Origin of the sequence: Klebsiella sp. HMSC16C06 (assembly GCF_001808325.1) — a bacterium.
In the GTDB taxonomy this organism is placed as follows: Bacteria; Pseudomonadota; Gammaproteobacteria; order Enterobacterales; family Enterobacteriaceae; genus Klebsiella; species Klebsiella variicola.
This window is the reverse complement of record NZ_KV793019.1, coordinates 1-47048: the sequence shown is the minus strand read 5'-3', so window position 1 is coordinate 47048 and position 47048 is coordinate 1. Positions and strand designations below refer to the sequence as shown.

Here is a 47048-nt window from a genome sequence, read left to right as displayed (position 1 = left end):
GGGCCTGACGGCTAGTGTCTGATGTCTGAAGTCAAGGTCAACGGCAGCGCTTGCTGCGACCGGAACGGTCGCGCCGCTTTCACCGTGCCGGCGATAAAGCTACCGGCACTCTGATGGCGCCACGCCGTTCCGTCGTGTCGGGTGTGTTCATTCTCATCCCTTCCCCTGGTGAGTCATCTCTCGTCCGTTCCCCGGCGAAGGGCTGGTCGTAGCACCGCCGTGTCGTCACCCAAGGGGTAAATAAACTCCGCCAAAAACTTTTTGCCAGGGACCGCAAAAACTTTTTGTCTCCGCCCCTTGTTCTCCTCCTTACGACGTTGCTCCTTTGCCCTTTGCCGCCAGGGAACTCACCGAGAGATGGATTAACCACCAGACCAGAGGAAAAGCAGAATGAACACACAGAACGTCAACGTCAAAACCGCCACCAAAGAATCTACCGAAAGATGGGTTGAAAACCTTCTGGCCAACGCGATTAGCGAGCAAAAGAGCCTCCTTATGTATCTGGCGGAGCTTAAAAACAAGCGCCTGAGAGAAAGCGAAAGAAGTGAACTGGTATGGGGAACGTTGATGCGTATGGCTGATAACGTCCTGGGGGCGGGAGTGGTTGACTGGCACGCGGACGTTCTGCAGGTGCATTTCGGCGTTGCTCAACCGTGGCTGCAGTCCCGGAAACTCGTTGAGCTTCTTTATGGTGATACCGGTAAGGAAGCGTGGAATGACGCACGCAAATACATTGCTGACTCAATGCGTGCTGAACCCCATATGCCATGAGTCTGCTTTTTTTACCCAACATCTGGCGGTCCGGGGGCCGCCGGTGATCCACATAAGGAGAGACGTATGAACTTACACCTGACCGAATCCTCAGCCCATCCGGGAATGCTGGCTACAGCAGAATCAGAGCGCGAATACTGGCTGAGCCGGCAGAAAGCAGCGGTTAAAGCCCCCTCAGAAATCGACGTTCACACGTTCCATGACGCGCTGGGCCTGATGTACCCGCTCAACTGGTCAACAAGTGAGAACGGCGAGTGGGAAACGTTCATGCTGCAGGAGATGGTCTGCGGTGACGTGACAGAGATATATGCCCGCTACGGAGCCAGATATTTCCGGCTGCGGGATGTGTGCAACCTGAGCCATGCGCAGATCACAACGCGCATTAAGGAGGAATTTAACCTGTTCCGGAAATGAAAAAAGCAGGGAAAACCCTGCTTTGCCCATGCCGTAAAAGTCGCTGTAACGATTTTTACGGCTGTTCAAATTAACTAAGAGGTACATATGAACCTATCTATTCTTTCACCTTCCACTGAGGCTGTAAAGCCCCGCCGTCATCAGCGCAACCTGCGGGACGACATCGCCGCACAGGAGATTGACCCAGCGCTGAAGGCTTTCGGGCGGCATATTGTCCGGAGCGTTCGCAAGGGGCGCGGCGTCCATATCCCCGCGATGAACAACACCGCCTTCGGGCAGGTGCTCCGCACGCCTGAACTCAAACGCGCATTTAACTAACAGGTGAGCCGCTCCGAAAGGGGCGGCAACAGCGGAGATAATGCTATGCCACAGCTGAGTTTTGCCGATGTGTTCAATCTGGCCAGAGATACTGCGGATAACAGCCCTGTCATTCAGGCAGGGCAGCAGATCGCGGAAACGGTGCCCACGGTTCATCGTATGATGAGCGAGCAGTACAGCCGGGGCCGTTTTATCCGCGTATTTAAGGATACGGGCCGCCATCTGGGGCGCTGGGAAGTGTTCAGTGATTTTCTGTCGCTTGCCGCCAGCGAGCTGGATATGGCCCGGATACGAACGCCGGAGAGCATGGAGCACTGCCGGAAAATCTGCGCCCGGTACGAGGCCACCGACATCGCGAACATGCAGGAAATGTTCTGCCTGATGGTGTGTGCGCTGGAGGCGAAATTTCATGATTTCCTCGGCGCGATTTTTATGGAGCTTGAGCTGGGTGATAACTTTCGCGGGCAGTATTTTACCCCGTATTCCGTGCAGTGTCTGATGGCGCGAATGCTGATGCCAGGCGTCAGAGACACTATCCGCCGGGAAGGGATTGCCACCGTCAGCGATCCGGCGTGTGGGGCCGCAGGGATGCTGATCGCCTATGCAGAGTGCCTGCTTGAAGCGGATATTAACCCCACCATGCACATGTTCGGCAGCTGCATTGACATCGATCCGGTGGCGGCAGATATGGCATTCATCCAGCTGTCACTGCTGGGGATAGCAGCGGAAGTGGTGACGGGCAACACGCTCACGATGCAGATCCGGCGGGTCAGGTATACCCCGGTTTTCTACCTCAATGACTTTGAAAAACGACTGGCAGATCTGCGCCGGTTCAGGGCTATGCGGGACTTTATGCGCGGAATACAGGAGGCCGCGTAAATAACCGGAAGGGCAGGGGATAACCTGCCCGACTGCGCTGAAAGGCCGCAGCGCCTGTGGCGCTGAATAATACCGGCTGCGCTACGCGCCGCCCGTATTACTCCGGCGCGGTATTATCTCATCAATATTCTTTATTCATCTCTGTTACATCGCTTCCGCTATTCTGCTGTGTATCTCTTCCGCTATTTATCTCTGATGAAAGATTAAATAAATACTGACCCGGGCGTCGTCCCTGTCGGGACACGGCTGTCGTGAACAGAGCCAGCAAGCTGTCTCTGCCCTGTCGGGCTTCCATCCTGACGCAAATTCAAAATCTCGCTTGCTGCATCCTTATCAGGATGCGCCGCTCTCACCGTGGCGATAAATACCCGCCACTCCAGGGCCTGAACGTGAATCCGATAAACACCGGATTGACGTTCAGGGTTGTGCGCATTCTCACTCCAGCTCGATATCGCCCGACTTCATCTTTCGCGGAGGGCTGCTTTTAGCATCAGCCGTGGAGGAAATAAAGGGGTATATAAACGCCGCGCGCCCCCTTATTTCCTCCCCGTCGGCTGCAAATTGCCCTTCGCCGCTCAGTGATGAAGTCGAACGATTTAATAAACCGCGAAGGAGAAAATCAGTATGCGCACAATGAAAGTCAACACCGCCACTCGTGAATCAGACGAACAGTTTAAAACAGATAAATATCTGCGCAGTGCCGTAACCAATGGTAAAGCTCGCCTGGATTTTATCCCGGAGCTCTTTTTACGCCGTTAGCCGATACTATGGCCGCGAACTGGTTACGCCAGCATTCTGAATACGACGGCGGTTCCTGGTCTTACTGGGTTATTCCACAGGGTGTCGGCGGGAATATTGCACCCAACAGCATCCAGTTCATTACCACGCAGACCGGATATATCGCACCTGAAGGTGAGCAGCGTTACAGGATGTGCATCCCGGGAAATTATTTTGAAGGTGAGGTCAGCGCTGATGCAGCAGGCATTATTGCCACGCTGATGATTATGAACAGGTTGTCCTGGCACGTGGCTGAAATGGGGCCGCAATATGACCAGATCTGCAGGCGTCTGGTTTCACGGCAGGATGCACTGAAGGATTATATCAGCATTATTCATCATCCCGAACGGCATTTAATATGGCGGGCAATTGATTAATCACTTCCCTGTTCTGAAGACCTCATGAATGAGGTCTTCATTTTGTTGTTAAAGATGACTGGCCGGCATTTTTATTTTTCTTGATAGCGAGGTAGATGGCCTCAATCTTCCTGGCGTACTCCAGTCGTCGCATGGCCTGCCTGTCCGTTCTCCGGAACCCGGCGTTGTAGGCGCCGACTGCCTCCCAGCTGACTCCCCATTTTTTAAAAGCCAGTGCCAGATAATAAGCACCGGTGTAAATATTCAGACAGGCATCAGTCAGAAGGTGTCCCGGTTTAATACCGTACTGCGACAGTTCACCCTGGTGTTGCGAGTCGATCTGCATCAGTCCGGCACCGTAGCCAGCTCCCGGGTTTTTCCCGATGGCATTCACCTTCCATTTAGACTCCTGCCATGAAATAGCCCGCAGCAGATCGGGATCTATTCGATAGTCCCGTCCTGCCATATCAAAACAATCCGCAGACCAGGCAGGCATGGAAATTAAAAGCAGGGTGGCTAATACCAGTTGTTTTCTCAAAAGACTCCCTCCGGGTCGATTCCTGCAAATACGTTAACCCAGACCAGAACCAGACTCAACAGATATGCACTCCTCACCACAAAATCACCACACCCCACGCAAAATTAAAATTTTGCAGATTGCTATTTGGAAACAGTGAGTTATGAAATAAATAATGTGCAGTACATTTATTTAATGTGTTAATGCGAATCGGCTATGAATCTATATAGATTCACTAACGAATTGCATGAGATTCAGTAGAGACTATTTTTTTGTAAAACATTTATTTACAAGTGCCATGAATCTATATTAGATTCGTGGCTAAAAGGATAGTGATTCGTGAAGTGAATCTTCATTTCTATCATAGTGACTCTAATTGTGAATCGCGCAACATGCGTAGTTTTAGCTCTTAGGGTTTTATGGATTATACGAGATTATAATTGTGAGGGACTATGGCTAAGATTCAGGTTTATGTAAATGACAATGTTGCTGAAAAAATTAATGCGATAGCAGTTCAGCGTCGTGCTGAAGGTGCGAAAGAGAAAGATATAAGCTATTCAAGTATTGCATCTATGTTGCTTGAGCTTGGTTTGCGTGTCTATGAAGCCCAGATGGAACGTAAAGAATCCGGATTTAATCAGATGGCATTCAATAGAGCACTGCTAGAAAGCATGGTTAAAACTCAGTTTACTGTAAATAAGGTGCTGGGGATCGAGTGTCTAAGTCCTCATGTTAATGGCAATCCAAAGTGGGAATGGTCAGGGTTAATAGAGAACATACGGGACGATGTTAGTGCGGTGATGGAGAAGTTCTTTCCGAATGAAAGTGAGATTGAGGATGAATAGCGTAAGATTTTACGTAATATAAATGTAATCATTGGTTGGGCTGGCTTATTTATTGTAGAATGAATTATTGTTCTTCTTATTGGTGAATATTTGGAAGAATGATCTAAGCTAATCAGATGACATCCTTTTCAATGGGATTTATAATTTAGGTGTAATTGAAAATTTGAGAATCATTGGTGTAGAGAGTCGAACCCTCTCTACACCAACTATCCATAGAAACCTTCTAAGGAGGAACCTATGTGTGCGATGGATCGTAGTAGTGATGACAGCTTAAGTCAATCGGTTAGGGATGCTCTTCTTCACATAAAGGGGTTGTATAACATCTCACCTGTCTCTGTTTGCGTAAGAAACCAACAACGTGATGTACTATATTCCAACACATCATTTGAACAAATGTATGACTTTTTTAAAACAGAATGTGTAGCAGGTAGTTTTTCTGGAACGTTTTATGAATTGGAGTTGATGTTTTCCCAATTAGAACTTGATTGCATGGTGCTAGGTAAAGGCTGTGTTTTAAGTAAAATTTTTTCGTGTGGAAAATCGAATTTTCAAATTCGGATTGAGTGTATCAGTCTTTTGGATGATGATTTTTATTTTTTTTGGCAAATAAATCTTCTGATAACGGTTCCATTACCCAGCCGGAAAATGGAGGTTATCAAATCAAAAGGTAATTCAGATTTTGATGAGGCTATTTCAAAGATAAGTGATTTGAATATAATTCCTCTTTCATTTTATGTTCTTGGCTTTAGCTATTTGGATATATCAAGTTATATCTGTGTGTCTGAAAAAATTGTGAAAAAAAGAATCGATCGTTCGAAAGAGAAAGTACTGGAGATCTATCCTTCTTTTGGCTCATTTATAACGGATTGTTACAAGACCAGAAAAATATATTTTTTCATTGAGAATGTTTACGAACACATAATGTTAATGAGGTGTTAAATAAATTGGGGCTATTTAGCCCCTTTATTTCCTGTGTCTTTCTGTGTAATTATTTGTCTATAAAATCTCGAATCGGAGAAGTTGTGTGTCAAAGCGTTATACCAGCACTGGAAATAAGAATATTGTTTCCGTTTACCTTGATGATGACACTCATGCACTTTTAGTTAGCGCAAAGAACCGTAGTGGCAGAACGAAGTCAACGGAAGTGGCGATGCGCCTTAAAGATCATCTAAGACGCTTCCCCAATTATATTTTTTCTGAACAGAGCGAGGAGGAAGGAAGGTAAAGATATAAAAATTAAGGTTTAGATGTGATTTTCTACTAACGTATACATTCTCTTTAAAGGAAATAAATATGAATGCTGTATTAAGTGTTCAGAGCTCTGCTGTCTCTGAAGAAACCAAACCGTCTTTTCTGTCCCGCGTTTTCAATAAAAAGAAAGCCCTGAAAGTCGCTAAAGTTGCGCTGCCGGTTGCTGCTGTGGCGGCGTTCTTCCCGGATGCTGCGATGGCCACCACCACGGCAACCGACCTGATGAAGTCCGGGGATGCGACCGTTAAAGGCACGTTTGGTAAGTCTTCCAGCGTCGTCAAATGGGTGGTTCTGGCAGAAGTTGTCGCCGGCGGCATCATGTACATGATGACCAAAAACGTGAAGTTCCTGTTCGGCTTCGCGATTATTTCCACCTTTATCACCATCGGTATGTCGGTCGCCGGTTACTGACAGGAAACGCGTGATGACGGGAGACGAATTAAAGCGATACCGTTTCCCGGAAACACTGACTAACCAGTCCCGCTGGTTTGGCTTATATCTCGATGAACTTATCCCGGCCGTGATTTGTCTCGGCTGGGGTTTCTGGACCAGCAAGTTCATTTTTGGTATGGCTGCAGCGGCACTGGTTTTCTGGGGTATCAAGAAACTGAAAAAAGGGCGGGGCAGTTCCTGGCTACGCGACCTGATTTACTGGTATCTGCCAACCTCCCTTCTTAAAGGTTTCTTTCATGATGTTCCGGACTCCTGTTTCCGGCAGTGGATTAAATAAATAAACGGGGAAATAACATATGGAACATGGTGCCAGACAAAATACCACCCGCGTTATCGCTGTGGGATTTATCAGTCTGGGGACACTCCTGACCCTCAGTCTTGCGACCAATATTATCCAGGGCATAAATAATTACCGTCTCCAGACGGAACAGAAAGTGGCAGTGACACCGATGTTATTCAGTGCCCCCTTTGCGGTGTCTCAGAACCAGGCTGACGCCTCTTATATTGAGCAGCTGGGCATGTCCTTTGTTGCCTTGCGTCTGAATGTCACCCCGGAAACGGTTGATGCTCAGCATCAGCAGCTACTCCGGTATGTATTACCCGCCTCGCAGAACAGCCTCAAGGTCCAGCTGGCTGAAGATGCGAAACGCATTAAAGACAATAACGTTAATGCCACCTTTTATATGACGTCGATCCGTGCCTGGCCGGCAGAGAACCGCGTGGATATCCGGGGTGAGCTGAAAACGTGGATTGGGGATTCCAAACCCTACAGTGAAATTAAAAGCTATGTCATTCAGTTCAGTCGTGTCGATGGTGTCAGCTGGCTGGCGCGTTTTGGAGAAATAAATAATGAAAAAAATTAACCCGTTATTTATTTCAGGCTGTCTGCTGTTGGTCGCCCCCGCGATGTCCGCGACCCTCAGCGGTACGCTGGCGCCGACAGTGGTCCCCCTGACCAATGGCGGTCAGGCAAATATTGCCGTGAGTAACACCGATCCGAATCTGTTCACAGTACCTGGCGATCGCATCACGGCGATAAACAGCCTGGACGGTGGCCTGACAAACCAGGAGCAGACCGACAGCGGCGGCGCCATTCTGGCGACCGTCAGTAAAAAACCATTCACCTTCATTGTGGAAACCGAACGCGGGCTGAACTTCTCCATTCGTGCCGTGCCCCGTGCAGGCTCAGGCCGGACAATTCAGCTGGTCAGCGAGCTGGCGGGGACACCCGGTCCGGCAAAAGCCTGGGAAGAGTCGAACCCCTATGAATCGTTACTGGTTTCGCTGAATCGCGCCGTGCGCCAGGGCAGCGTACCCGATGAGTATCAGTCTGTCCCCGTCACTTCTGAAGTGCTGCAGGTGCCGGCTGGTCTGCGCGCCACTGCCGACAGGGTCTGGGTCGGTCATCACCTGAAAGTTGTCCGTTACAGTCTGGACAATGTCTCCCTGTCGCCCCGTATGGTGCGTGAAAGCGATTTCTGGCAGCCCGGAACACGTGCCGTCATGTTCAGTACCCCGGCGGGCTTGCTGACCGCCGGTGGTCGCATGCAGATCTGGGTCACGACGTCAGATGAAGGAGTGAAGCGCTGATGGCCAACTTCAACACGCTGATCAAACGTAAGCAATATATCTGGCTGGGACTCATTCTGGCGGGCGGCGCAGCAGCAGTCGGAGGCGGGCTGTATCTGTCAGATCTGAACATGAGCTCTGATGAGGAAGCCCCGGCTCAGGGCGAACCCGCGCCGGATATGACCGGGGTGGTCGACAGCAGCTTCAACAGTAAGGTGGAGCAGCACGCGACCACCGAAATGCAGGCGACTGCCGCTGATCTCAACAAGCGTTTTGACTCCCTGCAGGGGGAAGTGGACCTGCTGAGTAAGGCGCGAACCGCTGACCAGATACGTATCGACAAGCTCAGCAGTGACAATGAAGCCATGCAGAATCAGCTGAAGGCGCTGGGCGTGAAACCGGCTGTCTCTGGTGGCGAGCCCGCGCCGACTCCTCCGTCACCGCCACCCGGGCCGGAAGGTGAGCCGCAGCCAGCCAGTTATCCGCCGCAGACCGGCGCCGCGGTACCGCCTCCGACGGCATTCTATCCGGGGAATGGTATGACACCGCCGCCGCAGGTCAGCTACCAGTCTGTGCCGGTACCAAACCAGATACAGCGTAAAACGTTCAGTTACGACAAAGGAAAGAACGCGAAGTCATTGCCGTACATTCCGTCGGGGAGCTTTGCAAAAAGCATGCTTATCGAGGGGGCAGATGCCAACGCGTCTGTTACCGGGAATGAATCCACTGTACCGATGCAGCTGCGTATCACCGGTCGCGTGGAAATGCCAAACAGCAAAACCTACGACCTGACAGGGTGTTTTGTGGGGCTCGAAGCCTGGGGGGACGTCTCCAGTGAGCGCGCCATCGTTCGTACCCGGAATATCAGTTGCATCAAAGGCGACAAAACCATCGACCAGCCGATAGCCGGGCATGTGTCCTTTATGGGCAAGAACGGCGTGAAAGGTGAAGTGGTGATGCGCAACGGCAAAATCCTCGGCTGGGCATGGGGCGCCGGTTTTGTTGACGGGATTGGTCAGGGCATGGAACGGGCTTCACAGCCGGCAGTTGGCCTGGGGGCAACCGCATCTGTTGGCGCCGGTGATGTTCTGAAAATGGGCGTCGGCGGTGGTGCATCTAAAGCTGCGCAGACGCTGAGCGAGTACTACATCAAAAGGGCCGAGCAGTATCACCCGGTCATTCCGATTGGTGCCGGCAATGAAGTAACCGTGGTCTTTCAGGATGGTTTTCAGCTGAAAACCATTGAGGAACTGGAAGCGGAAAAGAACGGGCAACAGCAGGCTCAGAATCAGGAGGCGGAGCCAGCACCGCAGGCTGATGCACATCATCAGTCAGGCGGCGGTATGAACGGATTCAATACTGACGAGATGCTGAAGAAGCTGGGCAAACTTGATCCGCGGGAGTTCTCTCCGGGCGCAGCGCCGCAGGGGGAAAATAATGGCTAAGTCTCTCATTACTGCTGTTCTGTCAGCACTGCGCTGGGCTCACTGGCTGGTTAAGTGTGCGGTGGTCTATCCGCTGGCCATGATGATGTTACTGGTTGTTCTGGTATTCCGGACGGGACCGTACACGTTCGGCCAGACGCTGGTGAAAACCGTAGAGTCTGTGCAGCAGGAGGGATATGTCATTCAGGACTGCACCGGGCCGAAAGAACTCAATGGTGATGCGGTGAACGCACCACTGCCTCCGGTTTTACAGGAAGACTGCACCACCGTCAGTACGGATGCGGCAGGGTATGCAGCATATATCGACCAGAGCTATACGCATAATATTCTCTGGCTCTGGCTGCTTATGTCTGTGGTGTTTACCGGGATGGCTGTGGTTTTCCGTAGGACTCCTGTCCGCAGGGGATTTCTCGGGTGAAGGATGTCAGGGGGGGGGCCTGCGTAATGAACAGGAAGCAGGAGAAAAAGGAGCCTAAGCCTGTACCTCAATCTGCAAATTATTTAGACCCCAAAATTTATGAGGAGCTTGTAAGGGCTGCTAATAATCTTGCAGAAGCAGTATTCAGGAAGACTGACTGGAAATTGATTTTTAAAAAATAAACAGATTACGGGTGAATATATGAAGGAATTAATGCTGTTAATTCCTCTGGGCAGCGCTTTGCTCTTAACCGGGTGTGCGGGCACAGAGACCGAATTTCAATGTAATGCCACGACGTCGGATACCTGTATGACGATGGAGCAGGCAAATGAAAAAGCGAAGCTTAAAGAGGAACGCAGTGACGCAAAGCCGGCTGCGGCCGGGTTGCCACAACTGGCTGAGGGTAATTTCAGAACCACGTCAGTTAATTCGTACCCGTTGCCGCCTCAACCTAACCTGAACCGGGCCAGAGTGGCAGCGGAGAAAGATCGAGCACGGGCAGTGTACCTAAATAATCCAACGGCAAAGAATGAGGCAGCATATTTCGAAACCGAGAAAAGGAGCCAGTCTTTGCCGGTAGTGAAAATGTCTTTACCAGTTGTGGCGTCAACGTTTACGTCGCCATCAACGCTGCCAGGTAATTATCCCCGGCCATTAAGAAAAGGGGAGGAGACAACGTCATTGTGGATAGCGCCGTATGTGGATGCAGATGATGTATATCACCAGCCAGCAACGGTTCTTTTTGTCGTAAAACCATCGGCGTGGGGACAACCTCGCCTTAATTGATTTACGGCGCCATTACTGGCGCTGCAGTAGGTTTTCATTTCTGAATTATAACGAGTGCCCTCTGCGTTGAAAGGGATGGGCGGTAGCGTGTGAAATGAACCTCGATAACGAATAATGAAAGGATTTGAAAAATGACTGACTCAATGAAATATCTATGGCTGCTTTTGCGCGAAGATTCGTCATATATTTTTATGTTGATGTTGATTGTTGGCACTGCCGTAGTTATGTCTTTCTTTATACAGAGGTTGTTTGTGTCATGGTTGGGGTAAGACAATCATTCTGATAATGTGTATTGTCGTCGCGATAACAGAAGTGTTTGCCTTTCTTGAGCCTGAGTCAACATACAAACAGATTCAAACCAGAAAACAGGATGTCATCTATACGCTGAAAAACTGCAGAATCTCCGCATTTGAAGCGCAGCAGGCAGGGTTTCTGGCTAAAGCGAAAGATGGCTGGTCTTGTCCGGATGGCGTAACACGGTATATGGATGTGAGATACAGGGATAAGGCAGAGGTTAATAAACTTAGCACGGAGGGTAAGTAACGTGATGGATGAATTATTCAAATGGCTGCTTGCTTTTGTATTTTCAGTATATCTCTTGCTGTTTGTATTCAGTAATGACCCTGTACCAGAAGCGCTCGCACACCACTGGACTCATGACTGCCGCTTGCTGGAGAAGAATATTGATAAAGGTTTATTGTCTCCCACGCAAAACCGGCTTCAGTGTGGTGATGTTATTGAAAATGTCAGTGCAGATGAGTATGAACAGGCGATAAGCGGGAATAAGCCGGTTACCTTACAGGAGTTAATCGAAGAGATATTCATTCGTTAGTATATAAACAGAGGCAATAAAGTATGCATGCCTTTATTTTTCTGGTGCTGATGACGCCGAGTAGTGGCGGTGGGATTTGGAATGTTTCTCCCATGCCTAATACAGATGTCTGCATAAAAATGCTACGGATACTCGAAGCACGTGGAGGCAGAGGTTACGGAAGTAATACGGGAGAGTGCATTGAAATTAAAACCCGCGAGCCTTTGAATAGCGTGATGGAAACATTGAATGAGGGTGGGTAAATGGCTGAATACCAGTTAAGTTTTGATGGGTTTGTACGACTTTTTTTTGCAATGGCAATCATTATCTGTGGTTACGGCTATGTAATTATTGGTGTTTTTGTAAGAGATACGCTTGCCTGTATTTTAATGTTGTTTGGGCTTACAGGTCTCAGTGCTTTATTTTCTTTCATGGTGTTCATGGATAAACACATGTGGGCCGGTTCTCCTGATTTGACGCTGTCAGTAATAACGGGATTTTTTACAGCCACAGTCATATTTTATATGTTTTATGTCTTGATTTATTTCTTTGAACGGATGGGGGCAGGTGAATAGTAAGACCGATGGTCAGTATTAACAATCTCACGTTATTTGAAAGTATGCAGCATAAGGAATAAGAAAGTGAAAGCGTACTATATACTCGGACATAACGTTGCATGGCTTAACGGTATATGCCTGATTCTTTTTGTTATTGGTGTGGTCGGTGCGCTGGCAATGGTTGCCATCCCTGAAAAATTCAATCTTCGAGTTAACAGAGGCGATACATTCATATACTGTGCGCTTATAGCGGTGGTTGGGTTTTCCGGGATGTTCGTTATCTCCATTCACTCATTTTCGATGGATGAACTTGAAGCAGGTAGACACTGGAAAAACGACTGCAATACACTTGAAGTAAACATACCGACAGGCGCTTTTACCAGCCCTGTTAATAAACTGGACTGTGATGGCATCATCATTAATGTGCCAGGTGAGCGGTATTATGCGTATATCCATCAGTGGGAATTATACCAGGCGAATAAAAAATGAAAGTAAACGTCGCGAGCGCGGTTAAAAACATTGTTAACTGGGCCTTTCCACTCTTTTTTTTGGGTGGTCTGCTGTATCTTGTTTACGATGATTACAGAGATAACGGTACAGCGACTGAAGAACAGTTATTAATGATTTATCATGAAATACCCTGTGCCGGTGAGGATTTTCGAACGGCACTCCGTAATAGCCCGGGACCATTAACCCTTCGCGATGCGAAGAAAATTGCCGCTAAATGTAACGAGAAATATAAACAACTTAACGCACTGAACGCTATAAGCAAATAATCAGGGGATGGATATGATGCTGTTTTTTAGAAAGTATGGATTTTTGTTTATCCCTCCAGTCTACTGGCTCATCTATCTGGGAGTCAGGTTGACGTACAATGGACTGGCAGGAGAGTTTTCTCCTGATTTCTTTCAGAGTATTCGACATGATGGTGTCTTTATCATCTGTAGTTTGTGTGTTTTTTATTTTTTCTGCTTAGAGGTGGGGGGGAGTGATGTGGAGTTCTCAGCGAACATTCTGTTCCTGATTGTTTTCTTTCATATGGTTTTATTATTTATCACTCTGCTTATTTGTTTGTGGAAAGGGGCGATGTTGTTGGATGCGATCTTTACGGGTCAGATTATTGCTTCCATGTGTTTATTGTTTTTCATTCCTGTGTTTTCCATTATAAGAAGGAGTTTCTAGGGCGGACATGAATATTATTCTTGCCATTTATTACCCTTGTTATTTTGAAATGCTCTTAAAGGAACGCCCGCATGAGTAATAACATTATCGATGCCGTCACCCAGGCTGTGAATTCACTGGTGTCAGCACTGAAGCTGCCCGACGAATCCGCGAAAGCCAATGACACGCTGGGCAGCATGAATTTCCCCCAGTTCAGCCGTATTCTGCCCTATAAGGATTATGATTCCACGACCGGTCTGTTCATTAATAACAAAACCGTCGGTTTTATGTTTGAGGCGCGTCCTTTACCCGGTGCGGATAAAAGTATCGTCGCCACACTGGAGCATTTACTGCGCAGCAAACTTCCCAGGGGCGTCCCGGTCAGTTTTCATCTGGTCTCCAGCAAACTGGTCGGCAATGATATCGACTATGGTCTGCGTGAATTCCGCTGGAGCGGTAAACAGGCTAAAAAGTTTAATGCCATCACCCGCGCCTACTATCTCCGGGCGGCGGAAACACAATTTCCCCTGCCGGACAATCTGGATTTGCCCCTGACGCTGCGAAACTACCGCGTGTACATCTCCTGCTGCGTGCCCCGGAAGAAGAACTCCACCACGCAAATCGTGGAGCTGGAGAATCAGATTAAAGTGTTACGGGCATCGCTCGGCGGAGCTTACATCCCGACGCGTATCCTCGATGCGGCCGGGATGATCGAACTGATGCGGGAGCTGATTAACCCGGATCCGCATGAGATGTACCGGGTGCCGTACAAGCTGGACCCGTATCAGGACCTGAACTATCAGTGCGTGGATGACAGCTTTGACATGCAGGTCACTGCCGGTCATCTGAAAATTGGCCGCCTGGGGCGGGACGGGAAAGAGTGCGTGACCCGGGTGACGAACTATCACCTGGAGTGTGACCCGGAAATCGCCTTTCTCTGGACCGCTGCGGACAACTACGCCAACCTGCTGAACCCGGAGCTCTCCATCTCCTGCCCCTTTGTCATCACACTGACGCTGATGGTGGAGGACCAGGTGAAGACCCAGAACGAAGCCAACCTGAAATTCATGGACGTGGAGAAGAAAAGCAAAACCTCCTACGCGAAGTACTTTCCGAACGTGATAAAGGAAATGCAGGAGTGGGGCGATATCCGCCAGCGACTGGCGACCAACCAGACCTCTCTGGTGTCCTACTTCTTTAACATCACCACGTATACCGCCGATAACGCAGAGGCCTCTCTCGCTACCGAGCAGCAGGTGCTCAACAGTTACCGTAAGGGTGGCTTCCAGCTTATCCCGGCCCGCTACCATCACCTGCGTAACTTTCTGGCCATGATGCCGTTCAAATGCGGCGAAGGCCTGTTCAAAGAGCTGCAGGCGGCAGGTGTGGTGAAGCGGGCGGAGACGTTCCAGGTGGCCAACCTTCTGCCGATTGTCGCTGACAGTCCGCTGGCGCCGGCAGGACTCCTGGCGCCCACCTACCGTAACCAGCTGGCGTTCATCGACCTGTTCTACGAGGGAATGAACAATACCAATTTCAACATGGCGGTCTGCGGCACCTCCGGGGCGGGCAAAACCGGTCTGATTCAGCCCCTCATTCGCAGCGTGCTCGACTCCGGCGGGTTTGCCTGGGTGTTCGACATGGGCGACGGCTACAAGTCCCTGTGTGAAAACATGGGCGGCGTGTATCTTGACGGCGACTCGCTGAAGTTTAATCCGTTCGCCAATATTCTCGACGACGCTAACTTTTACCTGTCCGCCGAGCGTATCCGCGACCAGATGTCGGTGATGGCCAGTCCCAACGGCAACCTGGATGAAGTGCACGAAGGTCTTCTCCTGCAGGCGGTCCGGGCGGCCTGGCTGAGTAAGCGCAACAAGGCGCGTATCGATGATGTGGTGGCCTTTCTCCGGAGCGAGAAAGACAGTGAGGAATACGCCGACTCACCGGGGGTGCGCAGCCGTCTTGATGACATGATTATCCTGCTCGACCAGTACACGGTGAACGGGCTGTACGGGGAGTACTTCAACTCTGATGAGCCGTCCCTGCACGACGATGCCCGGATGGTGGTCCTTGAGCTGGGCGGGCTGGAGTCGCGCCAGTCCCTGCTGGTCGCGGTGATGTTCTCGCTCATCATCTATATCGAAAACCGGATGTACCAGTCCCCGCGCAGCCTGAAAAAACTCAACGTTATCGATGAAGGCTGGCGACTGCTGGACTTCAAAAACGAAAAGGTGGGGACCTTTATCGAGAAGGGCTACCGGACGGCGCGCCGGCATACCGGGGCCTATATCACCATCACCCAGAATATCGTGGATTTCGACTCCCCGACCGCATCGAGCGCTGCACGCGCTGCCTGGGGGAACTCCTCGTACAAGGCCATTCTGAAACAGTCAGCGAAGGAATTTGCCAAGTATAACCAGCTGTACCCCGACCAGTTCAGCAAGCTGGAGAAAGACATGATTAACGGTTTCGGCTCGGCCAAAGAGCAGTGGTTCTCCTCTTTTATGCTGCAGGTGGAAGCGAACTGCTCCTGGCACCGCCTGTTCGTCGACCCGCTCAGCCGGGCGATGTACTCCTCCAAAGGCCCGGATTTTGAGTACATGAAAGCGCGCCGGCAGGAGGGGGTTGATATCCACGATGCGGTGTACGGCCTCGCGTGTCGCAACTTTAAAGAAGAAATGGCTGAGCTTGAATCCCGAATACCGGTGAATGACATGGAGGATAAACAGTGATGAAAAACCACAGCGAACAACCGGTCAGTACGACCTCTCATACCTTTCGCCGGATACCTGTCATCGTTGCTCTCGTGCTTTTCGCCCTGGCAACCAGCGCGTTTCTCTCGCGCGTGGTTCTGGAGTACTCCACGCCGCGGGTGGTGGCTTTTGATATGAAGAAAACGCTCGACAGTTTTATGGACAGTGTCAGCCAGAAGCAGCTGACAGAGGCGCAGTCAAAAGCGCTCTCTGATCGGTTTAACGACGCGCTGGAAAAGAGTCTGGCGGAGTATCAGCAGCAGCATCATGTGGTCATTCTGGTTTCACCTGCCGTGGTTCAGGGCGCACCCGATGTGACCCGCAACATCCAGCACGACATTGCCCGCCGGATGAAGGGAGAACAGTAATGATACAACTGAAAGGCTGTCTGCTCGCCGCCTGTCTGTTATCGCCGCTGACTCAGGCGGCTGATCTCGGTACCTGGGGGGATTTATGGCCCGTCCGGGAGCAGGACATGCTGCAGCTCATCACGCAGCGTCTGCAGTCGCTGCAATCCTCTGGCCAGTGGGACCAGACGATGGATGCGTTTAAGCAGCGGGTTATCGAGAACAGTCAGCGTCCGGCGCCGGTGGAAGGCATTAAGCGTGCGGAGAAATACGAGCAGCGCTGGTTTGATCCCAGCATCCGCCTGACCGAAGACCTGAAGGACAATGAGGGGCGGGTGTTTGCCCGCAAGGGCGATGTGGTGAATCCGCTTAAAACCGTACCGTTTGTCCAGACCCTGTACTTCATCAATGGTGACGATGCCGACCAGCTGGCCTGGATGAAGCGTCAGGTGCCGGAAACCCTGATGAGCAAAATTATCCTGGTGCGCGGCAGTATCCCGGACACCTCCGCAGCGCTGGACAGCCGGATCTATTTCGACCAGAACGGCGTACTGAGCAAGCGATTTGGCCTGACGGCGGTCCCGGCGCGGATCACGCCGGCGCCCTCCGGTGAACGGCTGAATATTGAGACCTTCCCTGTAAAATAAGGATGTTTCTGTGAAAACCCTGACGCTTTTCCTGAGTGCCCTGATGTTGTGGGGGTACAGCCTCAGTGCGGCTGCTGACCCCTCCTGTGAGGGCCGGTTTGTTAACCCGATCACCGATGTGTGCTGGCGCTGCATCTTCCCTCTGTCGCTCGGCAGCGTGCAGGTTGGTAAAGGCGACCTGCCTGATACCAGCAATCCCGGTAATCCCCTGCAGCTGTGTCCGGCGCCGCCACCGCTTTTTGTTCGCCCCGGTCTGGCCATCGGGTACTGGGAGCCGATGGCCATGACGGACGTCAGCCGTTCGCCAGGTTGCATGGTCAATCTGGGGGGCTTCAGTATCAATCTCGGCAAGACCGGCATGGGAACCGCGAGAAAGGACGATAAGCAGGTGAACGGCGCCTTCTATCACGTTCACTGGTACAAGTACCCGCTGACGTACTGGCTGAACATCATCACGTCGGCAGGCTGTCTGGAAGGCGGAGACATGGATATTGCCTATCTGTCCGAGATTGACCCGACCTGGGTGGACAGCAGCCTCACCACCATCCTGAATCCGGAAGCCATCCTGTTTGCCAACCCCATCGCGCAGGGCGCCTGCGCAGCGGATGCGCTGGCCAGTGCATTCCATATGCCGCTGGATGTGCTCTTCTGGTGTGGTGGAAGCCACGGCTCACTTTACCCGTTTAACGGCCAGGTCAGTAATGAATCCAGCCCGCTGCAGTCGTCGGTACTGGTCAGTGAACGTATGGCCTTCAAGCTTCACCGGCAGGGTCAAATTATGGAGAGTATCGGGAAGGACAAGGCGGTCTGTTACGAATATCCCTCCCCGATCATCCCGAAAGAACGCTGGCGCTATCAGATGGTAAACATGTATCCGGACAGTGGTCAGTGCCATCCGCTTGGACGCAGCGTGATGCGCTGGGAGGCCGGCAAAAATCCACCCAACTCCCGCAAGAACTATGGCTACCTGATGTGGCGTAAACGTAACTGCGTATTTTTGTAACCCGGAGGCAGAACATGAAGCATAAGCATCTGGATTGTTTGATGCAGGACTTACACAATATCAGTCAGATGATTGCCGATGATATCCTGCAACGATCGGAGGCTGCCAGGGAGGTACAGGAAGTGCTCGATACCATGCGAATGACACTATTAAACAGAAAATGCCCCTCTTCGCGACTGGCTGAGTATGCGGTCTGTCTCCTGCGGGCAGAACGATATCGACAGGTGCGGATTTACGGTAAATCGTTAAGAGAAGTCAGGGATCTCAGCCTGTGGATTACAGGACTGAAAGCCTTCAGACGGAGACTGGAGAAAACAGAGGAAACCTGGCGGTACCGCCAGTGGGAAGCAAGCCGTGCTGCATATTCGCTGGCCGGATTATTTATTCTGCCAGCGTACCTTATTTTCTCCCTTGCGGTAGGTGTCGGTTGCGACTTACGGATAAGCTCGGTCATCCTGGGGGGATATCTTGTCTGTTTAACTGGCGTGGCTGTCCGGGCCAAAGACTGCGTAGCCATTTACTGGTCGTTGTACAGTTTCATTCCTCTGGTGATGCTGAATTGATATTTTTGATGCTCCTTTTTTTGATAGCAAATGCGTGCCCCGTGCGCCCGATTTTAACCCCGTTAGTGTGAAGTTTGTGTGAGAAAAGACAAAAGCGGGTCCGACCGCCATAGCGAAAGTTCAGCACTGCTACTTCACTCCAGCATAGTTTGTAAGCTTTGCAGTAACAGGGTATTTTCCGCTTCCTGAATTCTTTCTTCAGAAAGTTTTTACCTTGCACTCTTATCAGGTGAGATGAAAATTAAATTTTCTGGAAAGGTAATGCCTGAAGAACAACGATGTTGTCAACCAGTCTTACCAGTGCGCTGACATATTCCTTCTTTGAGGTTTCGTCAGGTAAATATTTTGGCTGAATATCTATCCTCAGGTTCCTGAATGCGGTTAGTAGCAACCCTGACTCTTTGCACCTCAGGTTCGCAAAGGTCATATAAAACACTACGCAAGGAAATATAATTGAGAGAATAATGAATAACGGGGTATTAAAATAGTTTTGTGGAGAAAAGTGGCAAAATAAAGAAATGAAATAAATACTGAAAAGCAGGACGAAAATAACCTGAGTGTTGCGGGTGTGCTGAAGAAACAGAAATAAAGAATGATGGTATCTGAACCTGAGCCTGGCAGTGAACGCGAAACCAAACAGTACGATCGCTACGGTATAAAGCATCTTTGTCCTCCTGGACGGATCCCTTAATGTAAAATACACCCAAACGGAGAGTCTACATGACTGGTATCAGTACAAAAAAGGATATTGAATACATAAAGGCCGTTTTTAATGACCTCAGTGAAGCGTTAACGCAGATGGCATATGGACAGGTTGTTCTGCCCGTCGATATCAAAGGGTTGCTTTCTGACATTCAGGCGTCTCTGATTAAAGGACGTCTGCCATGTGCCCTGGAAGTCGACTGTTTTGAGGAAAGCCTTCTTTTGTTCCTCCGAAGTGTCAGGCAGCAACGGCAAAGCATTGTCTACACCACTGAGGTGGACAGGCAAATGGCCAGACTCAGGGATGTCAGATACTTTCTTGTTGTGTTAACAGGATATCCTGAGAGAGTACAAGAACCACCCCGGTTACTGTGGAGATGGCGGGATATTAAAACGCTGTCCGTGCTCTTCCTCAGTGTAGTACTGTCTTTTTGTTCTGTCCTTTATCTCGCCTCAGGTAATAATGGTGCTGTGCATGGTGTTTATTGTATTGCGATAATTTTATTTTCTATTTCAATATATGCATTAGAAGAGTCTGGGGTTGGTGGTGTGGTGTTTTCTCTCTCGGGGGTGACCATTTTTACTGTTGCTGCTCTTTGCGAATACTTACCGCCTCAATAACTGGTTTTTAGCGTTATCATGAAAGTATGCTTTGTAAAATAACTTACTCTTTTTCTATTTACAGACGTCGGTCTGGCGTTTTTGGCAATTATATATTGTCCTGACGCATCATTTTCCACATAACTGTCGACAGAAGAGAATAATATGAATAAAAGGATTAGAGGGCTGGCCTGGGGGCTGAGTCTGCTCTGCACGACGGCGTCAGCCGCTGACAATATTAATACGCCCGGGGACCAGCAGTGGCTGAAACAGCAGGAGAACCTCAGCGAACAACTGCGCCAGCATCCGGATAAACAGCTGCAGCAGGAGCTTGAGGCGCAAATCAGCCGCAATCCTCTGCCCAAATCTGACCGCCAGTTTATCGATAATCTGGTCAGCCAGCAGAAAGCGGCGAATCAGGAAAAACCGGCAGAAGGGGCGCTGTACTTTGTCTCCTTCTCGATACCTGAAGAGGGGCTGAAGCGGATGCTGCACGAAACCCGGCAGTATGGCATTCCGGCGACACTGCGCGGGCTCGTCAATAACGACATGAGGACCACCACCGACGCGGTGCTGCAGCTGGTGAAAGACGGTGTCACCGACGGGGTGCAGATCGACCCGACACTGTACACGCAGTACGGCATCCGGAGTGTGCCGTCTCTGGTGGTACGGTGTCAGGCCGGGTATGACGTGGTACGCGGTAACATTCACGTCAAACAGGCGCTGGAGAAAGTCGCACAAACCGGTGACTGCGCACAGGTGGCCCGGCAGATGCTTGATGCGCCCTCAAATGCCGCCGGGAGCCAGCCATGAAAGATAAACCGTACTTCATGGCGTTACCGGAAATGGTGAGGGATGCGGGAGGGTGGAAATGAAGACGGTTATTTCCGTGCTGACCGCGCATTTTTTTGTCCTGGGTACCTTCATCTGGCTGGCATCCCCCGCCTGCGCTGACAGTGGAGGCGACTATAAAGCCGGCTCGGATTTTGCGAAACAGGTGCAGGGCAATGGTCTGAACTCACTGAAAAATTTCAGTGGTGAGCAAAACCTGCCGGGGTATACCGCCAACCCGGATCAGACAAAATACTACGGCGGCGTCACTGCCAGCGGAGACAGCTCCCTGAAAAGCGATTCAGCCCTGGAGTTCAGCCAGGGGGATACCGGCAAAACGATTACGGAGTCGTTCACGAACCGGCCACCGGATCAGATATCTCAGGATGCGCCGTTTATTCAGGCCGCAAAGGATACCGAATCCCGTGCCGACAGCATTGTCGGTGATACCGGACAGTCCTGTACCGCCCAGGTTGTGAACCGCAGCGAGTTCACAAACCATACCTGCGAACGTGATCTGCAGGTGGAAAATTTTTGCACACGGGAAGCGACCCTGAAGGATAACGCCACCACGCAGAAAGTTAACCGAACCTATCAGCAGGTGGTGACGCTGAATTATGCCCGGAGTACCCGGCAATGGAGTGGCAACCTGACGATCCCGACCAGTGGTCGTCTTCTGAATGCCTCGGTGGATGGTGAGCCTCTGGTGATCCCCTGGATTGAAGAATGCGATTCCGAAGGGAAGGTGCGGGATAGCTGCAAGAGTGCAGTGAGTGAAAGCCTGACCCTCTTTGAACGAACGTTCCCCATTGATGTGATCAGCTGGCCACGTTCAGAATCGATATGTTCAGGCGGCCAGAACACGCATTGTACGAAATATACCTATGACGGGAAGGCGAAGATTCATCAGTCGTTTGGTGTGGACAAAGTGGTCACTGCAGGGCAGAACTTTGCTGTAAGCAAAATATCACGAACCGTATCATCGGCCAGCCAGAAACCCGTACAGGTCACGGTCACCCTGGTGATGGAGGAAACCGAAACCGTCTACGCACCTGAAGTCGTCTGGGTGGAAAGCTGTCCGTTCAGTAAGGATGAAGGGACAAAAACGGGCGAGGAATGTATCAGCCCGGGAGGAACGCGAACCATCACCCTAGGAGGCAGGGATTACTCGTTCACGGAAGCCTGCTGGAAATATAAGGATACCTGGCTCACGCAGCCGGCGGACAACGGCTCCTGTGAAAGCCTGATGAAAAATACGGCTTGTACCCTGTCATCCCGCCAGTGCGCCTTCTCCAGCGAGGAAGGCACGTGCCTGCATGAGTATGCAACGTATTCCTGCGAAACCAGGACGAGCGGGAAACAGATGGTTTGTGGCGGGGATGTGTTCTGCCTCGATGGGGAGTGTGACAAAGCCACGTCCGGGAAGAGCAACGACTTTGGCCAGGCCGTGTCTGAGCTGGCAGCGCTGGCGGCTGCAGGGAAGGATGTCGCGGCACTGAACGGGGTGGATGTCAGGGCCTTCACCGGAAAAGCGAAATACTGCAAAAAATTCGCGGCTGGCTTCAGTAACTGCTGCAAAGACGGCGGCTGGGGCCAGGATGTGGGGCTGGCACGCTGCAGCAGCGAGGAAAAGGCGCTGGCCAAAGCGAAAAAAGACAAGCTGACGGTCAGTATCGGGGAGTTCTGCTCTAAAAAGGTTCTGGGTATTTGCCTGGAGAAAAAAAGGAGCTATTGCCAGTTCGACTCAAAACTGGCGCAGATCGTTCAGCAGCAGGGCAGAAACGGCCAGCTTCATATCGGTTTTGGCGGCGCCAGCAGTCCTGACTGTCGGGGCATTACCGTCGCGGAACTCCAGGGGATTGATTTTAACGAGCTGGATTTCACAAACTTCATGGAGGATTTAATCAATAACCAGAAAATCCCGGATAACAGCGAACTGACCGAAAAAACAAAAGCGCGTATTAAAGAACTTCTCACGCAGTCTTCAGCAAAGTAACTCTCCATTAATAACATATCAAAGGTGACTAAATGGCTGCGTCCTTGATGGTCGTTGTTTTGCTTGTGCTCTTTCTTTTCATTCCGGCCTGTATCGCCCTGTTCATGTCAGGCCGCAGTCTGCTCCTGATATTCCTGGGTGCCGTGGCGTGCCAGGCGGCTGTTGCCGTTGCGTTTGCAGGACTGTCTGCCCGGGGCTGGTCTGAGTCGATGGGGATGGGGGCGGCATCACTCATTTTCTACGTTATCGGGCTGCACAAGGCTGACGGTGTAAAACAGAATACTCATAACGGGAGAGAAAAGAATGAAAGTTAATTTTCACAAACATCCTGCCGTCGATTTTTCTCTGAGACTGACGCTGACGGTAATTATCATATCTCCGGTGATTTATTTCTCCTGGGATGCCGTCAAAGGGACATCGGGGGGTGATTATGTTGAGAGTGTGGTCTTTATTCTCTGCATGGGCGGTGTCGGGCTTATGAATTATCTGTTTTTTTCGGCGCTGACCAGACTTTTACAGAAGGGAAAATAAAGGAGCAGGGATGGAAGAGAGAAAATCGTATGGAATGGTGGTGCTGTTTGTCAGCGTGTTTGTTGTTTTTCTGGTGAGCATTATGTCGTACAGCCTGTGGCGGGACAGACAGGTTAACGCATTTATGACCACCAACCGGGCCTGGGGGATCCAGTGCGACACTGTTTCTCAGGCCGCGTGGGTGGTCAGGGACGGGGAGCGGGTGGACCTTCAGATAAATCATCTGCCTCTGTACTGCAGCGGTTACCGCTTTGAAGCCCGTGATGATGCAGGAAAGATACAGCGCCAGCTCGATAAATACAGTGTCTATCAGCATCTGTCACGCCAGTCGCAATAATTCATAAAAGGGTATTTGCCATGCGAACAATACATGCCGCCATGCTGGCGGGGTGCCTTTGCTGCGCCCTGATGCCGGCTTTCGCCAAAGACGCGGGCTGGCAGTGGTACAACGAGAAACTGAAGCCCCGTGATGAGGAAAGGCCAGCCGCACCAGCGGCACCACCGCCGCAAATGGATATCCTGGAGAAACAGGCAGTCCTGCAACATGCAACGAAAAAAGCATTAGCGGAAGCCATCCTTTATCCCTCGGTGCCGGCTTTTGTGAAGTTCTTCCGTCTTCAAAACTACTGGACGCAGCAGGCTGGCCTGTTCTCCATGAGCGCGAAGAAAGCCATGCTGGAAAACCCCGAACTCGATTACAACCTGCAGTACAGCCACTACAACGGCACGGTAAAAAACCAGCTCGCCGCTGATTATGCCGAACAGCGTCAGGCTATCTCCACCCTCGCACAGCACTACGGTGTGATGTTCTTCTACCGGGGCAGGGAAGCGATCGATGGCCAGCTGGTCCAGGTGATTAAAAATTTTCGCGAAACCTATGGCCTGAGCGTGATACCGGTGTCGGTTGACGGAGTGATTAACCCCATGCTGCCCGACAGCCGTAAGGACCAGGGCCAGGCAGAGCAGCTTGGCGTGAAGTTCTTCCCCGCGATGATGCTGGTTAACCCGAAAAGTGGCCAGGTGAAGCCTCTCAGTTACGGCTTTATCAGTCAGGACGACCTGGCGAAACAGTTCCTCTATGTCTCCAGCGACTTTAAACCGAATTTCTAAGGAGTGTGTCATGCGAAATATTCGTTTTCCGGATTTAGATATCACCGGGATGTGGGTGCTGGCCGTGGGCGTGTTTTTCCACCTGATAGCCCGGCTTGTCAGAAAGCAGCCTGAGCTGGCCGTCCAGGCCGGGGAAATCTTCGGGCTGGGAATGGTGGTGTTCGGGGGATACCGCATTCTTAACGCCCTCATTGCTGAAGCCGAAAAAGAGGAGAAAGCTTGTGAAAAGCAGCCTGAAGAACATCGCTAAGACGCTGCTGGCGGCGCTGGCTCTTTCCCTTGCTCTGGCCGGACTGGCACAGGCGGGCACGCTTGATGAGGTGAAGTCGCTCTGGGATCCGCGGGGAATCTCCGGTACTGAAACGGCTTCCCCGCAGAGCGACACTCCCCAGGCGGTGAGCGGGGCATCTCAGCCACGCTGGTTACGACTCAGCAACGGAAAGCAGGTGGACCTGCGCGACTGGAAAGTGGTGCTGTTCATGCAGGGACACTGTCCCTACTGTCATAAGTTTGACCCGGTACTGAAGCAACTGGCCGGACAGTATGGCTTCTCCGTGTTCTCTTACACCATTGACGGACAGGGTGATGACGCGTTTCCTGAGGCGCTGCCGGCGCCTCCTGACGTGATGCAGACCTTTTTCCCCAATATCCCGGTGGCCACCCCGACCACGTTTCTGGTCAACGTGAACACCCTGGCAGCGTACCCGATCCTGCAGGGTGCCACGGATGCACAGGGCTTTATGGCCAGAGTGGATACGGTATTTCAGATGATGCACTGAGTCTCTGTTATATCCGGTCTTAGCAAGTGATTAAGGAAAATAGCCATGAACAAATATATACGTTCGACGGGACTGTATGCGTTTTTATTTCCAGCCAGTTTAAAAGCACCCGGGCAGACAGCAGCAGAAAAAATAGAACAACTGAAGCCGGAATTTATCCACCGGGAAAGGCGTATGGAAATCTATCTGGAATTATTCATTGTGTTTCTCACTGCAGGTGCTCTGCTGTTATGGATAATGAGATTTTTATTTAATCTCTGGGTGGCTGACTGGATAGCCAGCGGTGACCTGCGAGTAAAAGACCTGTGGAATATTATGATGTACGCCATCCCTTATGCGCTGATGGCTGTCGGGATGGGGTTCTTTGTTGCCGGAGTGACATTAGCGATCCGCAATTTTTTCAGTTATCACCTTAAGACCCTTTTTATTCTGAGAAATGACAGAGTAAAAAAAAATGCTGTGCGTAATGGAGGACAGGATGCGAATTAAACTTCTGTCACTTTTCTGCGGTGCCGCGCTTGGCCTGTCATTTAGTGCCGCCGCCGACGTGAATGGCGACATGAACCAATTCTTCAATAAGCTTGGCTTTGCGTCCAATACCAGCCAGCCGCAGGTCTGGCAGGGACAGGCGGCGGGTTACGCCTCCGGCGGTTCGCTGTATGCCAGAACGCAGGTGAAAACGATCCAGCTGGTCAGCATGACCCTGCCGGATATTAACGCCGGCTGCGGCGGCATCGATGCGTACCTGGGGTCGTTCTCATTTATCAACAGCGAGCAGCTGCAGCGCTTCGGCAAACAAATTATGTCCAACGCCGCGGGCTACTTCTTTGACCTTGCCCTGCAGACCACGGTTCCGGAGATCAAAACTGCCAAAGACTTCCTGCAGAAGATGGCCAGCGACATCAACAGCATGAACCTCAGCTCCTGCCAGGCCGCTCAGGGCATTGTGGGCGGTCTGTTTCCACGGACCCAGGTGGCGCAGCAAAAGGTCTGCCAGGACATTGCCGGCGAGAGCAACATTTTTGCGGACTGGGCGGCTTCCCGTCAGGGCTGTTCGGTGGGGGGGCAGATGGACAAAGTGCAGGATAAAGCCAGCGATAAGGACAAGGAGCGTGTGATGAAGAACATCAACATTATGTGGGATGCCCTGTCCAAAAACCGGCTCTTTGACGGCAATAAGGAGCTGAAAGAGTTTGTGATGACCCTGACCGGGACGCTGATTTTTGGTGAGAACAGTGAGATCACCCCGCTGCCGGCACGCACCACTGACCAGGATCTGATTAAAGCCATGATGGAGGGCGGCACGGCTAAAATCTATCACTGCAATGATTCGGATAAGTGTCTTAAGGTCGTTGCTGATGCCACCGTGACCATCACCTCCAGTAAGGCGCTGAAAAGCCAGATTTCCGCTTTGTTAAGCAGTATCCAGAATAAAGCGGTGGCTGATGAAAAGCTGACGGATCAGGAGAAAGGGTTTATCTCCAGCACCACCATTCCGGTGTTCAAATACCTGGTCGATCCGCAGATGCTCGGGGTATCTAACTCACTTATTTACCAGCTGACGGACTATATCGGCTACGACATCCTGCTGCAGTACATTCAGGAACTTATCCAGCAGGCCCGGGCGATGATCTCAACCGGTAATTATCCCCAGTCGACAATGGATATGATCATGGAAAACCTCAACCAGGCGAGTGTGCAGATTGCCGCTTTCCAGTCCCGCGTTCAGGTTCAGCAGGACGCCTTGCTCGTGGTGGACAGACAAATGAGTTACATGCGCCAGCAGGTCTCTGCCCGCATGATGACCCGCTACCAGAATAACTATCATTTTGGGGGGAATCAGTAATGCTTGAGGTATATGCCATTGCAGGCGGTGACTGGTTACGGGGCAACCTGAACGCGATTGCGGCGTTTATGGGGACCGGCACATGGTCGACCATAGAAAAGATGTGTATCGCCATCTCGGTACTCATTGTGGCGGGGAACTGGGTAAAAAAACACAACGTGATGGACCTTTTGGGCTGGGTCTTTTCCCTCACCCTGGTCTCTATGCTGGTTGTCATTCGCACCCCTGTGCAGATCATCGATTACAGTAACGTTGCGCAGGTCTATGAAGTCGATAATGTACCTATTGGTCTGGCTATTCCGGCGTCGCTGACAACGCGGGTGGGAAACGCGCTTATCCAGAGTTATGAGATGGTCTTCGCGCTGCCGGACAGTGTCACGTACAGTAAAACGGGGATGTTATTTGGCAGTAATCTGGTCGCGAAAAGTACGGATTTTTTATCACAAAATCCTCAGATTACGACGCTGTTTTCCGATTACGTACAAAACTGTGTGATGGGCGATATTTTTCTCAATCATAAGTACACTTTTGAGGAATTACTGAATTCACCTGACCCGTACACCCTGATTTTTGCAAACCCGAGTCCACTGCGTGGCGTGTTTGATAAAAACAACCAGTTCCAGACATGCGAGGAGGCCTCACGGGATCTGAAATCGGCTCTTGCGCTGGATACCCAGACAGGCGGTAAAACCTGGAACTACTATGTTCGTCAGCTGTTTGGCGGCAAACCTAATCCCGATCTGCTGTTCAGCCAGATGATTGGCGACAGCTACAATTACTTCTACAGCTCGGGACAGAGCGCCGGGCAGATTATCCGCCAGAACGTCACGATGAACGCCCTGCGCAGCGGGATCCAGAGTTATGCAGCCCGCAGCGGTGATACCGCCAGTCTGGTCAATATCGCTAACACCTCATCTCTTGAAAAGCAGCGGCTGGCTCAGGCCACAATGGGGCATCAGGCGCTTCGCGCACTTCCGCTGACGCAGACCGTCATTATGGGGTTAATGATTGGGATGTTCCCGATCATGGTGATGGCCGCCATGTTTAACATGATGACGCTGCAGGTGCTTAAGGGGTATGTGTTTGCGCTTATCTGGCTGCAGACGTGGCCATTGCTGTTCGCCATCCTGAACAGCGCAATGGCCTACTATGCGAAGCAAAATGGCGTACCGGTCGTTCTCTCTGAGTTGTCGCAGGTTCAGCTCAAAAACTCGGATATTGCAACCACCGCGGGTTATATTGCCGTGATGATACCGCCTTTGTCGTGGGGGATCGTGAAGAGCATGGGAGCCGCCTTCTCCAGTGCCTACAGCCATTTTTCTTCTTCCGGGCTTGGTGCAACATCGCAGGCGGCATCCGGCGTGGTGGACGGGAATTACTCGTTTGCCAACATGCAGATGGAGAACGTCAGCGGCTACAGCTGGGGTACCAACAGCACAACGAGTTTCGGACAGATGTCGCGGCAGCTGGCGAATGGAGGCACGGAGACGAAGACCGGGGACGGGACGACTATCTGGGATGCGCGCAGTTCTAAGCTACCGGTTGATATCAATGTCAGCCGGCAACTGGCCAGTGCCAACCAGCAGATGGCCCGTGAGGCTGATGTCCAGGCCGAAAGCGCGCTGCATGGCTATAACAGCAGCGTGACAAGTGCCTGGAATAGTCTGCAGCAATTTGGCACCAATAAAGGGAACAGCACATCAACAACGACCGGGGCCGATACTACCGAGTCTTCGCAGGATTCGATGGCCAGAAGCAAGATGTGGAATGCGGTTGTTGCTAATGCGAAAGCCAACAACATCAGTAATGAGGAGTCTTTCCAGCAGTTGATGGATGATTCATCGAAAAGAACTCAATCATTTGATGCACATGTATCTGGTAAATGGAGTTCAGGGGATCAACTGTTTGGCAAGTTAGGAAAGTGGGGCAGTGGTTTTTCTGCTGAAGTTGGTGGTAAAGGAAGTGCAGGCTGGGGGCACAGCTCAGGTAATACAGATAACGTTGGCACTTCCGGTCGGGAATCGAATGACAGCCGGCATGATACCAGCAGTCAGGCGGCGAAAGACTTTAAAGAAGCTTCGGATTACTTTACCAGCCGCAAAACCACCACTTCGGGCAATATTACCGATAATAATGCCAGTTCGCGTATCGACCAGTTTGCTGCATCACTTTCCAGTGCCAAAAACAGCTATGACCAGTACACGAACAGCCGGACCCGCAGCCATGAGTACAGTGAGATGGCCTCCCGGACAGAGAGCATGAGCGGCCAGATGAACGAAAACCTGACTCAGCAGTTTGCTCACTTTGTCCAGCAACGTTCTCCGCAGAATGCAGAAGCCATTCTGACCAATACCAGTTCTCCTGAAATTGCCGCGCAGCGTGAAGCCCTGGCGCGTGAATTCGTCAAAGAGCAGGTAGAGCCCAGGGTTGATGCTGCGTATCAACAGGGGCGCGAAAGCATCGGACAGAATATGGCTGGGGTGTCAGGCGGTGGTGACAATGGTTCGGTAATGGCCGACTACGGACATAATGCCGGTCGTATCGATGCTATGACACAAGATGCGGGTATTAAGGATAATGTGGGTCAGAAAGTGGATGGGATGATTACAGAAAATAAACAACAGCATCAGGAAACCCGCGAAAACATACAACGGCAAGGCGTAGATGTGAAAAATGAGAATGCTGAAATGGAAAAGAGCCATAAAACAAAAGCAAATGAGTTTAAAGGTGATTATAATGAAAGAAAGAGTAAGGTAAATTCTTTACCAGGGGCTGACTCTCCGGCTGAGTTAGAGGAAAAAGCAGCGAAAACGCAAAAGGATTTTCTTGATGGGAAAAGATGAAAATGATGATGACAAATAAAATCCTCATTGAAGAAGTAGAACAGTTGAAAAATATGCTTTCACGAGGTGAAATGGAGATGCCATCTTTTTGGTCATGTCTATGGCCAGGGGTAATTCTTGCTGCCTGGAATATGGTTTGCGCCATAATTAGTGTGGGGGGCGGGTATTTGTCTGTTAAATTCATATTTTGGGTGTTGGTGTTCCCCGGCGTTATAAGCCTTATGATTCTGCTTGGAGTGGCAAGTGCGCGTTCACTTTTTTTATCTGTTCCCAGATTTTATAGAATGCGCTCGCAGGTATATCGGTTTATATCTAGAAAAGTAATGGTCTATGCACTTGTGTATATGGCTTTAATTCTAGCGCTTGCGCTATTTAATAGGGTGTATTATGCCTCTCCATTTCCTTTTGCGTTCATGGTTCTTATTACGACGATTTTTGTGTGGTTTGTTATGAATATTGATTTTGGCCGATATCAACTTTCGGTACTCTCATCTGCGATAAACTCTTTCCGCGCAGAAAAGTTGGGGGGATAATCAACCGGAGGCAACCTATCAATTATGGTGGTTTGTTAACAGACTAAAAGTTTCTTTTGGTTATTATTGGCTGTCTAGGTTGTAATTGTTTTTTTACATCTCGCTTAAAATTCGTATATAGTGAATGCGCATTCCGAAATCATAAGAGAATGTGTATTCACTCGTATTGATTATGTCACAAGGATTCAGGATGAAGCTTAATAAAGTCATGGCTGTGATGGTCGTCAGCTCTGCGCTGGTGTTATCTGGATGTAGTGCAATGGGAACCGCTATTAAAAAGAGAAATCTGGAAGTAAAAACCCAGATGAGCGAAACAATCTGGCTGGAACCTTCAAATAATAAGACGGTTTATCTGCAAATCAAAAATACCTCTGATAAGGATATGAGTGGCCTGCAGGCAAAAATTGCCAGCGCCGTCACTTCAAAGGGATATCAGGTCGTCAGTAACCCGGATACGGCGGGCTACTGGATCCAGGCTAATGTGCTCAAGGCCGATAAAATGGACCTTCGTGAGTCTCAGGGCTGGTTAAGCCGGGGTTATGAGGGCGCTGTGACTGGCGCCGCTCTTGGGGCGGGGATTACCGCTTACAACTCCAGTTCCGCGGGAGCAACCCTGGGAGTAGGGCTTGCAGCCGGTCTGGTCGGAATGGCGGCTGACGCGATGGTGGAAGATGTGAACTACACCATGATCACCGATGTTCAGATCGCGGAAAGAACCAAAACTCAGGTTCAGACTGATAACGTGGCCGTATTACGTCAGGGAACATCGGGCGCAAAAGTGCAGACAAGTACGGAAACAGGTAATCAGCACAAATACCAGACTCGCGTCGTCTCGAACGCTAATAAAGTTAACCTCAAGTTCCCTGAAGCCCAGCCTGTTCTTGAAGACCAGCTGGCAAAATCGATCGCAAATATTCTGTAGGTTTTCTACTCCTCGGCCCGGGCACTCCGGGCCAGACTGGCATCACCTTTCTGGCGTGTCAAAATTCATTCGTCAAAGAATCAGTTAATTCCACATCTAAACGGTGAACAGTTGCGCAATTTATTTGTGCATCTGTGAGGCGTTGCCGCCTTCGGCGGAGTCTTTTTGACTTTATTTTATCAGAGGTTATTTATGACAATATCTGAACCTGTCAGGTCTGTTGATACACATGAACTGGTGCCTGGCGATATTTATCCGCATCCTGCTGTGGGGGTGACTTATTCCCTGTCACACCGCGAGGTCTGTTCTCTCTTCAGTGACCACATCATGTATTTTTGCAGCGCGTTGGTTATTCTCGTCCTTGTTTTCATCGCAGGTGTCTTTTTTCGAAAATTAATGACGTCTTCCGCGGGACGTAAGCGAGGCACGGTGTCAGTTATTCCCGATGCAAAGCCAGAAGCGCAGAGCAAACCGGAATATTTCCATCTTTCCATATGTGTGGAAGGCCCGGCCAGCACGGATGATTCTGTCCTGTCCTCTCTCGCCTCCCGTGTTGTGCGCGAAGCTGAAGATTTGTATATCCCCGGCGTCAATCGCCGCGACAGCACTGACGACGTGTTTGCCTGGTCCGTGCAGACTCAGTTTCCTTCTGACAGGCTCTGCAGTACCCGGCTTTTCCCGGGGGCAGGCTGGTTTGAACGTCCGGATATCATTAAACATCCCGTGAAGTATTTCTGCGTCTGCCTGCAGTACACGGCTGAAACATCGCCATCCACACTGCATGCCCTGGTCGATGAGGCCGGGCGGCAGGTGGCGAAGCCGTATATTAAAGGCGGACATTGCCTGGGCTCTGAGGGCTATACCTTCTGTATCACCACTGAATAACAGTCAGTATCCGGCCTGGCCATCAATGGATCCGGGCATGACTGTAATCCTGTTTTCTGTGCCGGTGTATTTCCGCTGATTAATTTGTCCTTCCGACCCTAATATTTTACTGACGGATTAGTGCCATGAGTTTTAATGCCAAAGATATGACGCAGGGCGGTCAGATCGCCAATATGCGCTTTCGCATGTTTGGTCAGATTGCCAATATTATTTTTTATGTGCTGTTTATTTTATTCTGGGTGCTGTGCGGACTGATGCTGATGTACCGGCTCAGCTGGCAGACCTTTGTGAACGGCTGCGTATACTGGTGGTGTACGACGCTGGGTCCGATGCGCGATATTATTCGCTCCCAGCCGGTATACACCATTCAGTATTACGGCCAGTCGCTGGAATATACCTCAGAACAAATCCTGGCCGATAAATATACTATCTGGTGCGGAGAGCAGCTGTGGACTGGTTTCGCCTTTGCTGCCGTGGTTTCTCTTGTTATCTGTATCGTGACGTTCTTCATCGCCAGCTGGGTGCTGGGCCGCCAGGGGAAACAGCAGAGTGAGGATGAGAACACCGGCGGGCGCCAGCTTTCCGATAAGCCCAAAGAAGTGGCCCGCCAGATGAAGCGTGATGGAGTGGCCTCCGATATTAAGATTGGCGACCTGCCTATTCTTAAAAACTCCGAAATTCAGAACTTCTGCCTCCACGGTACCGTGGGTTCCGGTAAATCCGAAGTTATACGCCGGCTACTGAACTACGTGCGTGCCCGGGGCGATATGGCCATCATTTACGATCGCTCCTGTGAGTTCGTCAAAAGCTATTACGACCCGTCACTGGATAAAATCCTCAACCCGCTGGACTCGCGCTGTGCAGCCTGGGATTTGTGGAAAGAGTGCCTGACGCTGCCGGACTTCGACAACATCTCCAACACCCTTATCCCGATGGGTACCAAAGAAGATCCGTTCTGGCAGGGCTCCGGTCGCACTATCTTTGCCGAAGGCGCGTATCTGATGCGCGAAGACGACGATCGGAGCTACGAGAAGCTGGTCGATACCATGCTGTCCATTAAGATCGACAAGCTGCGCGCCTATCTGCAGAACACGCCGGCAGCGAACCTGGTTGAAGAGAAAATTGAGAAAACCGCCATCTCCATTCGAGCTGTGCTGACCAACTACGTCAAGGCTATTCGCTACCTGCAGGGCATTGAGAAGAACGGCGAGCCGTTCACTATCCGGGACTGGATGCGCGGCGTCCGTGAGGACCGACCCAATGGCTGGCTGTTTATCTCCTCCAATGCTGACACCCATGCCTCCCTGAAGCCGGTTATCTCGATGTGGCTGTCGATTGCCATCCGCGGCCTCCTGGCGATGGGCGAGAACCGTAACCGGCGTGTGTGGATCTTCGCTGACGAACTTCCCACGCTGCACAAGCTGCCGGACCTGGTCGAAATCCTCCCGGAGGCGCGTAAATTTGGTGGTTGTTATGTGTTCGGTATTCAGTCTTATGCCCAGCTGGAAGACATCTATGGCGTTAAGCCTGCCGCCACGCTCTTTGACGTGATGAACACCCGGGCCTTCTTCCGCTCCCCGAGTAAAGAGATTGCGGAGTTTGCTGCCGGTGAAATTGGTGAGAAGGAAATCCTCAAAGCCAGCGAGCAGTACTCTTACGGTGCTGACCCGGTGCGTGATGGGGTATCGACCGGGAAAGAAAAAGAGCGGGAAACGCTGGTCAGTTACTCCGATATTCAGACGCTGCCGGACCTGTCCTGCTATGTCACGCTGCCCGGGCCGTATCCGGCCGTGAAGCTGGCCCTCAAATACAAGCCGCGTCCGAAAATTGCCGAGGGATTTATTCCGCGCACTCTCGATGCGCGGGTGGATGCACGGCTCAGTGCGTTGCTTGAAGCGCGGGAAGCTGAAGGCAGTCTTGCCAGGGCGCTTTTCACGCCGGATGCCCCGGCATCCGGGCCAGATGATGCCGGCAGTCACGCCGGTGAGCGACCAGAGCTGGCCAGTCAGCCAGCGCCAGCAGAAGTGACAGTATCTCCGGCACCAGTAAAAGCGCCGGCGACAACGACGATGCCGGCAGCGGAACCCTCCGCCAGGACAGCTGAGCCTCCTGTACTGCGGGTCACGGCCGTACCGTTGATCAAACCAAAAGCAGCCGCAGCGGCCTCAACAGCATCCTCTGCCGGTAACCCTGCTGCAGCTGCAGGCGGGACAGAACAGGAACTGGCGCAGCAGTCCGCAGAACAGGGGCAGGACATGCTGCCGGCCGGTATGAACGAGGACGGTGTGATTGAAGATATGCAGGCGTATGACGCCTGGGCTGATGAGCAAACGCAGCGGGATATGCAGCGGCGTGAAGAGGTCAATATCAACCACAGCCACCGCCACGATGAGCAGGATGATGTCGAGATTGGGGGGAACTTCTGATGATGTCGATTGGCTCCGTTAAATCGGCCGACAAAGCCGCGGATTACTATACGAACAAAGATAATTACTACGTCATCGGGAGCATGGACGAACGCTGGCAGGGTAAGGGGGCTGAGGCGCTGGGGATCGACGGGAAAGCCGTGGATAAGGCGCTGTTTACGGAACTGCTGAAAGGGAGGCTGCCGGATGGCAGCGACCTGACCCGGATACAGGACGGCGCCAACAAGCACCGACCCGGTTATGACCTGACCTTCTCGGCCCCCAAAAGCGTGTCGGTCATGGCGATGCTGGGCGGCGATAAACGCCTTATCGATGCCCACAACCAGGCGGTAACCGAAGCGGTGCGGCAACTTGAGACGCTGGCCGCGACCCGGGTCATGACGGACGGTAAAAGCGAAACGGTGCTGACCGGAAATCTGATTGTGGCGAAATTCAACCACGACACGAACCGTAACCAGGAACCTCAGATACACACCCATGCCGTCGTCATTAACGCCACGCAGAACGGGGACAAATGGCAGTCTCTCGGCACAGATAAGATTGGAAAAACAGGCTTTATCGAGAACGTGTACGCGAACCAGATAGCGTTCGGGAAACTTTACCGGGAGGCGTTCAAACCCCTGGTTGAGAAGCTTGGCTATGAGACGGAAGTCGTGGGCAAACACGGGATGTGGGAGATGAAAGGGGTCCCTGTGGAACCCTTCTCCACCCGGACTCAGGAGGTCAGGGAGGCCGCCGGACCTGATGCCTCCCTGAAGTCCCGGGATGTGGCCGCGCTCGATACCCGCAAGTCGAAAGAAGCCATCGATCCGGCAGAGAAGATGGTGGAGTGGATGAACACGCTGAAGGAGACCGGGTTTGACATCCGGGGGTACCGTGAGGCCGCCGATGCGCGAGCCGCAGAGCTGGCCCGTGCACCTGCCGCGCCGGTGAACACTGACGGTCCGGATATCACGGATGTGGTGACGAAAGCGATTGCCGGTCTCAGCGACCGCAAGGTGCAGTTCACGTATGCCGACCTGCTGGCACGCACGGTCGGCCAGCTGGAGGCGAAGGACGGTGTGTTTGAGCTGGCGAGAAAGGGCATCGATGCCGCCATTGAACGGGAGCAGCTTATCCCTCTCGATCGCGAGAAAGGCCTGTTCACCTCAAACATCCACGTTCTCGATGAACTCGCCGTCAAAGCCCTGAGTCAGGAGGTGCAGCGCCAGAATCATGTCTCCGTCACGCCCGATGCGTCTGTGGTGCGCCAGGTCCCTTTCAGCGATGCCGTCAGCGTGCTGGCGCAGGATCGCCCGGTCATGGGTATCGTTTCCGGTCAGGGCGGTGCAGCCGGCCAGCGGGAGCGGGTGGCCGAGTTAACCCTGATGGCCCGGGAGCAGGGGCGTGACGTCCATATCCTGGCGGCCGATAACCGCTCACGTGATTTTCTCGCCGGGGATGTGCGTCTGGCCGGGGAAACGGTGACCGGTAAATCCGCCCTGCAGGACGGGACGGCGTTTATTCCGGGCGGAACACTCATCGTGGATCAGGCGGAGAAGCTGAGCCTGAAGGAAACGATTTCCCTGCTCGATGGCGCGATGCGCCATAACGTGCAGGTCCTGCTCTCCGACAGCGGGAAGCGCAGCGGGACCGGCAGCGCGCTGACCGTACTGAAGGACAGCGGCGTGAATACGTATCGCTGGCAGGGTGGCCATCAGACCACAGCCGACATCATCAGTGAACCGGATAAAGGCGCACGCTACAGCCGGCTGGCACAGGAGTTTGCCGTCAGCGTGCGTGAAGGGCTGGAAAGCGTGGCGCAAATCAGCGGGACGCGTGAACAGAGCGTACTCAACGGCCTTATCCGTGACTCCCTCAGAAATGAGGGAGTGCTGGGTGAGAAAGACACGACCATTACAGCCCTGACGCCGGTATGGCTGGACAGCAAAAGCCGGGGCGTGCGGGATTATTACCGGGAGGGGATGGTGATGGAACGCTGGGATCCGGAGACCCGGACGCACGATCGCTTTGTCATTGACCGGGTGACCGCGAGCAGCAATATGCTGACCCTGAAAGACCGGGAAGGGGGCCGTCTGGATCTGAAGGTTTCCGCGGTCGACAGCCAGTGGACGCTGTTCCGGGCAGATACACTGCCGGTGGCCGAGGGGGAACGTCTGGCGGTGCTCGGGAAGATACCGGACACACGCCTGAAGGGCGGGGAAAGCATCACGGTGATGAAAGTGGAGGACGGGCAACTGACGGTACAGCGGCCGGGGCAGAAAACCACGCAGACCCTGGCCGTGGGCGCGGGCGTGTTTGACGGTATTAAAATCGGCCACGGCTGGGTGGAAAGTCCCGGCAGGTCGGTTAGCGAGACGGCAACGGTCTTTGCGTCGGTGACGCAGCGTGAGCTGGATAACGCCACCCTCAACCAGCTGGCGCAGAGCGGAAGTCATCTCCGTCTGTACTCAGCGCAGGATGCGGCTCGCACGACGGAGAAGCTGTCGCGGCATACCGCCTTCAGCGTGGTCTCAGAGCAGCTGAAGACCCGATCCGGCGAGACGGACCTGGATGCGGCCATTGCGCAGCAGAAGGCCGGACTGCGTACCCCGGCAGAACAGGCCATTCACCTGGCCATCCCGCTGCTTGAAAGTGAGAAACTGACCTTCTCCCGGCCCCAGCTGCTGGCGACGGCGCTGGAAACCGGGGGCGGGAAGGTTCCGATGGCGGACATCGACACGACCATTCAGGCACAAATCAGGTCGGGGCAGTTGCTGAATGTACCGGTGGCGCACGGCTACGGCAATGACCTGCTGATTTCCCGTCAGACCTGGGACGCCGAAAAAAGCATCCTGACCCGGGTGCTGGAAGGTAAAGACGCGGTGGCCCCCCTGATGGACCGCGTGCCGGCCAGTCTGATGACGGACCTGACCGCCGGACAGCGGGCGGCGACCCGGATGATTCTGGAAAGCACGGATCGGTTCACGGTGGTTCAGGGGTATGCCGGGGTGGGGAAAACCACCCAGTTCCGGGCAGTCATGAGTGCCATCAGTCTGCTGCCGGAAGAGACCCGTCCGCGCGTCATCGGTCTGGCGCCGACGCATCGCGCGGTCGGGGAAATGCAGAGTGCCGGCGTGGATGCGCGCACGACGGCGTCGTTCCTCCACGACACGCAGCTGCTGCAGCGCAATGGCCAGACACCCGATTTCAGCAACACCCTGTTCCTGCTCGACGAGAGCTCAATGGTGGGGCTGGCCGATATGGCAAAAGCCCACTCCCTCATCGTCGCTGGCGGTGGACGGGCGGTGTCCAGTGGGGATAACGACCAGCTGCAGCCCATCGCGCCGGGCCAGCCGTTCAGGCTGATGCAGCAGCGCAGCGCCGCCGACATTGCCATCATGAAAGAGATTGTGCGCCAGGTGCCTGAGCTGCGACCGGCGGTCTACAGCCTGATTGAACGGGATGTGCACCGCGCCCTGACCACCATTGAGCAGGTCACGCCGGAGCAGGTGCCGAGAAAAGAAGGCGTCTGGGCGCCGGGCAGTTCTGTGGTGGAATTCACGCCGAAGCAGGAAAAGGTGATACAAAAGGCGCTGAGCGAGGGGAAAACCCTGCCGGCAGGTCAGCCCGCGACGCTCTACGAGGCGCTGGTGAAGGACTATACCGGACGGACCCCGGAGGCACAGTCGCAGACGCTGGTGATCACCCATCTGAATAAGGACCGCCGGGCGCTGAACAGTCTGATCCATGACGCACGGCGGGAGAACGGGGAAACCGGCAAAGAGGAAATCACCCTGCCGGTGCTGGTCACGAGTAACATCCGTGACGGTGAACTGCGCAAACTGTCGACCTGGACGGCTCACAAGGAGGCGGTGGCGCTGGTTGATAACGTATACCACCGTATCAGCAAAGTGGATAAGGATAATCAGCTGATCACCCTGACAGACAGTGACGGAAAGGAGCGATATATCTCTCCCCGTGAAGCCTCTGCTGAAGGTGTGACGCTTTATCGCCAGGAAAAGATCACCGTGTCTCAGGGGGACCGAATGCGCTTCAGCAAAAGTGACCTGGAGCGCGGCTATGTGGCCAACAGTATCTGGGAGGTGCAGTCTGTTGCGGGTGACAGTGTCACGCTGTCTGATGGCAAAACCACCCGCACGCTGACCCCGAAGGCGGATCAGGCGCAGCAGCATATCGACCTCGCCTACGCCATCACGGCTCACGGCGCCCAGGGGGCCAGCGAACCGTATGCCATCGCGCTGGAAGGGGTGGCCGGTGGTCGGGAACAGATGGCCAGCTTTGAGTCTGCCTATGTGGCTTTATCCCGCATGAAACAGCATGTGCAGGTTTACACCGACAGCCGTGAGGGCTGGATAAAGGCCATCAAGCATTCACCTGAGAAAGCGACGGCGCACGATATTCTTGAACCCCGTAACGACCGGGCGGTGAAAAGCGCCGATCTGCTGTTCGGGCGGGCAAGGCCACTGGATGAAACCGCCGCTGGTCGGGCAGCCCTGCAGCAGTCCGGTCTGGCACAGGGAAATTCACCGGGAAAATTCATTTCTCCGGGGAAAAAGTACCCTCAGCCGCATGTGGCGCTGCCGGCATTTGATAAAAACGGGAAAGCCGCCGGTATCTGGCTCAGCCCGCTGACCGACAGGGACGGACGGCTGGAGGCCATCGGCGGAGAGGGGCGGATTATGGGCAATGACGCCGCCCGGTTTGTGGCGCTGCAGAACAGCCGCAACGGTGAAAGCCTGCTGGCCGGGAATATGGGGGAGGGGGTCAGAATGGCCCGCGACAATCCCGATACCGGGGTGGTGGTGCGGCTGGCCGGTGATGACCGTCCCTGGAACCCCGGGGCCATAACCGGCGGGCGGGTATGGGCTGAACAGGAGCCGGTGGCTCCGGTACCGCAGGCCGGGGCTGACATTATCCTCCCGCCGGAGGTACTGGCGCAGCGGGCGGCAGAAGAACAGCAGCGCCGCGAAATGGAAAAACAGGCGGAACAGACTGCCCGGGAAGTGGCCGGGGAGGCGCGTAAAGCCGGCGAGCCGGTGGACCGGGTGAAAGAGGTTATCGGGGACGTCATCCGTGGACTCGAGCGTGACCGGCCGGGCCCGGAGAAAACGACGCTACCGGATGATCCTCAGTTCCGGCGCCAGGAGGCGGCGATTCAGCAGGTGGCCTCAGAAAGTCTGCAGCGTGAGCGTCTGCAGGCTGTGGAGCGGGACATGGTTCGTGACCTGAACCGCGAGAAAACCCTCGGGGGCGACTGACGCGCCTGCGGCTTGTCTGCCCCGGCAGGGCCTCCGGTTAACACCGGACCCCCTGCCGGGGCGCGGTAAAAAGAGAGAAGGATACAGAGATGACAGCACACACAATCGGTTTCAGAGCCGCTGACCGCTGGCTGCAGGCATTACTGACCTGGACACCGGGTCAGACGGATATGATTAAAACGGTGGCCCTGGTCCTGATGGTCACCGACCATGCCGGGTTACTGCTGGCACACAATAACGAGATAATGCGGCTTCTGGGACGGGGCTGTTTTCCGCTGTTCGGTCTGGCATGGGGAATGAATCTGGCCCGGCACGCGGAAATACGCCAGTCGCAGCTGAACAGTCTGTGGGGCTGGGCGCTGGTTGCCCAGGTGTCGTTTATGCTCATCGGGTACCCGTGGTATACCGGGAATATTCTGTTTGCCTTTGCCGTCACGGGCCAGGTCCTGCGGTGGGTCAGCCAGCCGTCCTGGTATTACACCCTCCCGGCGGTCGGACTGCTGGTCGCCTGGATACCCCTGTCAACCGGCAGCTACGGCATGGCCGGAGTGGGCATGCTCACCGCCAGCTGGCTGCTTTGCCGCGCACAGCATGCACCGGAACGGCTGGGATACGGGGTGCTGTGGGCCCTCATGGTGTTGCTGATGAATATGCATAACGTGAGTGAATCGGCGGCCGGGCTGGCGATTGCGCTGCTGACGCTGATCGTGTGTTCATCTGCCGGAGAACGTGTGAAACGCTTCTGGCCGCGGCATTTCTTTGTGATGTTCTATGCAGTGCACCTGGCGGTACTGGGTATTGTCATCTCGATGTAAAAAAAAACCGGACACAGGTCCGGGGGAGGGCACATTGCCCGTAAACGTGACAAGGGGATATCATCGTTGTGTCCACTGCATTGTGAGGTGAAACGATGATACCGTTAGCGTATCGTATACCTCAGACCTGTAGCTTTTATTGATATGGCCCCTTATGAGTGAAGAAAAACGCCCTGTACTGAGCCTGAAACGAAAACCGGCGGAGAACAGTACGGCACCCGCGGAGGCGACACCTGTCCCTGGTGTGGTGCGCCGTAAGAAGGTCGTGGTGGTTTCGTCCCCGCCGGCCTGGAAGGCAAAGAAAGAGAAACTTGAGAAGGTTAAACAAGCGGCAGAAGCCGCCGCGCGTAACGCGGCGCCGGCGCCGGTTAAAGCAGTAAAGACGCCACCTCCGGTGCGTTATCTTCGCCTGCTGCCGCCGGAACAGGCCATTATGACCCTGAAGGCGTTCTGGCCACAGCTGTTCGACGGAAACGCGCCACGTCTGCTGGCGACGGGCATGCGCGAACAGCTGTTTGCGGATATCGTGAACCGCGACCTGCTGCTGTCGCATAAACAGGTGATTAAGTGCCTGAAGAGTCTGACCCGGTCTGCGGGCTATCTGTCCCGGATGAAGGTGGGGGCCTCCCGCTATGATCTGCAGGGGAATGCCGTCGCGACCGTCACTGCAGAGGAAGCGCAGTACGCCAGCGAGCGCATGATGAAAGAACTCCTGCGAACTGAGCGTATGCGGAGCCAGTCAGTTGGCTGAATACAATCGAGGAGAGGAAATGGATTTTGAAGCGCGGAAACAAAAGGCGCTGGCGATAATGGCCAGCCGTAAGATGTGGAAAAGCAATTATGCACCGCTTCTGATACGACTGTTGTGGCGGCTGGGGATAAACATTCCCCCGCTGCCGTTTGCTCCGCTCTGGCAGGTTTTTGTCGTAATGACAGGCTATTTCTCCCTTGGATATGGGCTGTGGATGTACTGGACGGTGTGGCGGGCCCAGGGGATGCCTCTCCTGTTCGCCTGCGAAATCAGTCTTATCGCGGGCGTGTTATTTGGCCTGACGATGGCACTTTTTCATCTGTGGCGGCGAAAGGTGAATAAATTACCTGACTGGAAAGATCTGTAATGAAATAAATATATGCTGTCAGGTTGTGAACATTCCTGGCCTGACAGACCCCTCGTTTTCTAAAAACATTTACCCTGTATGGTGTGGTTATTATACGTGACTACGTCCGTTCTGGTATTACTCCTGTCCGGAAGGGGCTGTTGTGCTTCTTATTGTCGTATATAGTCAGAACAAATATATTCAAACGAAAGAGAGGTAAAGGGTGAAAGGCATTGTGGCTGAGGCATGTGTGTTGCCCGGGTATGGGCAGACGCGAAGAATGACAAGCCATTCGGTGCCGTGAATGGCTGCTTCGGGACTGCCACGTCCCGGGGCGATGTGACGCTTATAAGTGCTCAATTTTCAATTTAAGTCATCCACTGTCAGTATTTAACTTATTTCAATATTTTTATTACATCACGACGTGCGATATATGAAATGCACAGGCTTTCATATCGTGCGTAAATCATCAAATAAAAAGGAAAAAAACTATGTTTAAATATTTTATTCTGCGCAAACAGCAGCAGCTGTTCTGTTATTTCTGCGGTATCGTGCTAGCGATGGTTCTTATGCTCCTGTTCCCTTCCGTTTTTCGGGGGAGTGGGTTTTATCTGCTTTTATCGTCTGTTGCGCTGTTCTGGGCAGGCCTTGCCCTATATACCCGTCACATCGACCGGATGAGAAAGCCAGAGGTCTCACCGCTGGTCAGTATTCGCGACGGTAATCAGGTGGTGGCCGAGGTGCCGCGCCATGAAAAGGCCCGGCTGGAATGGGAAATCTTCCGGGACGATGAGGTGTTTCGCCAGCAAAGGTGGGAGCTTACAGGCCTGACCGGACGGGTTATCAGCCGGGGGCTGTTGTATACGCCGGCGGTGATGCTGGTTGGTATCGGTATTCTCGCCTGGGGTTCCCCACAGGATGCCATCCAGCTGATTAATGCTCTTCGTAATATGCCTGCTGCGGAACTGGTGCATCAGATTGGTTTTGTCCTGTGCCTCGTCCTGCAGATTAGCGTCATATCAGTTCTGATCGCTGATGTTGTAGCCGGGAGAGGATTGCCGAATGTATTTCGCCGCGCGTTGCTCGACAGGCTGCCGGCAGAGTTCTGCCTTATCAGAAGAGGGACAGAAAGATGAGGACGACGACAGGAAAACGCATCGGGAAAGAAAGGAACATCAGGGAATAAAATACATGGCAAAGATATTAATGATGGCGGGCAGTACCGTTGTTGTGCTGAGTTTGCTGGGGTTTCTGGTGCTGCTTCTGAAAGGTCGCGCAGTAACGAAGACTTCCCCGGTTCTGATGTCACTCAAAGCCCTGGGTATACGCCCCTCAGAGGCTGAGCAACGGTTGTGTCGCCAGCGGGTCTGGGTGGGTAATGACACACTGATGACGCCACGGGAACAACATTTTTTCCGGGAATTACTGAGGCATACCAGCCGAAATCGCTGGCTGTTGTGTCCTCAGGTCCGGGTGGCAGATATTGCCACACTCTCTTCCCATATCCGGCCACGATCCCGGACCTGGTGGCAACTCTTCCGGATGGCATCACAGTGGCACTGCGATGTGGTCATCGTTGACATCCATACCTTCGCTATCATCGGCGCAGTTGAACTGGATGATGCCTCACACCTGAAAAAACACCGTATCCGGCGCGATATTCTGCTGGAAGAGGTTCTGAGGCAGGCCGGTATTCCACTATTACGCGATCGGGATTCAGAGAGGCTGGTAAGAAGGGTCGGAGAGTTTCTGAAAAACCGCGGAGCCGATGCTGCCGAAAAATCCATAACCGGTATGAATTCAACGACAGAGCATACTGAACGCAAGGAGAAAGAAAAATGATTATCGCCGCCGAAGTGAAACGTGATGAACAGGGGTACTGGACACATCCAGCGCTGGCACGCAGTGGTTGTGAAACTTCCGCAGAATTAAGTTACTGGCTCAGAACTCATAAACTTCAGTGCTTTGTGATGACAATGCGCGATGAAGCGCCTGAAGCCTTTGCTGCCGGATTTACGGATGAAGCCCCGGATGCCCTTGGCTGGATACCGGAGCCGCCGGATGATGATGGCTGGTTCCTGGGCTCTGTCCACGATACCGGCGACGGACCCGTCTGCTACTGGTTTCGGCATACCACAAAATCCTGACGCCTCCGCATGGCGTCGTTGTCCAACCCCGGGAACGGGGAAAAGCCAGTTTCCCCCGCTCCCGGCGTTTCTTAAAACACCCGTTAAGGAAATACTGTGAAAAAAATTAACCGTACACTCCGCAAATGTTGTCTGTCGGGGCTTATCAGCCTGGTTTTGTGTGCACCTGTTCCGGCCGTGTATGCCGCCAGCATCGAGACGGGATATTCTCCGGAAGGAACGGCTCTGCAGCTGGTCCTGAAGACTATTGATTCTGCACAGCAGGAAATCCGGCTGATGGGCTATTCCTTTACTTCACCCGAAGTCGCCGGCGCGCTTGTCAGAGCAAAACAGCGTGGTCTTGATGTGAAAGTGGTTCTGGACTGGAAAGCCAATACCGGCAAGCAAAACCAGGCGAGCCAGGCGGCCATGAATCTTCTGGTCAATGCCGGCATCCCGGTTCGCACAGTGTCGCAGTACAAAATCATGCACGACAAAGTCATCATTGCTGACGACCGCAATATTGAAGTCGGGTCTTTTAACTACACCCGCGCCGCTGAACGCGTCAATTCAGAGAACGTGCTTGTCGTATGGGATGTTCCAGTCGTAGCTCAACGCTATCTGCAGCACTGGCAGTCTCGCTGGAATGGCGGTACTGATTGGCATTCATCGTACTAACGATCACATTGAACACATTTTTTCTGCGCCAACAGGAAAAATGTATTTTACATTAAATTAATGTGTGCACTCGCTGCCTATAAAGACATGTAGTATCTTTGTCCAGGTATTTTGTTAAATGCTTGAGGAGGCAGAGATGTCACAGGTCGTTAACGGAGTTACTTCCTCATCGAAACGTCCCTACCGGAAAGGGAACCCACTTAGCGATGCTGATAAACAGCGATCTTCAGTGGCAAAGAAAAGGGCCACCCATAAAGAAGTTAAAGTGTTCCTGGAACCACAGCTCAAAGACATATTGATGAAAATGTGTCATGACGATGGGTTAACACAGGCTGAAGTACTGTCCCGGTTGATCCAACGCGAAGCATTAGCCAGAAACATATCTTAATGGGCTTACTTTCTTGAACCTTTACCCGATGAGTGTTAAATTGCTGCGAGATTAGAGCTTTTGGTGTGCCACGCCGTAAGGTGGCAGGGAGCTGGTTTTGTGGATGTTTACCCGGAACCAGAAAGCAAAAACCCCGATAATCTTCTTCAATCTTGGCGGACAGAAAAGATTAACGGGGCCTTCATAAACTGCATAGAACGTGTTGCTCTATGCAGGGAGTATAGAATTATGCCCAGAAAAGTTCAAGACCTTCTGTGCTCACTCCTTCCGTGCAACATAAGCGCAGGAAGCGGTGACTGATATCCTTCAAAACCACTATTCACAGGTTAAAAACCCGAACCCGGTTTTCACGCCGCGAGAAGGGAAAAAGACCCTGCCGTTCTGCCGTAAGCTGATGGCGAAAGCCGAAGGCTTCACGTCCCGTTTTGATTTTTCCATTCATGTGGCGTTTTTGCGTTCGCTGGGTAAGCGTCACCGGATGCCACCCCTGTTGCGCCGGCGAGCAATTGACGCGCTACTGCAGGCAATGTGTTTTCACTATGATCCGCTGGCCAATCGCGTGCAGCGCTCGATTACCAATATGGCCATCGAGTGTGGACTGGCCACCGAGTCCAGGAGCGGCAACCTGTCAGTCAGCCGTGCCACCCGGGCGCTGAAGTTTCTGGCCGAGCTGGGGCTCATCACCTATCAGACTGAATATGACCCGCAGATCGGCTGTAACATCCCGACCGATATCACCTTCACCCCGGCTCTGTTTTCCGCGCTTGACGTTTCTGAGGTGGCTGTGGTGGCCGCGCGCCGCAGCCGTGTGGAGTGGGAAAACCTGCAGCGCAAAAAGCAGAAACTGAAACCCCTGGAGATGGACGAACTGATCGCAAAAGCGTGGCGGTTTGTGCGTGAGCGTTTTCGCAGCTATCAGGCTGAGCGTAAATCTCACGGCCGTAAGCGGGATACTGCACGGCGGGATGCATCACGGCAGCGTCATGACATCGAGACGCGCGTGCGTCAGCAACTGACCCGCGAATACGCCACCGGCCGCTTCATGGGCGATAAAGAAGCGCTGAAGCGTGAGGTTGAGCGCCGTGTGCAGGAGCGCATGCTGCTGTCGCGCGGGAACAACTACACGCGACTGGCCACTGTCCCCCTATAACATTCCTTCCTTAAAAAATCCGGCCGGCGCCGGAGGCTTTCGCACGCCTGTTGTCCGGCTACTACGTATTATCTTATCTTCAGACCTGCTTTCCTCACCATAATTCCGGTCTTCCTGGCGTCAACGTGGCCTTAAATGTTATCGCCGGCGTCACTTCTGACGGCCGATTTCTGTTATCCACAAATAACTGCAAGGGAGTATTTAATTAGGCTACAACCGTGATACGCACAAAGCACATGCCGTCGGACTTTCAGGGCGCGTGGTTCCTTTTAAACACCAGCTCTATATCTCTTTTAAAGATCCTTTAATAAATCCTGTAAACGCATAACCTGTTCATCGCCTGCCCTGTGGACAGGCTGCGGAGAATGCCCGCCCTTGCAGCGACCTGACGGTCGCGCCGGTTCGGCAACATCAGAGAGAGCTCCCATCGCTTCGCGACGGGCCCCGACCGGATAACTACATTAGTTACAGCATTCAAAAGGAAAATCATCATAAAACCGGCGCCGGTTTGCCGGCCAGGAGCCCCTCCCCACCACTGAAAAGCGCCGCCGCCCCCGGCCGAAGGCCGGGGAACACCATCGCTTTTAATGATGGGTGTTGTAACTACTCTTCTTCGTCGCTGTGGGTGGAGCTGCGGTCAGTTGTCTGGTACACGCTCGTAAGCGGCCCTCCGGCCCGCTAACGCGGAGATACGCCCCGACTGCGGCTGTCGCCTTGCCGGGACCACTCCGACCGCGTACAGAGGCGTCTGTGATGTTTTAAGCGGGTATGGCTTATCAGGGCGGGGGAAGGGATTGGCAGAACCTGTCAAAACAGCAGCCGGCTGCGCCGGGTAACGGCGCCATTTACCCGCGGTACTCCATTCAACTTCAGCTGGCGCCTCCATGC

53 protein-coding genes and 3 pseudogenes are annotated in these 47048 nt (G+C 52.8%); 55 read left to right on the top strand and 1 reads right to left on the bottom strand.

Annotation, left to right across the window (positions count from 1 at the left end; translation table 11 throughout):
- Positions 1–390: 390 nt before the first annotated feature.
- The 5 genes and pseudogenes from HMPREF3142_RS22690 (at position 391) to HMPREF3142_RS22670 (ending at position 3536) form a co-directional block, all read left to right on the top strand.
- A complete protein-coding gene (locus tag HMPREF3142_RS22690) occupies positions 391–771 on the top strand; it encodes a hypothetical protein (protein WP_038990973.1) in 381 nt (126 codons plus the stop codon).
- A gap of 66 nt (positions 772–837) precedes the next feature.
- Positions 838–1185 (top strand): hypothetical protein, encoded by a 348-nt coding sequence (locus HMPREF3142_RS22685; RefSeq protein ID WP_023292162.1) that lies wholly within the window; start codon positions 838–840, stop codon positions 1183–1185.
- 87 nt (positions 1186–1272) lie between these two features.
- A complete protein-coding gene (locus HMPREF3142_RS22680; protein WP_070612680.1) occupies positions 1273–1503 on the top strand; it encodes a CCDC81 family HU domain 1-containing protein in 231 nt (76 codons plus the stop codon).
- Positions 1504–1548: 45 nt separating this feature from the next.
- Positions 1549–2382: an N-6 DNA methylase gene (locus HMPREF3142_RS22675; protein WP_070612678.1), complete on the top strand. Its 834-nt coding sequence runs from the start codon at positions 1549–1551 to the stop codon at positions 2380–2382.
- Between the two features lie 624 nt (positions 2383–3006).
- A pseudogene (locus HMPREF3142_RS22670) lies at positions 3007–3536 on the top strand (antirestriction protein).
- A 37-nt stretch (positions 3537–3573) separates the two neighbouring features.
- On the opposite strand, the gene HMPREF3142_RS22665 reads toward HMPREF3142_RS22670, so the two are convergent.
- The gene (locus HMPREF3142_RS22665; RefSeq protein WP_015632492.1) at positions 3574–4011 is read right to left on the bottom strand and encodes a transglycosylase SLT domain-containing protein; all 438 of its coding nucleotides are present in this window, start codon (positions 4009–4011) and stop codon (positions 3574–3576) included.
- A gap of 473 nt (positions 4012–4484) precedes the next feature.
- Between HMPREF3142_RS22665 and traM the strand changes: the two genes are divergently transcribed.
- The 50 genes and pseudogenes from traM (at position 4485) to repA (ending at position 46160) form a co-directional block, all read left to right on the top strand.
- Positions 4485–4877: a conjugal transfer relaxosome DNA-binding protein TraM gene (gene traM / locus HMPREF3142_RS22660; protein ID WP_020805752.1), complete on the top strand. Its 393-nt coding sequence runs from the start codon at positions 4485–4487 to the stop codon at positions 4875–4877.
- 237 nt (positions 4878–5114) lie between these two features.
- On the top strand, positions 5115–5816 hold the full coding sequence (locus tag HMPREF3142_RS30010) for a hypothetical protein (protein ID WP_224794191.1): 702 nt from the start codon (positions 5115–5117) through the stop codon (positions 5814–5816).
- Positions 5817–5901: 85 nt separating this feature from the next.
- Positions 5902–6102 (top strand): TraY domain-containing protein, encoded by a 201-nt coding sequence (locus tag HMPREF3142_RS28585; RefSeq protein WP_004194116.1) that lies wholly within the window; start codon positions 5902–5904, stop codon positions 6100–6102.
- 68 nt (positions 6103–6170) lie between these two features.
- The gene (gene traA / locus HMPREF3142_RS22650) at positions 6171–6539 is read left to right on the top strand and encodes a type IV conjugative transfer system pilin TraA (RefSeq protein ID WP_070612676.1); all 369 of its coding nucleotides are present in this window, start codon (positions 6171–6173) and stop codon (positions 6537–6539) included.
- Between the two features lie 13 nt (positions 6540–6552).
- Positions 6553–6858: a type IV conjugative transfer system protein TraL gene (traL, locus tag HMPREF3142_RS22645; protein WP_004178059.1), complete on the top strand. Its 306-nt coding sequence runs from the start codon at positions 6553–6555 to the stop codon at positions 6856–6858.
- A gap of 19 nt (positions 6859–6877) precedes the next feature.
- Complete coding sequence (gene traE / locus HMPREF3142_RS22640) at positions 6878–7444, top strand: type IV conjugative transfer system protein TraE (RefSeq protein ID WP_020804842.1); 567 nt, start codon at positions 6878–6880, stop codon at positions 7442–7444.
- A complete protein-coding gene (gene traK, locus HMPREF3142_RS22635; protein ID WP_060598874.1) occupies positions 7431–8171 on the top strand; it encodes a type-F conjugative transfer system secretin TraK in 741 nt (246 codons plus the stop codon). The genes traE and traK overlap by 14 nt, the downstream gene beginning before the upstream one ends.
- Positions 8171–9595, top strand: coding sequence for an F-type conjugal transfer pilus assembly protein TraB (gene traB / locus HMPREF3142_RS22630; protein ID WP_070612674.1), 1425 nt, complete (start codon positions 8171–8173; stop codon positions 9593–9595). Before traK ends, traB begins: the two co-directional genes overlap by 1 nt.
- A pseudogene (gene traP, locus HMPREF3142_RS22625) lies at positions 9588–10007 on the top strand (conjugal transfer pilus-stabilizing protein TraP); the annotation flags it as partial. The gene traB and the pseudogene traP, both read left to right, overlap by 8 nt.
- Before the next feature lie 32 nt (positions 10008–10039).
- On the top strand, positions 10040–10195 hold the full coding sequence (locus HMPREF3142_RS29590) for a hypothetical protein (protein WP_153650536.1): 156 nt from the start codon (positions 10040–10042) through the stop codon (positions 10193–10195).
- A gap of 19 nt (positions 10196–10214) precedes the next feature.
- Positions 10215–10799, top strand: a complete 585-nt coding sequence (gene traV / locus HMPREF3142_RS22615; protein WP_070612671.1) for a type IV conjugative transfer system lipoprotein TraV — start codon at positions 10215–10217, stop codon at positions 10797–10799.
- A 131-nt stretch (positions 10800–10930) separates the two neighbouring features.
- Positions 10931–11342: pseudogene (locus HMPREF3142_RS29155) on the top strand (hypothetical protein).
- Positions 11343–11346: 4 nt separating this feature from the next.
- On the top strand, positions 11347–11631 hold the full coding sequence (locus tag HMPREF3142_RS22605; protein ID WP_070612685.1) for a hypothetical protein: 285 nt from the start codon (positions 11347–11349) through the stop codon (positions 11629–11631).
- A gap of 23 nt (positions 11632–11654) precedes the next feature.
- On the top strand, positions 11655–11873 hold the full coding sequence (locus HMPREF3142_RS22600) for a hypothetical protein (RefSeq protein ID WP_070612668.1): 219 nt from the start codon (positions 11655–11657) through the stop codon (positions 11871–11873).
- Positions 11874–12185: a hypothetical protein gene (locus HMPREF3142_RS22595; protein ID WP_042939118.1), complete on the top strand. Its 312-nt coding sequence runs from the start codon at positions 11874–11876 to the stop codon at positions 12183–12185. It begins immediately after the preceding gene.
- A gap of 66 nt (positions 12186–12251) precedes the next feature.
- Positions 12252–12656, top strand: coding sequence for a hypothetical protein (locus tag HMPREF3142_RS22590; RefSeq protein ID WP_042939116.1), 405 nt, complete (start codon positions 12252–12254; stop codon positions 12654–12656).
- Positions 12653–12943: a hypothetical protein gene (locus HMPREF3142_RS22585; RefSeq protein ID WP_042939113.1), complete on the top strand. Its 291-nt coding sequence runs from the start codon at positions 12653–12655 to the stop codon at positions 12941–12943. The genes HMPREF3142_RS22590 and HMPREF3142_RS22585 overlap by 4 nt, the downstream gene beginning before the upstream one ends.
- A 7-nt stretch (positions 12944–12950) precedes the next feature.
- On the top strand, positions 12951–13349 hold the full coding sequence (locus HMPREF3142_RS22580; protein ID WP_172437982.1) for a hypothetical protein: 399 nt from the start codon (positions 12951–12953) through the stop codon (positions 13347–13349).
- A 71-nt stretch (positions 13350–13420) separates the two neighbouring features.
- Positions 13421–16060 (top strand): type IV secretion system protein TraC, encoded by a 2640-nt coding sequence (gene traC / locus HMPREF3142_RS22575; RefSeq protein WP_070612664.1) that lies wholly within the window; start codon positions 13421–13423, stop codon positions 16058–16060.
- A complete protein-coding gene (trbI, locus tag HMPREF3142_RS22570; protein WP_042939105.1) occupies positions 16060–16449 on the top strand; it encodes a type-F conjugative transfer system protein TrbI in 390 nt (129 codons plus the stop codon). The genes traC and trbI overlap by 1 nt, the downstream gene beginning before the upstream one ends.
- Positions 16449–17075, top strand: coding sequence for a type-F conjugative transfer system protein TraW (traW, locus tag HMPREF3142_RS22565; protein WP_070612662.1), 627 nt, complete (start codon positions 16449–16451; stop codon positions 17073–17075). Before trbI ends, traW begins: the two co-directional genes overlap by 1 nt.
- Before the next feature lie 19 nt (positions 17076–17094).
- Positions 17095–18078, top strand: coding sequence for a conjugal transfer pilus assembly protein TraU (traU, locus tag HMPREF3142_RS22560; RefSeq protein WP_223176982.1), 984 nt, complete (start codon positions 17095–17097; stop codon positions 18076–18078).
- Positions 18079–18092: 14 nt separating this feature from the next.
- On the top strand, positions 18093–18641 hold the full coding sequence (locus HMPREF3142_RS22555) for a hypothetical protein (RefSeq protein ID WP_022631518.1): 549 nt from the start codon (positions 18093–18095) through the stop codon (positions 18639–18641).
- A 720-nt stretch (positions 18642–19361) separates the two neighbouring features.
- Entirely contained in the window at positions 19362–19964 is a 603-nt protein-coding gene (locus HMPREF3142_RS22545) for a hypothetical protein (RefSeq protein WP_022631520.1), read from the top strand.
- A 144-nt stretch (positions 19965–20108) separates the two neighbouring features.
- Positions 20109–20756 carry a type-F conjugative transfer system pilin assembly protein TrbC gene (gene trbC, locus HMPREF3142_RS22540; RefSeq protein ID WP_042946323.1) on the top strand — a complete coding sequence of 216 codons (648 nt, stop codon included), beginning with the start codon at positions 20109–20111 and terminating at the stop codon, positions 20754–20756.
- Positions 20757–20814: 58 nt separating this feature from the next.
- On the top strand, positions 20815–22770 hold the full coding sequence (gene traN / locus HMPREF3142_RS22535) for a type-F conjugative transfer system mating-pair stabilization protein TraN (protein ID WP_042939088.1): 1956 nt from the start codon (positions 20815–20817) through the stop codon (positions 22768–22770).
- Between the two features lie 32 nt (positions 22771–22802).
- Complete coding sequence (locus HMPREF3142_RS22530; RefSeq protein WP_022644736.1) at positions 22803–23084, top strand: hypothetical protein; 282 nt, start codon at positions 22803–22805, stop codon at positions 23082–23084.
- On the top strand, positions 23074–23301 hold the full coding sequence (locus tag HMPREF3142_RS22525) for a conjugal transfer protein TrbE (RefSeq protein WP_070612658.1): 228 nt from the start codon (positions 23074–23076) through the stop codon (positions 23299–23301). Before HMPREF3142_RS22530 ends, HMPREF3142_RS22525 begins: the two co-directional genes overlap by 11 nt.
- A gap of 10 nt (positions 23302–23311) precedes the next feature.
- The gene (locus HMPREF3142_RS22520) at positions 23312–23638 is read left to right on the top strand and encodes a hypothetical protein (RefSeq protein ID WP_020323521.1); all 327 of its coding nucleotides are present in this window, start codon (positions 23312–23314) and stop codon (positions 23636–23638) included.
- Between the two features lie 20 nt (positions 23639–23658).
- Positions 23659–24411, top strand: coding sequence for a type-F conjugative transfer system pilin assembly protein TraF (gene traF / locus HMPREF3142_RS22515; protein WP_070612656.1), 753 nt, complete (start codon positions 23659–23661; stop codon positions 24409–24411).
- Between the two features lie 10 nt (positions 24412–24421).
- Complete coding sequence (gene traQ / locus HMPREF3142_RS22510) at positions 24422–24661, top strand: type-F conjugative transfer system pilin chaperone TraQ (protein WP_009309875.1); 240 nt, start codon at positions 24422–24424, stop codon at positions 24659–24661.
- Entirely contained in the window at positions 24633–25190 is a 558-nt protein-coding gene (gene trbB, locus HMPREF3142_RS22505) for a type-F conjugative transfer system pilin assembly thiol-disulfide isomerase TrbB (RefSeq protein WP_070612654.1), read from the top strand. Before traQ ends, trbB begins: the two co-directional genes overlap by 29 nt.
- Before the next feature lie 45 nt (positions 25191–25235).
- Complete coding sequence (trbF, locus tag HMPREF3142_RS22500; protein ID WP_070612652.1) at positions 25236–25679, top strand: F-type conjugal transfer protein TrbF; 444 nt, start codon at positions 25236–25238, stop codon at positions 25677–25679.
- On the top strand, positions 25657–27036 hold the full coding sequence (gene traH / locus HMPREF3142_RS22495; protein WP_072198238.1) for a conjugal transfer pilus assembly protein TraH: 1380 nt from the start codon (positions 25657–25659) through the stop codon (positions 27034–27036). Before trbF ends, traH begins: the two co-directional genes overlap by 23 nt.
- Positions 27036–29879, top strand: coding sequence for a conjugal transfer mating-pair stabilization protein TraG (gene traG / locus HMPREF3142_RS22490; RefSeq protein ID WP_070612650.1), 2844 nt, complete (start codon positions 27036–27038; stop codon positions 29877–29879). The genes traH and traG overlap by 1 nt, the downstream gene beginning before the upstream one ends.
- Before the next feature lie 2 nt (positions 29880–29881).
- Positions 29882–30412, top strand: coding sequence for a conjugal transfer protein TraS (locus tag HMPREF3142_RS22485; protein ID WP_077270072.1), 531 nt, complete (start codon positions 29882–29884; stop codon positions 30410–30412).
- 190 nt (positions 30413–30602) lie between these two features.
- Positions 30603–31334: a conjugal transfer complement resistance protein TraT gene (gene traT, locus HMPREF3142_RS22480; protein ID WP_004152629.1), complete on the top strand. Its 732-nt coding sequence runs from the start codon at positions 30603–30605 to the stop codon at positions 31332–31334.
- A 192-nt stretch (positions 31335–31526) separates the two neighbouring features.
- Positions 31527–32219: a hypothetical protein gene (locus tag HMPREF3142_RS29585; protein WP_172971311.1), complete on the top strand. Its 693-nt coding sequence runs from the start codon at positions 31527–31529 to the stop codon at positions 32217–32219.
- A 125-nt stretch (positions 32220–32344) separates the two neighbouring features.
- Positions 32345–34645 (top strand): type IV conjugative transfer system coupling protein TraD, encoded by a 2301-nt coding sequence (gene traD / locus HMPREF3142_RS22470; RefSeq protein ID WP_070612648.1) that lies wholly within the window; start codon positions 32345–32347, stop codon positions 34643–34645.
- Positions 34645–39906 carry a conjugative transfer relaxase/helicase TraI gene (traI, locus tag HMPREF3142_RS22465; RefSeq protein WP_070612646.1) on the top strand — a complete coding sequence of 1754 codons (5262 nt, stop codon included), beginning with the start codon at positions 34645–34647 and terminating at the stop codon, positions 39904–39906. The genes traD and traI overlap by 1 nt, the downstream gene beginning before the upstream one ends.
- Before the next feature lie 89 nt (positions 39907–39995).
- Positions 39996–40721, top strand: coding sequence for a type-F conjugative transfer system pilin acetylase TraX (traX, locus tag HMPREF3142_RS22460; protein ID WP_009309882.1), 726 nt, complete (start codon positions 39996–39998; stop codon positions 40719–40721).
- Positions 40722–40875: 154 nt separating this feature from the next.
- Complete coding sequence (locus tag HMPREF3142_RS22455) at positions 40876–41472, top strand: fertility inhibition protein FinO (RefSeq protein WP_070612644.1); 597 nt, start codon at positions 40876–40878, stop codon at positions 41470–41472.
- Positions 41473–41491: 19 nt separating this feature from the next.
- Positions 41492–41839 (top strand): DUF6404 family protein, encoded by a 348-nt coding sequence (locus HMPREF3142_RS22450; RefSeq protein WP_012540001.1) that lies wholly within the window; start codon positions 41492–41494, stop codon positions 41837–41839.
- 470 nt (positions 41840–42309) lie between these two features.
- Positions 42310–42954 carry a hypothetical protein gene (locus HMPREF3142_RS22445; RefSeq protein WP_048263620.1) on the top strand — a complete coding sequence of 215 codons (645 nt, stop codon included), beginning with the start codon at positions 42310–42312 and terminating at the stop codon, positions 42952–42954.
- 55 nt (positions 42955–43009) lie between these two features.
- A complete protein-coding gene (locus HMPREF3142_RS22440) occupies positions 43010–43660 on the top strand; it encodes a DUF2726 domain-containing protein (protein ID WP_050888023.1) in 651 nt (216 codons plus the stop codon).
- A complete protein-coding gene (locus HMPREF3142_RS22435; protein WP_070612642.1) occupies positions 43657–43965 on the top strand; it encodes a hypothetical protein in 309 nt (102 codons plus the stop codon). Before HMPREF3142_RS22440 ends, HMPREF3142_RS22435 begins: the two co-directional genes overlap by 4 nt.
- A gap of 105 nt (positions 43966–44070) precedes the next feature.
- Positions 44071–44622: a phospholipase D family nuclease gene (locus tag HMPREF3142_RS22430; RefSeq protein WP_070612682.1), complete on the top strand. Its 552-nt coding sequence runs from the start codon at positions 44071–44073 to the stop codon at positions 44620–44622.
- A gap of 136 nt (positions 44623–44758) precedes the next feature.
- Entirely contained in the window at positions 44759–45010 is a 252-nt protein-coding gene (locus HMPREF3142_RS22425) for a replication regulatory protein RepA (protein ID WP_009309889.1), read from the top strand.
- A 228-nt stretch (positions 45011–45238) separates the two neighbouring features.
- Entirely contained in the window at positions 45239–45310 is a 72-nt protein-coding gene (tap, locus tag HMPREF3142_RS30135) for a RepA leader peptide Tap (RefSeq protein WP_012539968.1), read from the top strand.
- The gene (gene repA / locus HMPREF3142_RS22420; RefSeq protein WP_004152292.1) at positions 45303–46160 is read left to right on the top strand and encodes an incFII family plasmid replication initiator RepA; all 858 of its coding nucleotides are present in this window, start codon (positions 45303–45305) and stop codon (positions 46158–46160) included. Before tap ends, repA begins: the two co-directional genes overlap by 8 nt.
- Positions 46161–47048 lie beyond the last annotated feature (888 nt).

Coding starts and splice junctions, on each gene's coding strand:
- HMPREF3142_RS22690 (WP_038990973.1), top strand. CDS start 391: ATGAACACACAGAACGTCAACGTCAAAACCGCCACCAAAGAATCTACC.
- HMPREF3142_RS22685 (WP_023292162.1), top strand. CDS start 838: ATGAACTTACACCTGACCGAATCCTCAGCCCATCCGGGAATGCTGGCT.
- HMPREF3142_RS22680 (WP_070612680.1), top strand. CDS start 1,273: ATGAACCTATCTATTCTTTCACCTTCCACTGAGGCTGTAAAGCCCCGC.
- HMPREF3142_RS22675 (WP_070612678.1), top strand. CDS start 1,549: ATGCCACAGCTGAGTTTTGCCGATGTGTTCAATCTGGCCAGAGATACT.
- HMPREF3142_RS22665 (WP_015632492.1), bottom strand. CDS start 4,011: ATGCCTGCCTGGTCTGCGGATTGTTTTGATATGGCAGGACGGGACTAT.
- traM (WP_020805752.1), top strand. CDS start 4,485: ATGGCTAAGATTCAGGTTTATGTAAATGACAATGTTGCTGAAAAAATT.
- HMPREF3142_RS30010 (WP_224794191.1), top strand. CDS start 5,115: ATGTGTGCGATGGATCGTAGTAGTGATGACAGCTTAAGTCAATCGGTT.
- traA (WP_070612676.1), top strand. CDS start 6,171: ATGAATGCTGTATTAAGTGTTCAGAGCTCTGCTGTCTCTGAAGAAACC.
- traL (WP_004178059.1), top strand. CDS start 6,553: ATGACGGGAGACGAATTAAAGCGATACCGTTTCCCGGAAACACTGACT.
- traE (WP_020804842.1), top strand. CDS start 6,878: ATGGAACATGGTGCCAGACAAAATACCACCCGCGTTATCGCTGTGGGA.
- traK (WP_060598874.1), top strand. CDS start 7,431: ATGAAAAAAATTAACCCGTTATTTATTTCAGGCTGTCTGCTGTTGGTC.
- traB (WP_070612674.1), top strand. CDS start 8,171: ATGGCCAACTTCAACACGCTGATCAAACGTAAGCAATATATCTGGCTG.
- HMPREF3142_RS29590 (WP_153650536.1), top strand. CDS start 10,040: ATGAACAGGAAGCAGGAGAAAAAGGAGCCTAAGCCTGTACCTCAATCT.
- traV (WP_070612671.1), top strand. CDS start 10,215: ATGAAGGAATTAATGCTGTTAATTCCTCTGGGCAGCGCTTTGCTCTTA.
- HMPREF3142_RS22605 (WP_070612685.1), top strand. CDS start 11,347: ATGGATGAATTATTCAAATGGCTGCTTGCTTTTGTATTTTCAGTATAT.
- HMPREF3142_RS22600 (WP_070612668.1), top strand. CDS start 11,655: ATGCATGCCTTTATTTTTCTGGTGCTGATGACGCCGAGTAGTGGCGGT.
- HMPREF3142_RS22595 (WP_042939118.1), top strand. CDS start 11,874: ATGGCTGAATACCAGTTAAGTTTTGATGGGTTTGTACGACTTTTTTTT.
- HMPREF3142_RS22585 (WP_042939113.1), top strand. CDS start 12,653: ATGAAAGTAAACGTCGCGAGCGCGGTTAAAAACATTGTTAACTGGGCC.
- HMPREF3142_RS22580 (WP_172437982.1), top strand. CDS start 12,951: ATGGATATGATGCTGTTTTTTAGAAAGTATGGATTTTTGTTTATCCCT.
- traC (WP_070612664.1), top strand. CDS start 13,421: ATGAGTAATAACATTATCGATGCCGTCACCCAGGCTGTGAATTCACTG.
- trbI (WP_042939105.1), top strand. CDS start 16,060: ATGAAAAACCACAGCGAACAACCGGTCAGTACGACCTCTCATACCTTT.
- traW (WP_070612662.1), top strand. CDS start 16,449: ATGATACAACTGAAAGGCTGTCTGCTCGCCGCCTGTCTGTTATCGCCG.
- HMPREF3142_RS22555 (WP_022631518.1), top strand. CDS start 18,093: ATGAAGCATAAGCATCTGGATTGTTTGATGCAGGACTTACACAATATC.
- HMPREF3142_RS22545 (WP_022631520.1), top strand. CDS start 19,362: ATGACTGGTATCAGTACAAAAAAGGATATTGAATACATAAAGGCCGTT.
- trbC (WP_042946323.1), top strand. CDS start 20,109: ATGAATAAAAGGATTAGAGGGCTGGCCTGGGGGCTGAGTCTGCTCTGC.
- traN (WP_042939088.1), top strand. CDS start 20,815: ATGAAGACGGTTATTTCCGTGCTGACCGCGCATTTTTTTGTCCTGGGT.
- HMPREF3142_RS22530 (WP_022644736.1), top strand. CDS start 22,803: ATGGCTGCGTCCTTGATGGTCGTTGTTTTGCTTGTGCTCTTTCTTTTC.
- HMPREF3142_RS22525 (WP_070612658.1), top strand. CDS start 23,074: ATGAAAGTTAATTTTCACAAACATCCTGCCGTCGATTTTTCTCTGAGA.
- HMPREF3142_RS22520 (WP_020323521.1), top strand. CDS start 23,312: ATGGAAGAGAGAAAATCGTATGGAATGGTGGTGCTGTTTGTCAGCGTG.
- traF (WP_070612656.1), top strand. CDS start 23,659: ATGCGAACAATACATGCCGCCATGCTGGCGGGGTGCCTTTGCTGCGCC.
- traQ (WP_009309875.1), top strand. CDS start 24,422: ATGCGAAATATTCGTTTTCCGGATTTAGATATCACCGGGATGTGGGTG.
- trbF (WP_070612652.1), top strand. CDS start 25,236: ATGAACAAATATATACGTTCGACGGGACTGTATGCGTTTTTATTTCCA.
- traH (WP_072198238.1), top strand. CDS start 25,657: ATGGAGGACAGGATGCGAATTAAACTTCTGTCACTTTTCTGCGGTGCC.
- traG (WP_070612650.1), top strand. CDS start 27,036: ATGCTTGAGGTATATGCCATTGCAGGCGGTGACTGGTTACGGGGCAAC.
- HMPREF3142_RS22485 (WP_077270072.1), top strand. CDS start 29,882: ATGATGATGACAAATAAAATCCTCATTGAAGAAGTAGAACAGTTGAAA.
- traT (WP_004152629.1), top strand. CDS start 30,603: ATGAAGCTTAATAAAGTCATGGCTGTGATGGTCGTCAGCTCTGCGCTG.
- HMPREF3142_RS29585 (WP_172971311.1), top strand. CDS start 31,527: ATGACAATATCTGAACCTGTCAGGTCTGTTGATACACATGAACTGGTG.
- traD (WP_070612648.1), top strand. CDS start 32,345: ATGAGTTTTAATGCCAAAGATATGACGCAGGGCGGTCAGATCGCCAAT.
- traI (WP_070612646.1), top strand. CDS start 34,645: ATGATGTCGATTGGCTCCGTTAAATCGGCCGACAAAGCCGCGGATTAC.
- traX (WP_009309882.1), top strand. CDS start 39,996: ATGACAGCACACACAATCGGTTTCAGAGCCGCTGACCGCTGGCTGCAG.
- HMPREF3142_RS22455 (WP_070612644.1), top strand. CDS start 40,876: ATGAGTGAAGAAAAACGCCCTGTACTGAGCCTGAAACGAAAACCGGCG.
- HMPREF3142_RS22450 (WP_012540001.1), top strand. CDS start 41,492: ATGGATTTTGAAGCGCGGAAACAAAAGGCGCTGGCGATAATGGCCAGC.
- HMPREF3142_RS22445 (WP_048263620.1), top strand. CDS start 42,310: ATGTTTAAATATTTTATTCTGCGCAAACAGCAGCAGCTGTTCTGTTAT.
- HMPREF3142_RS22440 (WP_050888023.1), top strand. CDS start 43,010: ATGGCAAAGATATTAATGATGGCGGGCAGTACCGTTGTTGTGCTGAGT.
- HMPREF3142_RS22435 (WP_070612642.1), top strand. CDS start 43,657: ATGATTATCGCCGCCGAAGTGAAACGTGATGAACAGGGGTACTGGACA.
- HMPREF3142_RS22425 (WP_009309889.1), top strand. CDS start 44,759: ATGTCACAGGTCGTTAACGGAGTTACTTCCTCATCGAAACGTCCCTAC.